The organism is Aliiroseovarius sp. YM-037, from assembly GCF_048060095.1.
Classification (GTDB): Bacteria; Pseudomonadota; Alphaproteobacteria; order Rhodobacterales; family Rhodobacteraceae; genus JBLUOA01.
On sequence record NZ_JBLUOA010000007.1, the window covers coordinates 57,076 to 113,362 of the forward strand.

The following is a 56,287-nucleotide window of genomic DNA, read 5'->3' on the forward strand; positions in this document are numbered from 1 at the left end:
CGCAGTTTGATCCAGGCTTTGCCTCGGGCCGGGGGGGCAAGGTAGTCAGCCCCGCAGGGCCGAGATGCCCAAAGCCCCCTGCGCCAGAAGCAGCGCCTGAAGCTGGTTGGTGCCTTCAGCAATCGTGAGATGTCGCACATCGCGATAGTAGCGTTCGACCGGGAAATCACGGGTGTAGCCCGCCCCGCCGTGCACCTGCAAGGCGGTCTCGCAAACCCGCAGTGCCGTGTCGGAATTGTGGCGCTTGGCCATGGAACAGGCCCGGCCGCGATCCGGCGCCCCACGATCCAGTGCGTCGGCGGTGCGGCAGGCCAGCAGCCGCGAGGTTTCCACGCCAGTCATCATTTCAGCGATCATCTGCTGTACCAGCTGAAACCCTCCGATCTTACGTCCGAACTGTTCTCGCTCGCCCGCATAGCGCAGCGCCGCCTCATAGGCTGCAATTGACAGGCCGAGACAGGTGAAGGAAACGAAACAGCGACCCACATTTAGGTAATGCTTGGCGATGGCGAACGCCTCGCCCTCGGCGCCGATCAGTCCCTCTTTTTAGTGAAGTCGGACCATATTTCACGATTGCTGATTCAGACGTTCAGCAGGTCAGGGACCGTTGACTCATCTTTCTCAGATTTCGAACGATTTCTTCGCGCATGATCCCTACGATCTTTTTCTCGGACCGCAAGATAACATCAGTTGGAGCACCAACCCCGACAGCGAAAAGCCGCGAACTCAGGTGGTTAGGAAACGGCATGGAAATTAAGCCGCTCCCTTGAACCACCTGATCGGTTGACAGGTAGTAGCCTCTGGCTCGAGTTTCTGCCAGCGAGGCAACGAAGGCCTTCACGTCCACTGCCGGTTTGTCGGGCGCGCGATAGGCGTTGATCTTGCGGAACAGACTACACACTTCTTCGTCGCTGAAACGGCTCATCAGAACGCGCCCAACACCCGAATTCCCCAGCGGACGACGCGTCCCGAGTGATATGTGGTGGATCGGCGATTCTTTCGGACGGATAACTTGAACGTATTCGGCTTCGTCCCCGTTCTTAGTTGCCAAAACCACCACATGCTGTGTGCGTTCCGAAATTGTCCTTAGCAGCCGGTGGATCGTGCCTTCGCCGAACAGATCTGGATTCATCCACGAACCCAAAAGCGGAACGCGCTCGGTGGGAAAGTAACTCTTCCTCCGGGCGTCGTGCGAGAGAAATCCAAGCTTGACCAAGCTTTTAAGCAGCGCCGAGGTGCTCGACTGTGGGTACCCCAGTTCCTTGGCCACTTCAACGACCGACAGCGGACGGCGAACTTCATCGAAGTACACCAAAGTTTGACAGGTGCGCGCCACCGATTTCACGATGTGATCGCCGCCTGTCTTTACCAAGGCCTGGTGCGCGTTTTCCATGTTCCCCTCCCCTGCGTGCGATTATGTGCACAGCGTTCTGTAAAGCAGAATGATTGCGCATACAGATTCTGTCAACTGTTAGAAAATCGCAGGAGGCGCGCCACTCGCGGCTTGGATAGCAAGAGAGATTTCGGCCTCGGTTATCAGTGGCCTCGTCGCTTGGTGGGTATGATCACACCGTCAGCGGCGACAGCGCCCTGCCCGCTGGCCCCGACGATCAATGGATTGACATCAATGGTCTCAAGCGCTGCCCCGTGATGCACTGCAAAGGCAGACAGCCGCGCAAGAGCGTCGGCGAGCGCGTCGATGTCGCGTTCGGGCGCGCCCCGGAATGCGTCCAGAAGTTTGCGGCTGCGGATTTCGTCAATCATGCGATGCGCTTCGGCCGGGCCGAACGGCGCAACACGGAACGACACGTCTTCGAGAGCCTCGACAAACACGCCGCCCAGACCGAACATGACCACCGGCCCGAAAGCCGGGTCATGGGTCACGCCAAGAATGGCTTCCAGTCCGGGCGCTGCCTGTTCGGCGACGACAAGCCCGTCGATCCGCGCGTCGGGTATTTTCTCGGATGCCAGCTTCAGGATCCGTGCCCCGGCGGCGCGGACATCTTCGACCGAACGCAGGTCCAGCGCAACGCCCCCGATGTCGGATTTGTGCAGGATGTCGGGCGAGGCAATCTTCAGCACAACTGGGAATCCCATTTCTTGCGCGGCCTGGGCTGCCGCTTCGGGGGTGGTGGCCAGGGTTTCGTGCACGATCCCGATGCCGGCCTCGGCAAGCAGGGCCTTGGCCTCGATCTCGTTCACCATTCCGTCCGGCAACGGCGACAGGTTAGACAGTTCGGGTATCGGATCATTTTCGCCTGCCCGCGCGAAGGATCGGGCGAAATAGCGCAACGCGGCCATCGCGCGGACGGCGCGGGTCGGTTCCTCGAACACGATGAACCCTGACTTTTCATATGCGGCACGACCCTCTGGCTCTGTCAGCGAACAGAACAGCATCGGCCGACCGGGATACTTCTCGCGAATCCGCTCCAGACCGCTTCGAATGGCTTCGTTCAGGTCGGCGACAAGACCGACCGTGGACATAAAGATAATGGCTCCGTCGATCTCGCCGTCGCCAAACAACACATCCATGTTGGTCTCCAGCAGGTCGATCTGGTTGACCAGCTGCGCCGTCACATCGACCGGGTTGCGTACACCCGCGAAGGGCAGCACCTCTTTCAGCTTTTTCTGAGCGTGATCGGGAAGCGCAGGCACGTCCAGTTTCAGCTTTTCGGCTTCGTCGGCCATCAGCACCCCGACGCCGCCCGAGACCGTCACAAGGCCCAGCCGGTCGCCCTGCATCATCGAATCGGACTCCGCGCAAGCGTAAGTCACATCGAACAATTCATCGACCGATTGCGCCCGATAAACACCGTATTGCCGGAAAGCCGCGTCATAGACCGCGTCGGCCCCCGCCAACGAGGCGGTATGCGACTGCGCGGCCTCTGCTCCGACCGCGCTGCGCCCGACCTTCATCATGACCACCGGCTTTTCCCGGGCGCGCGCCAGCTCCAGTGCCTCGACCAGCCTGTCGCGATCGGTTGCGCCTTCGAGATATCCCATGATGACGCGGGTATTATCATCTTGTGCGCAATAGGCCACGGCATCGGCAAAATCGACATCGCAGGAATTCCCCGTCGTCGCCCAGATGTTGACCCCAAGTCCGCGCATTCGAACAAGCGTCATGCAATACGATCCGAAAGCGCCGCTCTGGCTGACGATCGACACGCCGCCGGGTTTTGGCAGGTGCTTTTCGACCCCAGGCGTGAATGTTGCATAGAGGTTGTGGCGAACATTGGCGATGCCAAGGCAGTTCGGCCCCACAAGTCGCATGCCGTCCTCGCGCGCAATGTCTACCATGCGCGCCTGCAGCGCGGCCCCTTCGGCATCGACCTCCGAGAACCCCGAACTGAAGATCACCGCCCCCCGCACACCGCGGGCCGCGCATTGTTCGACTGCCTGAACGGCCAGCGGCGCAGGCAGCGCGATCACAGCCAGGTCCGGTGTCGCGGGCGCCTCCGAGATCGACGGATACGCCGTCAGGCCCTGCACCTCGGGCGATCTCGGGTTGATAGGCAGGATCGGGCCGTCGAAGCCGTGCCGCTTGAGAAAGTCTACCGGCCTGCCGCCGATGCGCTTGGGGTCGCTTGAGGCGCCAATCACAGCCACTGATCGAGGGTTGAAAATGGCATCCATTCCGTGAATTCGCATGGGTCTTCCTTTGATTCTTTCGTATTAGTAGGATTTTGGCAGGCCGAGCGCATGTTCCGCGATGAACGAAAGCACCAGTTGCGGGGTCACCGGCGCGATGCGGAACAGAATGGCCTCCCGAACCAGGCGCTCGACATGGTATTCCTTGGCATATCCAAATCCGCCGAACGTCAGCTGCGCGGTCTGCGTCGCCTTCACCGCCGCCTCGGCGGCCAGATATTTGCTTGCGTTGGCTTCATTTCCGCAGGGCTTGCCAGCGTCGTAGAGCGCGCCTGCGTTCATCGCCATCAAGTTGGCCGCCTCCAGTTCCGCCCAGCTGACCGCCAAGGGGTGCTGTACACCCTGGTTCTGACCGATCGGCCTGCCAAAAACGACACGCTCGTTGGCGTAATCCGCGGCGCGCCGAAGCGCATTGCGCCCGATTCCGACCGCTTCGGCGGCAACCAGAACCCGTTCGGGGTTCAGCCCGTGCAGGATCTGGCGAAATCCCTGGCCTTCTTCGCCGATCAGATCCTCGGCCGGGATCGGAAGCCCGTCGATGAACAACTCGTTCGAGTCGACGCACTTGCGGCCCATCTTTTCGATCTCGCGCACGGTAACGAACGTGCGGTCCAGATCAGTGTAAAAAAGGCTTAAACCTTCGGTCGGTTTCTTGACGTCCTCAAGCGGGGTCGTGCGCGCCAGCAGCAGGATCTTGTCGGCCTCCTGGGCGGTCGAAATCCAGACTTTCTGGCCATGCACTACGTAACGGTCCCCCTGGCGCACGGCGCGTGTTTTCAGCTTTGTGGTGTCCAGGCCGGTTGTCGGTTCGGTCACCCCGAAACACGCACGCTCATCGCCGGCAACCAAAGGCGGAAGGTATTTCTTCTTCTGGTCATCGGTGCCAAATTTCACGACCGGGTTCAGGCCGAAGATGTTCATGTGGATCGCCGAGGCGGCGCTGTTGCCGCCGCCGGATTCTGCAATGGCCTGCATCATGATCGCAGCATCGACGATGCCAAGACCGGCGCCACCGTATTCTTCGGGAATGGCAATCCCCAGCCAGCCATCGCGGGCGAGCTTTTGATGCAACTCTCGCGGGAAACCGCCTTCGCGATCGCGGGTTAGCCAGAATTCGTCATCGAATTCTTCGCAAATCCGCAGGACCGCATCGCGGATTCCCTGCTGCTCGGATGTCATCTGATAAGTCATGAATTTCTCCTCAAGTCTTGCAGACCCGGCTCAGCGGCCCGGTTCGACCACAGTGCCTTTTTCGATAAGCTGGTCGATTTGCCCGATGTCGTACGCGAGCTCTTGTAAAATCGACCGGGTGTCGGCGCCCAGTTCGCCGCGCCCAAGCCAGCGCAGCCGCCCCGGCGTCTTGTCCAGCTTTGGCAACGGCCCTACGACCTTGGTGTCGTCGCCATCCACACCGACAATATTCCCCCGGGCTTCGATCTGAGGATCGGCCAGGATATCATCAACGTCATAGACCATCGCTGCCACCGCATCGTGGGCGTCAAAGATGTCGATTGCCTCCTTCGCGTCATGCTCGGCAACGAATGCCCCGAGCCGGTCGACGATTTCGTCCATATGCTCTGCAAAACCGTCGAGGCTCTGGAACTGCGGCTGTTCCGCCCATGTCTTGCCACCTGCCGCCTCCAGCAGGCGCCGCCCGGTTGCCGCACTGCCCGCGCTGACGGTGATCCATTTTCCGTCCCGGGCACGGAACACCCCCGCCGGGGCGTAGGAATTCGGGGCCTGAAGTCCATTTCGGTCAACCGGCAGTCCCGCGCCGGTGCGCGTGGGCACGTGGTAGTCGATCAAACGCAAGAGCGGCTCAAAAATGGCCAAGTCTACCACCTGTCCCCGGGCACTGCCGTTTCGCACCGCATGCAGCGCCATCATCGTGCCGTAGGCCGCCATGAGACCGGTGGTCGAATCCGCCGCAGGGAAACCGGGATGCATCGGTGCATTGTCAGCAAAGCCCGTGATGTGGGCCAGACCGCTCATGGCTTCACCGGCCCGACCGAAACCAGGCCAAGAGGCGCGCGGCCCCGTCTGGCCGTAACCCGAGATCCGCACGATCACCAGATCGGGGTTCCAGTCATGCAAGACCTCTGGTGCCAACCCTGCTCTTTCCAGAACGCCGGGGCGAAAGTTCTCGATGAGTACATGGGCGTTTTCGACCAGTCGGCGCAGAATGGCGCGACCGTCTTCACTCTTCCAGTCCAGCGCCATCAGACGTTTGTTTCGTGCCAGGGTCTTCCACCAGACGCCCACGCCATCGCTGGCGCGCGCGCTCAGCACCCGTAGCATGTCACCCTGCCCCGGACGCTCGATCTTGACCACGTCGGCTCCAAAATCGGACAGCAATGCGCCGCACATCGGTGCAGCGATCACATGCCCCAGTTCAATCACCCTGACATCGCTCAGTGGTCCATTATCCATTTTCACGCATCTGCCTCGTTTGCGAAAATTCTCTACGTCAAGCCCTAGTTTTCGGTTCTGACAGCCACAGTCTGGCCGGAACAGAAATCCATTGCGAGAATAATCGAACAGCCGTTAGATCGTCGAACGAGCCGACTTTTTTTTACTTGACGGAGGAAAGTATGCCAGAGCCAAACACGAATCAAATGGCGGCAGGCCGGCCCACGGTTGCCGAAGCACTGGACGGGTTGTTCAATCCTCGCACCATCGCGGTAGTGGGCGCGTCCCGCACCAAGGGCAAGTTGGGGCAGGCCGTGATGGCTCTGCTGAAGAGCAACGGTTACAGCGGCACGATTATCCCCGTGAACCCTTCGGGTGGCGAGATCGAAGGCCTTGCTGCCGTGCGCAGTCTGGAAGAGATCGACAGCCCGATCGACGTGGTTGTGCTGGCAACGCCGGTCGGGGTCGCACTCGGCGCTCTGGAAGCCTGCACTCGGCTCGATGTAAGGGTCGTGGTCGGGGTCACCTCGGGCTTTTCGGAAGCCGGGGAAGAAGGGCATGAGAACGAGGAGCGATTGCGCCGGATCATGCAAGACGCGCCCTTTCGATTGGTGGGGCCGAACTGCGAAGGCGTGGTGCGCCCCGCGTCGGACCTGCAACTGACCTTCAGCCCGATGTTCAACGATCTTCACCCTGGTCCCGTGGCGATGATTTCCCAGTCCGGCGCGCTTGCAGGCCTTATGGCGTTGCGCTTGGGCGAACGCGGCGTGGGCATCAACGCCATCGTCTCCAGCGGCAACGAGACCGACCTAACCGCAGCGGATCTGCTCGATTATCTGGGCAACGACCCCCAGACGCGGGTGGTTCTCTGCTACGTCGAGGAACTGCGCGACGGACGCCGCTTTGCTGAAGCGGCCCAACGACTGACAAAGGCAGGGAAGCACGTTGTCGCGGTCAAGGGCGGGCGCAGCCGCGCCGGGTCACGCGCGGTCCAGTCGCATACCGGCGCCATGGCCGGGGACAACCGGGTGATCAGCGCGGTCTTTCGCGAAACCGGTGTGATTCGCGCCCGTGAATCCGTCGCCGCTGTCGATGCCGTGACGGCTCTCGCCGCGGGCCGGCGACCTGCCGGAAACAGGGTCGGGATCATTTCTGTCACCGGCGGGCTCGGGGTCGAAATGACCGACCTGGCCGAAAGCGCGGGTTTCGAGATTCCGGTGCTGGATGAAACGACGCAGACAGCACTGTCGCGCTACGTGCCCTTCTACGGTTCGGTGACAAACCCGGTCGATCTGACCGGCGTGGTTCTGGCGAATCCCACCTATGTAGGTCGCTGCCTGGAGGCCATTGCCGCCGATCCAGGGGTCGATATTGCCATCGCAATTATCACATTCGTGCCGGATCAGCAGTTCATTGAGGGCATGGCCGAGGCGTACGACAGCACTGACAAGCCGATCCTGATCGTCTGGACCGGCTCGGCGCGCAGCAATGCCTCGGGTGAGGCGCTGCGCGAACGGGCTGTCCCTGTCTATGATTCGCCCGCACGGGCGGCATCGGGCCTCGCCGCACTGGCCGCCACGACAGGAGAAGTGACATGACTCCCAGGGAAACACTGGAAAACTGGCAGCGTGCCGGGCGCAAGGTAGTCCACGAGGCCGATGCGAAGGATCTTCTGCAACGGATCGGGGTGCCGGTGCCCCAACGTGACCCTGCCCACGGGCGTTGTGTCGCAAAGCTGTGTCACGATGACTATCCGCATAAATCCGATCATGGGCTCGTCCGATTGGGTCTTTCCCCCGACGAGGCGAAACAGGCCGCTGCCGATATGGCGGAGCGATTTGCGGGCGGGACAGCGCTGATCGAGGAGATGGAAGAAGGGTCCGTGGCCGAATGGATCATCGGCTGCAAGCGTGACGACACGTTTGGTCCGATCGTTCTGGCCGGCCCAGGCGGCATTCTTGTGGAACTGATTGATGCAGCCGAAATCAGGCTTGCGCCCGCAACGCCGCAAAGCGCCGAGGCCATGGTACGATCGGGTCCGGGGGCGCGGTTGCTGGGAGGATTGCGCGGCGCGGAACCGGCCGACAAAGATGCCCTGGCAGACCTGATTTCACGCATATCTGTTTTCTTTTCCGAGAACGCCGATCTGATCTCGGAAATCGAAATCAACCCTGTGATGGTTCGGGCGGACGGGAAGGGGTTGGTCGCCGCCGATGCCTTGATCGTTTTGTCACCCGAAGCAGACGAACAGGAGAATTTCACGTGATACGTCACCCTTTCGGAGAGTTGTCACTCGGCCAGACCGGCATTTCGAGCGGACGGACGATGACCGAAACCGATGTCGTCAATTTCTGCATGTTGACCGGGAACTGGCTGGAACTGCACTCCAACGTCGAGCACGCCCAAACCTCTCTCTACGGCCAGCGCCTGGTTCAGGGCAGCCTCGTGTTCTCGATCGTCAATGCGATGATCCCCTTCGACAGCTCTGTGCTGGCCGCTTTCTATGGCTGTGACAAGCTGCGCTTTTTGCGACCCACTTTCATCAACGACACCCTTTGGGCCCGGGCCGAAATCATCAATCTGAAGGACCATGATGAAAAGCACGGAGTCGTGACCAGCAAACTGGAAGGCATCAACCAGCGGGACGAAACGGTCCTGCGCTGCGAGTTCAGCCTTCTGATCCGCAAGTCGCGCCTGGATCGCCCCGGAGAGCCGGCCAAAGTCCGTGCGGCGCACGACAAGACACAAGGAGAGAGTGCATGAACTTTCTGACACCAGAGCAAGAGATGTGGCGCGCGACCGTCGAGCGTTTCGTCGACGAAGAGATCGGCCGCGATTATATCCGCAATTGCGACCGCGAGCGCGAATACCCCTACGAAGCCTATGAAAAAGTGGCCAAGCAGGGCTGGCTTGGCATTCTGTTTTCAGAAGAGAGCGGCGGTCTTGGTGGTGACATCATGGACTATGCCCTGATGTGCGAGGGGTTGGCCAAATACGGCTTTGACTTCTCGACCGGCCTGATGGTGGCAACGTTCACCGCGATGAATGTCGAGAAATTCGGCACGCTCGAACAGAAAGAGCGGTACATCCAGCCTTTCCTCGATGGCGACATCCGCTTTTCTATATCGATTTCCGAACCGGGCGCCGGGTCGGATGCGGCTTCGACAAAGACCCGCGCGCGGCGCGACGGCAACGGCTGGGTGGTCAACGGGCAGAAACTGTGGTGCTCGGGCGCTGCGGCGGACAACGCAATCCTTGCAATGCTGACCCGGACCGACCCGGACGCGCCCAAGCACAAGGGGCTTTCGGTTTTCCTGATCCCCAACGACACCGAAGGGCTGGACATCCGCAAGCTGCCGACCATGGCGCGCCGCGCGACCGGCACCACCGAGATTTTCGTGGATGACGTGAAACTGCCGGCCGATGCGCTGCTGGGCACGGAAAACGATGGCTGGAAGATCATCACCGACCATCTGGAACTGGAACGCGTGGCCGTTGCCGCCGCCTATGTGGGCAATGCCCAGACAGCGGTAGACGATGCCCTGCGCTACGCCCATGAACGGATTCAGTTCGACAAGCCGATCTTCGACTTTCAGGTGATCCGCCACATGCTGGCCGACATGCAAACCCAAGTCGATGCCGCCCGGCTGTTGGTTTATCGCGCCGCTAGCCTGGCCGCAGCCAAGACGCCCTGCATGCGAGAAGTCTCAATGGCGAAACTCTATGCCTCCGAGACGCTGCAGACGGTGACGCGCAACGGAATGCAAATCCTGGGCGGCCACTCGATGCTGCCCGAAGCGGATATGGAGCGCTATTTCCGCGAAGGGATGCAAAGCACCATCGGCGGCGGGACCTCGCAGATTCAGCGCACGCTCATCGCCAAGACCATGCGCCCGGGCTGACCGTTCGGACCATATCGCGACAGCCCGTCAAGAAGGAGAAAAGCATATGAAAAACGGACGAGATCCGGTGATCGTCGGCATTGCCGACGCGCCATTGAAGGACGGCAAATTCGTCACTAACGCTTCGGTCCTTGGTCATGCCGCATTGGTGGCAAAAGCCGCCGTCGAAGAAGCCGGACTGAAACTGAGCGATGTCGACGGTCTTTTGACCGCCGGCATGTGGGGGATACCGGGACCCGGCCAACTGGCCACGGTGACGCTGGGCGAATATCTCAACATCATGCCGACATTCGTCGATGGCACGAATATTGGCGGTTCGGCTTTCGAGGCCCATGTGGCACACGCCGCCATGGCCCTTCGCGAAGGCTATTGCGAGGTTGCGCTGATCGTCTACAGCTCGGACCAAAAGTCCCTGCGCAGCCGTAACCTGGGTGGTCGGCCGTCGGTCCTGTCCATGCAACATGAAACACCCTACGGAATGCCCACGCCTGTGGGCGGCTATGCGATGGCCGCACAGCGTCACATGCATGAATACGGCACCACGTCCGAGAACCTGGCCGAAATCGCAGTCGCGACGCGGAAATGGGCACAGTTGAACCCCGAGGCGACGCGGCGCGATCCGCTGTCCATCGACGACGTGCTGTCCAGCACGATGATCTCAGAGCCGCTGCATCTGCTCGATTGCTGTCTCGTCACCGACGGGGCCGGTGCCATCGTCATTACCACCGCCGAACGCGCCAGGGACCTCAAATCCAAACCCGTCGCGGTCAAGGGCTATGGCGAGGCGCATACCCATTGGGCTATCGGCGAAATGCCGGACCTTGCCCGCCTGCTTCCCGCACAAAAGGCCGGGGAACGCGCGATGAAAATGGCCGGGGTGAGCCATTCGGATATCGACGTGGTCGAGATCTATGACAGCTTTACCATCACTGTTCTGCTCTCGCTCGAGGCTCTGGGCTTCTGCAAGATCGGCGAGGGCGGCGATTTCGTGTCGGGCCAGCGCACGGCACCGGGCGGGAGGTTCCCGATGAACACCAGTGGCGGCGGCCTCTCGGCGCTGCATCCGGGCATGTTCGGTATGTTCCTGCTGATCGAGGCCGTCCGGCAACTTCGCGGCGATTGCGGCGAGCGCCAGGTCAAGGGCGCCGAGATCGCTTTGGTGCATGGTACCGGGGGCACGCTGTCCTCTGGTGCGACCGTGATTTTGCAGAAGGACTGAACCAATGAGCACTGAAGAACCGCTTCCGGTGATCGACCATGACAGCGCCCCCTATTGGGAGGCCGCGCGCGAGGGCCGTCTCGACATCCCGCTTTGCGGCGATTGCGGCAAACATCATTTCTATCCCCGCTCTGTCTGCCCGTATTGCCATTCCGACAAGCTCGGCTTCGATACCGTAAGCGGACGTGGCGAGGTGCATACCTTCACCATTGCGCGCCGCCCGGCAGGGCCGACTTTCGCGGATGATGTGCCATATGTGGTTGCGTTGATCGAGCTGGAGGAAGGCCCCCGAATGATGAGCCGGATCCAGACCGACGATCCCGAAAAGGTTCATATCGGGGCCAAGGTAGAGGTGACCTTCGTCAAGGCAACCGACGAAGTTACCTTTCCCTACTTCAAAATAATCTGAGGCCGGAGGCATCGCCCCCTCGGGTTCGGATGTCGAAGGGCCGTCGCAGAGTTTATCTGCGGCGGCTCTTCGCTTTTCGGGGGTCACCCGGCGCGGCCGGGTTGCGGCGCTCCTTGCAGAAACCGCCACGCTAAAAGCCCGGCCAGCGCCAGCCCGCCAAGAATGTCAGCCGTCGGCGCGGCATAAAACAGCAAGGCCGCCGCCGACAGGAACAGCAACCGGCCGAGGGCCGGCACCTTTCCACGAAACCAGCCGCTCGTGCCAACGCTGACGGCAAAAACCGCCGCGCAGGCCACACCCATGTCCAGAAGGATTTGGCCCGCTGTGCCTTGGCCCATGATGCCCGGTCGGAAGACAAAGAGAAATGGCACCACATAGATCGCTCCGGCCAGCATCAGCGCGCGCCCCGCCACCCGCCAGAAATTGGCCCCCGCCAGGGCGGCGGCCGCATAGACACTGGCGCAGACTGGTGGCGTGATGGCTGACAGGATCGCATAGTAGAAGACGAAGAGATGAGCGGTCAGTTCGGGCAGGCCAAGCCGTACGAGGCTCGGCGCTGCAATCGCCGCTGCCAGCACGTAGGAGGCAGTCGTCGGAACATCCATGCCCAGCAGGATCGCCAGTACAGCCGCCAGCAACAAGGCCACGATCAGCCCCTGACCCGACACGGAAAACAACAGGTTCGAGACCTTGACCCCGGCACCCGTCGCCGTCAGAACCTTGACGACGATGGCGGCGCAGGCCAGCAGCGCCGCGATCATCACCAACGCCCGCCCTGCTTCGACCATCCCTTCATAGATGTCGCGCGCCAGCTTGGCCCAGCAGGCCAGCACACCCTGTTCTCTGCCGTCGCGCGAGAATGGTCGCACCACCACGCAGGTCAAAACCAGCATGATGATCGCACCTGCACCCGCATAGCTCGGCGTGTAGCCGTTGAACAGGAAATAGACCATCGCCGCGATGGGAAGAAACAGCGGGATCGACTTGTCAAGCGCGAGGAATTCCGCCCGTTCGGGCATTTCGCTCTTCGGTGTCGGTTGCAGCCCTGTGCGGCGCGCATAGAGATCCACCCCGAGCCATACGGCAAGATAGTATAGAAATGCCGGACCGATCGCCGCGATGACAATTTCGGTATAGGGGATGTTCAGGAACTCGGCCATGATGAAGGCCGCTGCCCCCATCACCGGCGGCGTTAGCTGGCCTGCGGACGAGGCAACGGCCTCGACCGCCCCTGCAAAGGCCGGCGGATAGCGCAGCCGCTTCATCGTGGGAATGGTGATCGAGCCGGTCGCCATGACATTGGCCACTGCCGAGCCGGTAACCGTCCCGAACATCGCCGAAGACAGGGCGCAGACCTTTGCCGGACCGCCAAAAGAGCGCCCCGCGACCCATGTGGCCATTTTCATGAAGGCATCCGTCGCCCCGGTTGACAGCAACAGCGCCCCCAGAAGCACATAGATCACGATAACCCGCGCCCCGATATCCGCGAGGTAGCCAAAGAGTCCGGTGGTCGAACTGTAGAAAGTCTCGACGGCCGTGCGTGCCGACACGCGCGGCGGGCGCCATGCGCCTTCGAGCAGGTCATAACCGAAATAGAAATAGATCACGGTGCAAAGCGCCAGAAGCGGCAGGAACCAGCCGATCACCCGGCGCGCCGCCTCAAGGGTCAGCAGGACAGCCACCAGACCGGCCGCCTTGTCGAGCGGCCCATAGCGCACCATGATATCCGAAAAGCGATCCCGGTTCAGGATCACATAGAGGCAAACCGCAAAAGCCAGCAGGCCGAGCGTGATGTCCACTGCCCGCTCAAGTCCGCTTCGCGCGCCGGAGCGCGAGGCCCGCGCCGCATAAAGAAAGAACGCGCCGCCGATTCCGAAACCGATAAAAATCGGTCGCTGAACCAGCGGTTCGAACTGCCCGAACAGGGCATTGTAGAAATGCAGCGCGACGAATGCTGCGAACAATAGGCCAAGCGCCTGCCCTCCGCGCCGTTCCCAATAGGGTATTGCGGCCATTGTCTGCGTCATGTTCTCTCCGATATCGGCAGCGGCGGGGTGCCCGGAGCACCTCCGCCTGGTCAGTTTGCGCGACCGTCGTGACAGCCTGCGATTCTGGTCAGCTGCCGGCGGCCTCTCTCCAGTAACGCTCCGCACCCGGATGATAGGTGACACCCGCCTCCATTGTGGCAACAGCATCGGCGGCGATGTCGTAGTCGGCCAGTTGCGGCCAGGCTTCGGCCAGCAGGTTCATGTTCTGGTGGATGCTGCGGGCGATGTCATAGGCGTTCTGCTCATCCATGACACCGATGCGGGTCAGGAAGAACACGTTGAGCTTCGGAACCCGCATTTCTTCGGAGCCAGGAATAAGCCCTGCGGGAAGAGTCGTGAAACCGACGCCCTCCATATCCTCTGTCGCCGCTTTCTCCTGCTCTTCGGAGAAGCCGATCAAGCGCATTGCGGTGCTGGTCATCAACTCCTGCAGGGTCGCATCCACAGAGTCCGCGGCCCCGTATTTGCTGTAACCGACGAGTTGGCGGTTCTTGATACCTTCCACTGCGTCACCGACAGCACCATGCACCAGGTCCGCGTTGATATCGAACATCGACAGAACATTGGTCGTCAGCGTCTCGGCGGCCGATCCGCGGATGCCGGGATTGAACTTCCTCCCGTCCAATTCTTCAAGCGTGGTCACACCCGATTCTTCGGTGACCGCGATCAGCAGAATCGAGGCGCTGTAGGGGTAAAGCGCAACCGTATCTGGGATGGCGTTCCCTTCGAACTTGCCGGTCCCGTTCCTGGCGGAAATCAGGATGTCGGTGGTGGCAAGACCAAGGTCGATTTCGTCGCGCGCCAACCGCAGCACATTGTCCACGCTGGCCCCCGTTTCGATCACGCTGACGTTGGTGTCTTCCATACCGGTCTCGATCGCCTTGCTCATCGCAACCGAAATGGTGAAATGGCTCGATGTCGGGCTGGTCGTGCCCATCGTGAGATCCTTGGCGGATGCAGCGCCGCCAAGGGCAATGGCACCCACGGCAACAAGAATACCGAGTGCAGCCCGGTATCCGGTCAATTTGCGTTGGAACATTTTATCCTCCCGTTTTTGACTTCAAAATAACGTCAGCCCGGCCGCCTAAGCACGCAGGGCCCCCGATGTGTCGATCCGCTCTCTCAGAACGCGCAGTTCTTCCTCCGTTGGTGGCCGCGTCTGAGGCACCTCGCCCCTGATCGCCAGATCGAACCCCGTGTGACGCTGGACCTCTTCGGTCGTATTGCCCGGATGCACCGATTTCAGTCGCATTCGCAGCGTCGTGTCGTCGAAATCCATAACCGCTCGCGGTGTCACCGCCAGACGCGGTCCTTCATTGACCAGCCCGGCGTCACGTTTCGCGGCAGGCCCGGACAGATGTCCGGGTATCGTGATGAAATCGACCGTTTCCACAAAGTTTCGCGCGGTATGCACGGTGGGGCAGATGTAGAACCGCGTGGAGGTGTGGCAGTAGGACAGGTTGGCCGCCCCCGGTCCGCGCATCTTGGGTGCGTGCAGCGTCCCGCCGACGTGGTGCAGGTTGATGTTGCCGTAAGCATCGTGCTGCAAGCCGCTGTGAAAGAAAAAATCCAACCCGTGATGGCTGTGGCCGAACAACTCGATGAAGGTCTCTGCGGCCTCGCAGCGGCCGAGCGCGCGATCGTCCAGCATCGACGGATACAGGCGCCCCGTCTCGGGGTTGAAGAACATCTCGCCGCCGACCGTCAGGTTCGGTGCGTGCAGTTCGCGGGCCAGCGCGATGGCCGCCATCGGCACCAACGCGGCAGCACCCGCCGCACCCAGTTCGCCGTCTGCCAAATCGCGGGCCAGTACGACGACCATCTGTTCAAGTGGGGAAACCGCTGCACTCATCCGTTCCGGGCCTCGGCTTCGAGACGGGCAAAATGCGCGGTTCCCCCCACCGCTTCGATGTAGTCCTCCTGGCTTTTCGGTCCGGTCACATGGCGGGCCATATAAGCGTCCAGCCCCGTGCCGTCGCCGGTCCGGGCGGCATCGCCCAGATCGGCGTAGGCATCGATATGTTCCTCGTCCATCGCATAGTTGGGAAAGCTCGCCGTCGGGTGCGCGCCATAGGGTACTTCGACCACGGCATCGACATAATGAGACGGCACGGTGACCCGCGAAGGATCGTCCAGAACGACCTCCTCCGGGACGATCCTGTCGACGCTGGCAATGATCATGTCAGATGCGCGCGCCATCAGCTGATCGGCGTAGACCATTGTGCTGAGATGGCGAAGGTTCCCCCAACGGTCGGCTTCCTGCGCGTGCAGGAACGTCACTCTGGGCCGGATCGGCCCGACGGCGTGAATGCGGCGACCGGAGAATGGGCAGTCAATCTCGCGCAAGAGCGGGTTGTGTTTCAGAACGTCCGATCCGCGCAGCGCGTCGATTGGCTGGAATGGCACGCCATGTGCCGACGCCATCAGCCCGCCCACCACGGTCAGCGCATCCAGCGCATGGGCGGTCACCTGCCCTGCTTCGACCGCGCGCCGGAAATTGGGGCAAAGCCGGTTCTCCAGCGTAACACCGGGAATGAAAACCTGCGCGACGGCCCCTGACGCGATCATCAGGTCGATGTCAAACCCCGCGCCCGGCGAGGAATACACATGCAGGCCATCCGCGCCCACGGCCAGCAATGCGCGCACCAGCGCGATCGGGCGGCTTTGCTTGAACAGACCGCCGAGGCACAACTCGGGACGTTCTTCCAAAGCTCCTCGTGCCAGACGCGCTGCGTCTTGCAGGCTTGTGACCTTGCTGCGACGTGTGGGTTTCGCTTGGCCATCCATCGTTGGGCTTGCCACTCCTATACTGATTTCCGCAGATCACTCAAGATTTGCGCTTGTCCATCCTAGTCGACGGCACGCGATCCATCACCTTCCGGCTGGCGCAAAGTCTGATCGAACACATATGTGGGAATGCTTGCGCCCGGATCCTGACAGGGAATTGAGACCGGTCAGAACCACCCTGCCGCGACACCGCCGCCAACGATGAGCGTGATGAGGAGGATGCTCGCAACACCGAAAATTCCGTTCCACCGCAAACCGATGGTCAGCGGCCGCTCTCCCACGATGGAAGAGGTATAGACCACGGCCGTGATGGCCGGCCCCATGCAGATGATGCTGCTCCAGCCGCCCGCCAGCGCAAGGCCCAGAGCAAGCGGCGACAAACCATCCACGCCGACGCGGTTGACCACTTCTGCCAGCAGGACCACCGAGATCATCGGGTGCACGCCCAGAAGCCCCGTCAGGAACACCGTCATGATCAATAACACAACTGTCGTGACCGGTCGCGCGGCAATCCAGCCGAGATGGTCGGCAACCCATTCAACCGGCGCAACTTCCAGTGCGACAAGACCGATGAACCCCGCCGAGGCGATGACGCTCATCTCGGTCGCGAAACCCGGTGCCTGGGCCACGAACCGGCGCGACATACCGGTGAGGTTGCCACTGCCGCTGCGCAGAACCGACCAGAGCAGCGCATAGATCGGAACGATGGTGATCAGGACGGTCTGGAAACTGTACTGGGTCAACCTGTCCAGCGTCACAACGGCGGCTCCCAGAAAAAGGACATGTCCGGCCACGATCAGGACTGCCCAGCGGCTCCAGCCAGGCAAGTCACCCGACAGGGCCGGTGCCCGGCCGCGCGCCGAGGGCGGGCGCCACCATTCCACCGTGTCGAACAGCCATCCCAGAAGAAACAGCACCCCGGCCAGCGCAATCCCGTAGGGGGCCAGGGCCGCCCATTCGAGCCCCGGAATCGTGAGAATCATCAGATTGAGAGCGATCCCGAACGGCGTCCAGAAAGCGATCGAGGAAAACCCCCGCATACAGGCGCTTACCATCCTGCGCTTGCGGGCCTGGAACACGAATTCGTCCATCTCATGCCGATGCGCCGCCAGCCCTTTCATGATGATCTCCAGCATCACACCAAGCCCGCCAAGGTTCAGAAGCACGCCGAACAGATGTCCGCCCGCACCCAGAGAGGCGTAACGGCGGGTCGGCGGCTGCAGCGTCAGGAATTCACCGGCGACCTCGACAATCGGGTCCTGGGTGGCCGCGATGCGCAGGAATGCGACAGCCGTCAGCAGCGCGGACAGGAACACGACACGCCCCGCCGCCTGAACGAAGATGCCGGTGTCGATGCCATCGGCCAGCGCCAGAAGGGCAATCGCGAGGGAAAAGAAAAGCAGCACCCATCCGACGCGGGCGATATAGCGGGAGGCAATAACGAGATAGATTCCGAAGAACGGCACGGCGGCAATGGACGCGACGCTGGAGGAGAAGACACCTTGCACGATGGCAGCGCCGAGACAAGTCAGCAGACAGATGGCGGTAATCCCGTTGCGCTTGCCGGAACGTTTCAGGGGCTCGACGGGCGGCATCTGCCCCCCCTTTCCCGAAGGCGTCCGTTATGTCTGTGACACAACGGCAGATGCGGTCGCTCATGGTACGATGGCGGAAATGCGATGCCGACAATTTCCCCTTCACAAGCAGGGACACGCGCAAGGAAACGCGCAAGGACACACAAGGCACTCATCTTATCGGCACAGGGACGGCGAGCCCGGATTTCCGGCAGAACCGACCCCCGTGTTTCCGGGTCTCCGAGGATACATCGGCAGGCGAACAATAAGACAACGACGCCTCGAAATGTCTCTTCGCACTTGCGTGCTTGTCTTCCCGACTTTTCACGCCGATACCCTCAGCCACGTTTGTTCTTCTTTCCGAAGCTTTGTCGGTCACGGCCTACGCCCGATCCGGCATGGATATGGGGGAAGGATGAACACCCAGAATGCCCAATGGCCGCAAAGATCACAACGCGAGTATCTGCTCCAACACATATGTGCGACAGAGAGGGGCCGAGAGTTGATATCGTCCTGCTTGATGAGGCAGTGTACAGTGTCAGAGAAGGAAAAGGATGATCAGCGATTTCACCACCCGTTTGACGCGGTTCGTCGCCACGCCGCACCGGCTCAGCGATGCCGACGCCCAGCAGGCCGCGCTTTGCGTTGAGGATACCATGGCCGTCATCTATGGTGGGTGGCATGAACCGGTGGTTCGCCGACTGGCCGCGCTCGACGAGGGCGGGCCGACAGTCCCAGCGGGAGCCGCCGAAGGCGGCAGCCCCGAACAGGCCGCGTTCCTCAACGCGGTCGCCGGTCATGCGCTCGATTTCGACGATGTCCACACGGTCAGCGTCACCCATCCCAGTGTTGTAATCGTACCGGCGCTGCTGGCCGTCGCGGATGCACGGCCGGAGTCGGCCAGCCGCATCGCCCCCGCGCTTGCGGTCGGAACAGCAGTCAATGTCGCGCTCGGTCAAATCCTGGGTTTCGGTCACTACAACAAGGGCTGGCACGCAACATCGACCATCGGGGTTCTGGCATCGGCGGCAGCGGTCGCGCATCAGCTTGGGCTCGACGACGATGCGGTCAGCAACGCCCTGTCCCTGGCTGCGTCGCTGGCCGGGGGGATGCAGATCAATTTCGGCGCCATGGCGAAACCGATCCAAGCCGGAAACGCCGCCCTTGTCGGACTGCGCGCTGCCCGGATGGCCGAGGCCGAAATCACAGGAGCCCCCGATATATTCGCAGCGCGCGGCTTCTTCGATCTCTATGCTGGCGCGGACGGGCTTGCGGCCGACCCCGCAGAGGTGGAACCTCGGATCGATCTGGGCACGGTGTCCCGCAAGCTGTATCCCTGCTGCTACCTCACCCACAGGATGATCGCCGCAGGGCGGCATCTTTACGCCGAACGCGGCGGCAACGCGGTGCCGGAAGGATCAGTGATCGAAATGACGGTGCCTGAAAACGTCATGGTCCCGTTGCATGTCACCGACCCCAAGGATGGAATGCAAGCCAAGTTCTGCGCCGCCTATACGCTCGCCGTGGCCCTGCATCAGGGCCAGGTCGGGCTGGTGGATTTCGAGGGGGACAGCCCCCATCGCCCCGCGGTTCGCCGGCTTATGGACATGGTCAGTATCCAAACCACACCGGAAGCGGGGCGGGATCACGTCGGCGTGGACCGTGGCGCGGTCCATGTCCGACTGCGCAAAGGGAACGTAACCCTGGCCGAAACCTCGGTCGCGGCGCACCCCGGTTCGCCCTCGGATCCGGCGACGCCTGCAGCGATCGGGGACAAGATTGCCGATTGTCTCGGGAAATATCGCAGGGACGGGGGCGTGCCGCCCGCTGCCAGGGCGTTCCGCCGGGATCTGCGCACGCGGCTGCATCTTCCAGGGTTGCAAGAGCCGACGGCCCCCGACGGACAAGCAGCCTATACGCGGCAGGACAGACCAGAGCATGGCACGTCCGCTGCCAATCAAGCACCGTCTGAAAGGACCGTCTGATGGACTCGATGATCCATGACATGGCCGAACGTCTGTTCCGCGACCATGTCACCCACCGCCTGCGCGAAGACGCCGCCTCCGGGCAATTCCCCGAGGCTCTCTGGATGCGGATCGAGGAAGCTGGACTAGCCATGGCGCTGGTGCCCGAGGCCGCAGGCGGGTTCGGCGTGCTCCCCGGCGAGGCGCTTGGGCTCGTGCGCATCGCCGGGGCGCATGGCCTGCCCCTGCCGCTGGCAGAAACCCTGATCGCCAACGCGGTACTGGCGGGCGCGAATCTGGCCCTTCCCGGCGGCAGGCTGACCATTGCCGAGGGCGAGGCGCTGCGGCTGGAACGGCGCGGCGAGAAGATCCACGCGAGCGGGCATCTGGCACTGGTGCCCTTTGCCCGCTGGGCGAACCGGATCGTGACCAACGCCGTCCTGGACGGCGCCGATCACGTCCTGTCCTTGCCGGTGAAGGAACTGGCCCTGGACCCGGCGCAGGATCTTGCCGGGATGCCACGCGACGATGCCGAGGTCGATCTTGCGCTGACAGAGGCCGATGTCGGCGTCGTATCGCGGCCTGTTGAGGGGATGCGCGCGCTCGGCGCACTGATCCGCAGTCTGGCCATCGCCGGCGCGATGGAGACCATTCTGGAGATGAGCGTTCAGTACGCCAACGACCGGGTGCAGTTCGGGCGGCCCATCGGCAAGTTTCAGACGATCCAGCACTATCTTGCGACCATGGCCGGAGAAACCGCTGCCTCGCGCACTGCCGCCGAGATGGCCGCAAGCAGCTATGATACACCAGCCTTTGCACTGACCGTTGCCGCTGCCAAGGCCCGCGCCGGGGAAGCGGTGGAGAAAGTCGGGGCATTGGCCCATCAGATCCATGGGGCACTCGGTTACACCCAGGAACATTCGCTTCACCATTTCACCAAGCGGATCTGGGGCTGGCGTGACGAGTTCGGCACCGAGCTTGACTGGACCGGGGAATTGGGGCGGGCCGCCCTGTCGAGCCCGCACGACACCTTCTGGCATTTCATCACCGACAGCGCTGTACAAGGAGCGCCAGCATGAGCCTCACAGCGTTTCCGCCCCCCCCGTCCTGCACCGACTATGACGACCTCCGGCAAGAGGTCCGCGCGTTCCTGGCCGAGGAACTGGCCGATTTCCCGCCCGAAAAACGCGCGGAGTCGTGGAATGGGTTCAGCCGCGACTTTTCACGAAAGCTGGCACGGCGCGGCTGGGTCGGCATGACCTTTCCCAAGGAATTCGGCGGCCACGCGCGCAGTGCACTGGAGCGCTATGTCGTGTCCGAAGAGCTGCTGGCCGCCGGTGCGCCGGTGATTTCACACTGGATCGCAGATCGACAGAGCGGCCCGCTCATACTGGCCAAGGGCACCGATGAACAGAAACGCCGGATCGTACCACGGATCGCCGCGGGCGAGCTTTGTTTCTGCATCGGGATGAGCGAACCGGATTCCGGCTCGGACCTTGCGGCCACGCGCACGGTTGCCACCGAGGTTGACGGGGGGTTCCGGATCAACGGCACCAAGGTCTGGACGACCTATGCGCATGTCGCCGACTACATGATCCTGTTCTGCCGCACCGGCAAGAGCGACGATCGCCACGGCGGGATGAGCCAGTTTCTCGTCGATCTCAAGGCCACCGACCACATCTCGATCAGCCCGATCATCGACCTGGGTGGCGAGCATCATTTCAACCAGGTGGTGTTCGACAATACCTTTCTGCCGTCCGATGCGCTGCTGGGCGAGAAGGGCGAAGGCTGGTCGCAGGTCATGAGTGAACTGGCCTTCGAGCGCAGCGGCCCCGAGCGGTTCCTGTCGTCCTTTGCCCTGATCGAGGAACTGATCCGATTGCTGCGTGAAGACGCAACCGAAGCGCAGCAGGCCGAGATCGGCCGTCTGTCCGCGCATCTGATGGTGCTGCGTCAGATGTCGCGTTCTGTGGCCGGAATGCTGAACGAAGGAAAGAACCCGTCACTTCAGGCCGCCATCGTCAAGGACCTTGGTGCGCTCTTTGAACAGGACATTCCGCGACTGGCCCGCAGTCTTGTCACGCGCCCGGCAGTGCCTGGCGGGCGCGACAGTTATGCGGCAGTTCTGGCGTATACCGAACTTGCGGTGCCCTCGTTTTCACTTCGCGGGGGCACCCGCGAAATTCTTCGCGGCATCATCGCGCGGGGCCTGGGGCTGAGGTGAGACCGACCGTGCTGACACAACAGGGGCGCTCTGCAAGCAACTAGTGCAGGGCGGTTTCGTCAACAACCCCGGAACGATGGCCAAGTGCTCTGGAAAGCCGATCCGCTGCAGTCTTGGCTGCCGCCACATACTGTTTTCTGTTTCGTTTGGCGCGTTCCACAGGGGCACCAATGACCAAAGCCCCTGCCAGATTTCCGTCCGCGCGAAAGACGGGAACCCCGAAACCCGCAGCATCAACATGCGCCGTACCGACCGTGCTGGCATAACCGGATCTGCGAATCTCGGAAATTATCCCGCGCAGTTCATTTTCGTCGGTGATGGAATTGGGTGTGAGAGACTTCAATTCGGTGCACTGAAAGTAGGCGTCCTGTTCCTGCGGCGTGTCAAAGGCCAACATGACCAGCCCTGATGCCGAACAATACAATGGCCGGTTGATCCCCTGCTGGGCCACGTACCGTACAGGCTGGGGGCTTTCGATGACCGACGAGTAAACGACATTTTCGCCGTCCCGGACAGCAAACAGGATGGTTTCTCCGGTCTGGTTGACTACATCGTTCATAACCCCGCGCAGGACCGATTCGAACGGGTGGTTGGTCAGGATCGACTGGGCGAACTGAAAAATTCTCGGGCCCAGAAAGTAATTGTCTTTCTCGCGCATCAGGTACCCCTTCTCGGTGAGAGGGCGAAGAAGCACCAGCAAACTGCTTTTGGGGCAACCAATCGCGTTGCTGAGCTCCGAAAGAGACATGTGCCGTTTGCTGTACGCCAACAGGTCGAAAAGCGCGAGGATACGTGTCAGAGACCGGGGCGCGCCTGATGTGTCTCCGGCGGCTTCAGCTCGGTCAGATCGCGCGGTTTTCATAATCGTGTCTCCAGTGCCGCTATCCGGAACAGGCCTATGCCTTTCCCGGCTCAGTATCCGTCGTGCGTGCCTTGATCATCCGCAACGGCGTATACTCCAATACCTGTTCTCCAGTTTGCTTGAACACCTTGTTTCGCGTCCGCACCAGTCCTCGGTTCGGCCGGCTCTTCGACCGGCGCGATTCGATTACCTCGACTTCACAATGGATGGTGTCCCCCGCGAACGTGGGTCCCATGACCTTAAGTTCCATGTCCAGAAAGGCAAAGCCCGTATGTTGCATTGTGGATTGGGTCAAGAGCCCTTCCATGAAAGTATAGACCAGCGCACCGGGCGCGGCGAAACCGGGAATATTGGATTCCTTCTCCCGGAAGTCACGATTGATGAACAAGACCTCAAGCATGCCGGTGACGCTGACAAAATTCGTGATGTCGGTTTCGGTCACGGTGCGACCAATGGTCCGAAACCTGCGCCCGACCGGTAAATCTTCGTGGCAAAATCCGAGTCCTACAGTTTCCATTCCGCACAATTCCCTTGATCAGTTCGATTTTCTGAGAGGGTTCGGCCACACCTGTCCTGCGCCCGGAACACGCCCCGGTTTCTCAAGGTTAGGCGGCAAGCTCGGCAGCAATCAATCGACCGCCTCGTTTTTTACGGCTTTCACGCCGATTGAGCACATTCTTGATGAATCACATCCTTCGCTCCAAGGACCGCTTTTTCGGCACCACAGCACATATGTGGTTTCGCGCGGCTGGTGCCGGATAGCGTTTGGGACATACCGAACGCTGAACTACCCTTTCGTGAGTGGGCACCCAATGCCATGATCCGAAGGGGACCAGCATGAATTTCGGTTTTTCCGACGAACAGGATGCCATACGCGACACGCTGGCACGAATGCTGAGCGATCACGCCACTCTCGCGGTGGTGCATGACTGTCTTGAGACTGCCGAAGGGTTCGATTCCGCAACATGGGCCGCCTTGGCGGGCGGCGGATGGCTGGGTCTTGCGATTGCCGAAGACTACGGGGGTTCGGCGATGGGGGCGGTCGAGCTGGCCATTGTCGCCGAAGAGATTGGCCGCAGCCTGGCCGCCGTACCCTTTGCCCCGGTTCTTGGCCTGGCGACCCCGGCGATTCAGGACTTGGGCACGCAAAGTCAAAAAGAAAAGCTGTTGCCGGGCATCGCCGAAGGCCGCCTGATCGTCGCCACCGCGCTTGCCGAGGATGGAGGGTCTGCACCGGAAAGGGTCTCGGCAAAAGTGGTGCAGGATCGCCTTTCTGGACGCAAATCACCGGTTTTGTTTGCAGCCGATGCGTCATTTGCATTGGTCGCTGCGCTGGACGAAGGCGGCACCGTGCGCCTTTACCTGGCGGATCTTTCCGATCCTTCAGTGTCGATCAATCCGCATGATGCGATCGACCGGACGCGTCCGGCAGCCGAAATCGTCTTTCACGGTGCGCCGGTTGAATTGCTTCCCGGTTCCGATCCCGCGGCGATCCGGACCCTTCTGGACGGCGCCGCAGTGCTGGCTGCCTTCGAACAGATCGGTCTGGCCGAACGCGCGCTTTCCCTGACCAGAGACTATGCCTGTGAGCGGCAGGCATTCGGACGCCAGATCGGCAGTTTTCAGGCGGTCAAACACCGGCTCGCGGACATGTTCGCCAAGATCGAACTGGCACGGTCCAATGCCTTTTTCGGTGCGTGGGCGCTGGCGAGCGGGGATAACCGACTGGCCGAAGCCGCGGCGGTGGCGCGCCTCTCCGCACTCGATGCAGTGCAATTCACCACCGAGGAATCGGTGCAACTTCACGGTGGGATCGGATTCACCTGGGCCGCCGACCCGCACTTGTTTCTGCGGCGCGGCTGGCAATTGAAGGCCGAACTCGGCCCCGCCGATCTTTGGCGCGAACGGTTGCTTTGCGATCTGGCGAACGGACCAGCGGCCGCTAACTGACAAGGACATTGAACGAATGGATTTCAGCGATAGCCCAGAAGAAGCCGCATTCCGCGCCAAAGCGAGCGACTGGCTGGATGCCAACGCGACTCGCCGCGATGGCAGCGAAAAGGCACAGGATCATTTCATGGCGCGCGACGCCGACGAAGTTGCCCGTGCGCGCGACTGGCAGTCGCGAAAGGCCGATGCTGGCTGGGCGGGGCTGACATGGCCCCGCGCGTTCGGCGGTCGTGACGCCACCCCGATCGAGCAGGTGATCTGGAATCAGGAGGAAGGACGCTATGCCGTACCGCCCAACGTCTTTCTGATCGGGATTGGGCTGGTCGGGCCTACGGTCATGATTCACGGCACCGATGACCAGAAAACCACATTCCTGCCCCGTGCCCTCACGGGCGAAGACATCTGGTGCCAGCTGTTTTCCGAACCCGCAGCCGGGTCCGATTTGGCCGGTATCCGCACCCGTGCGCGCCGCGAAGGCGACGAATGGGTGATTTCCGGTCAGAAGGTGTGGACCTCGGGGGCACATTATTCCACCCACGGCATCCTGTTGGCGCGCACAGATCCACAGGTGCCCAAGCACAAGGGAATGACCATGTTCCTTGTGCACATGTCCGACCCGGCCATCGAAACCCGTCCCATTCGCCAGATTTCTGGCAGCTCCAGCTTCAACGAAGTGTTTATCGACGACCTGCGCGTGCCGGACAGCGCCCGCCTGGGCGGCGAATCCGAAGGGTGGAAGGTAGCGCTGACCACACTCATGAATGAACGGTTCAGCATTTCCGTCGGCCGGGCCAGTGGCGGCGCACGGGCCGAGGAATTGATCGATCTGGCCACCCGTGTCGAACGGAACGGCCGCCCGGCCTTCGAGGACGGCGAAGTGCGCGCACGCATTGCCGATTTTATCGCACGGCAACGCGGGCTGGAATTCACCTCCTACCGGGTCATGACATCGCTGTCGCGCGGCGATGCGCCGGGTGAAGAGGGCTCGATCGGAAAACTGCTGCTGGGCAAGCTGCGGCAGGAAATGGGCGCTTTCGGGATGGAACTGGCCGGAACTGCGGCCGGTATATCGGCCAAATCTGGAGATGACGTGGCGCGCTGGCGAAACGAATACCTGACCGCGCCGGGCAACCGGATTGCCGGAGGATCGGACGAGATCCAGCGCACGATCATCGGCGAACGTATTCTCGGACTGCCGCCCGAAATACGCATCGACAAGGATGTCGCGTTTTCAGAGCTTTGATCTGACAGGGAGACGTCCGGGACCAACGACCAATAAGGAGGAGAAAACCATGAAGTTCAAGATAACTGGTATCGCTGCCGCATGTCTGGCAATTGCGACCTCGACGGGCGCACAAGACATCGATCTGCCTGACGTGATCGCGTGGTCGGCCTATGACACGGGATCGGCCGGTCATGCCCATTCCATTGCCATCGGCAACATGATGCGCAGCAAATACGGATCGACGGTCCGCGTGCTTCCGGGACGGAACGATGTCTCGCGAATGACGCCTCTCAAGAACGGGACGGTCGATTACTGCCTGTGCGGTATCGCCTCCTATTTCGCGGCCGAAGGGGTTTTCCTTTTTGCTGCGCCTGAATGGGGGCCGCAGCCGATCCGGGCAGTTCTTCAGGCCGTTGGCGACTACGGACTGGGTGTTGCTGTCGCCGCCGATGCGGGCATCGACACGATTGCAGATCTCAAGGGGAAACGGGTCGCTCGCGCCGTCAGCTCTCCCGCGATTGACAACAACATGGAGGGTCTGCTGGCCTTTGCGGACCTGACATGGGACGACGTAGAGACTGTGGAGTTTTCGGGCTATGTGAACTCTCTCAAGGGCATTCTCGAAAACCGTGTGGATGCGGCGTTTGCTCTGACGACGACCACTGTGAACTACCAGATCGAATCGAGCCCGCGCGGCCTCAAATGGCTTGAAACACCTGCGGACCAAAGGGAAGCATGGGAACGCTACACCAGCGTGACGCCCTTTGTAACACCGCACATGGTGTCGGTGGGGCCAACCATCGACCCTGCCTCTCCACGACCTATGGCGCTGTACCCCTATCCGATCCTTGTCACTGAAACCGATCAGGATAGCACCGAAGTTCGCAACATCGTCGCCGCGCTTGACGAGGGGTTCGACGACTACAAGGATGCCGCCCCCGGTGCCAATGCATATGCGATTAACCGCCAGATCCTTTCCTGGGTGATGCCATGGAGCGATGGCAGCGTGGCCTACTTCAAGGAAAAGGGTCTTTGGACACCAGAGGCCCAGGCAAATCAGGACAAACTGGTGAATCGGCAAGACGTCCTCGCCCAGGCTTGGAGCGGATTTGTCGCCGACGCACCTGACGGTGAAGAAGAATTTGCCGCTGCATGGATGAAAGCCCGCGCTCAGGCACTGGAAGAGGCCGGCCACGAGGTCTTTTTCCGCTGATGCGACGCAGCGCGGCGTCCAGCGGGCGCCGCGCAATAAGCAACGCAGCACACAACAGGAATACGGGCATGTCACAAGTAACACAGGACGCGCCGGCGCAACCGGCCGGCATGGGCACCCTGCCCGCATTTGTGCGCTGGTTGCTCGTCGCCTCAGCGGTTCTTTTGACCGCGGCCTCGGTCAACCATCTCTTCAATCTGGGGTTCTTCATAAACATCCGGTTGCTTGAGATTCACTACCTGTACGTGATGCTCTTGCTGACGCTGCCGTTGGTGTTCCTTGTCTTCCCTTGCTCAAAGTCAGACCCCTACGGATCGACGCGGTGGTGGGATTACTTTCTGGCGCTGCTGGCTCTGATCACCTGCGCTTTCTTTGCCTACTACGGGCGCAGCGTGGTGAACAAAGGGTGGGATTTCGCCGCGCCCCTTCATGCCGTAATCGCCAGCTTCGCCTTCTGGTTCCTGCTGCTTGTCGCGGCGCGGCGCACCGGCGGCTGGATGCTCTTCGCGGTCATCCTCTCGTTTTCCATCTACCCCATGATCGCAAACTATGCGCCCGGCCCGATCCAGGGCTTCCAGCGCTCGCCCGTCGAGACGGCGATTTTCCACGCGATGAGCGGCGAAAGCGTGCTGGGCATACCGATGCGCAGCTTTGTCAATCTTGTCGTGGGATTCATGATCTTCGGGGTCGCGATGCAACATACCGGCGCGGGTCCGTTCTTTATCGACATCGCCTTTGCCGCGCTCGGGCATGTCCGTGGCGGGCCGGCCAAGGTGGGTGTTCTGACCAGCGGGCTAACTGGTTCGATGAGCGGCAGCGTGATCACCAATGTGCTGACGACCGGGTCGATCACAATTCCTGCTATGAAAAAAGTGGGCTTCAGGCCCGGCTATGCAGCAGGGATCGAAGCGGCGGCATCGACGGGGGCGGTACTGATGCCCCCTATCATGGGCGCCACCGCCTTTGTCATGGCGACTTTTCTGGCGACAGACTACACCAACATCGTGATGGCGGCGGTTCTGCCATCGCTGTTCTACTTCTTCGGCCTGTTCGCACAAATCGACGCGTACTCGGCGCGCAACGGGCTGAAAGGCGTTCCGCGCGCCGACCTTCCCAGAATCGGCAAAGTGCTGCGCGAAGGCTGGTACTTTCTCGCCGTCTTCGGGCTGCTGATCTGGATGCTGCTCTACCTCAAGCGTGAGGCCATCGCCCCGTTCTATGCCACCGCGTTGCTTCTTGTCCTGAACCAGCTGCTGTCAAAATCACGCTGGGGGCGGAAGGAGCTGATGAACTTCCTGATCGCCACGGGACGGCTGTTCGTCGAACTGGTGGCCATCTTGGCGGCGGTCGGACTGATCGTCGGCGGGCTTGCGGTGACCGGGATGTCCGGGACTATCTCCAACGATCTGCTGTTCATCGCGGGCGGCAACACCTTTTTGTTGCTGCTTCTGGGGGCCTTGACCAGTTTCATTCTTGGAATGGGCATGACCGTGACCGCCGCCTATGTGATCCTCGCAGTGTCGCTGGCACCTGCCCTGATCGCCGGCGGGCTCGATCCGATCGGCGTCCATTTGTTCATCCTTTACTGGAGTATGTTGAGTTATATCACACCCCCGGTTGCTTTGGCGGCTTTCGCCGCGGCGGCCATTGCCCAGGCCAAACCCTTCGCGGCAGCCTTCGAAGCGATGAAACTTGGCACCATCATCTACATTATTCCCTTCTTCTTCGTCCTTGACCCCGCGTTCACCCTGCAAGCCGGTCCGCTCGAAAGCCTGCTCACGGTTCTGCGCGCCGGTGTCGGCATTCTGTTGATCTGCGCCGGTATTCAGGGTTACTTGCTGGGCGTCGGGCGGATCGAATCCGACCCGATTGGAGCAATTGCGCGGATCCTGCTCGGTATTGCCGGACTGGCCTTCGCCTTTCCATCGCATCCGGACCTAGCCGTTCCGATCCTCGGTGCGGTAGGAACAGGTATCGGGCTGGCGGCACTGGCAGTCGCTCTGGTGATGTTCTCGACCAAGCAAGAGACAGCGTAAGATGAGCGCGCAGGACGGCAGACCAGACATCCCCGCCCCGTTCAACGCATTGCTAGGTGTGCGCTTTGTCTCGTGGTCCGATGGCAAGGCCGAACTGGAATTGCCTATCGGCCGCGACCATCTGAACGGCGCTTTCGCCGTACATGGCGGTGTCTTCGCGACAATGTTGGACAACGCAGTCACCTTTTGCGCGGCCTACGCGGGGGAGGGCCGCCCGGGTCATCGCTGCCTTACGCTTTCGCTCACAACCAGTTTTGTCGGCCCGGCAGCCGAAGATGACACGCTGACGGCGCGCGCGCGCCTTGTGGGCGGCGGGCGCAAACTGGTCTTTGTACAGGGCGAGATCTTCAATCAAGACGGGCACCGTCTGGCCCATGGCGATGCCGTGATCAAGCGGCTCGCACCACCGTCGTAAACACCTGAGTGAACCGACAGTGAACGAGACCAAACAAACGAAGGACAATAGGAGACAGAAATGATCAACCCGATGGCATTGGACAATCAAGTGGTTATCGTCACAGGCGCCGGACAAGGTATCGGCCGCGGCGTCGCGGCGCTGGCGGCAGAGCTAGGCGCCAAGGTCGTGGTGAACGACCTGAACGAAGACGGCGTCAAGGAAACCGCCGAACAGATCGGTGGCAATGCCCGTGCCATCGTAGGGAATGTGGCCGCCCCTGACTTTCCCGGGAAGCTGGTGAAATTTGCGCTCGACGAATTCGGCGATATCAATGGGCTCGTGAACAATGCCGGCATCGTGCGCGCGGCGATGATCCACAAGATGGACCGGGCCACGTGGCAGCAGGTCATCGACGTGAACCTCACCGGTGTCTTCGCCTGTCTTCAGGCTGTTGGCACCTATTACAAGGATCAGACCGAAAAAGATCCGGAGAGCGCTGCGCGCCGCGCCATCGTGAATATCTCGTCCGATGCCGGGCGTCGCGGCACCATCGGCCAGATCAATTACGGGGCGGCAAAATCCGGGGTTCTGGGCCTGACCATGAGTGCCGCGCGCGAATGGGGCCGTTACCGCATCAACGTCAATTCGGTCTGTTTCGGAATGGTCGAGACACCGATGACCGAGACCATCCGCTCCGACAAGTTTGTCGACAAGTACATGGCGCAGATCCCGATGGGCCGGATGAGCACCCCCGAAGAAGTCGCACAGCCCGTCTGTTTCCTGTTGTCCAACGCGGCATCCTATATCACCGGCCAGCACCTGAGCGTGAACGGTGGCTTCCACATCGGGTTCTGAGATGACAGGTATAGAAAAAGGCCCTGGGCCGGATGCTGTCTTCGCCGCGAAACTGGCCGAGGGCACCTTTGAAATTCAGAAATGCGGCGGCTGCGGCACCCATGTCTTTCATCCGCGCGTGATTTGTCCGGCTTGCGGAGGCGCAGACCTGGGATGGGTCGCGCCCACCGGCAGGGGCACTGTCTATGCGCGTACAGTCGTCCGCCGCAAGCCGGAAAGAGGCGGCGACTACAATGTGGTTCTGGTGGATCTGGAGGAGGGCGTGCGCATGATGTCGCGGATCGACGGCATCGAGCATGACCGGATTGTTACCGGTCTGAAGGTCACCGCTTCGGTCGGCGAAGGCGCGGAGGGAAAACCCGCCGTGGTTTTCGAGCCGGAAGGAGGTGCGCAATGAGTCTGCGGGGAAAAGCCGCCATCGTCGGTACCGCGCTTGCGGGCTGCGGCGAGGCCCATGGCAAAGGCGCGATGGAGATTACAATCGAAGCGGTGCATGGCGCTCTGGCCGACGCGGGCATTGCGCTTGGCGAGGTTGACGCCATCGCCACCTGCCAGCCGCTGGACATGCTGTCGGGGCTGACGCTGGCGCAGGAACTGGGCTTGTCTCCCAAGTTCACCATGAATAACCGCATGGGCGGCTCGTCGTTCCTGTCGCATACGCTTTGGGCCGCGATGCTGCTCGAGTTGCGGCTCGCGGATACCGTGCTGATCTGCTACGGATCGAACCAGCGCACCGCCTCGGGCAAGCTGATGACCGCGCTTGGCCTGCCGACCTATGAGGCGCCCTACCGGCCGTTGTTCCCGCTGTCTTCCTATGCGCTTGCCGCGGACCGCCACATGACGCAATTCGGCACCACGCGCGAACAGTTGGCCGACGTGGCCGTTGCCGCACGCGCTTGGGCCCAAAAGAACCCCGAAGCCTTCCTGCGCGATCCGCTGACGCGCGAAGATGTCATTGCGTCGCGGCTGGTTTCAGACCCGCTGCGGGTGCGCGACTGTTGCCTGGTCACCGATGGCGGCGGCGCCATCGTGATGCGGCGCTCTGAGGCTGCCAAGGATCACCCCAGGCCGCCTGTGTATCTGCTGGGCGGTGGCGAGGGCACGACTCACCGAGACATTTCCGAAATGGCCGACCTGACCGAGACAGGCGCCGTCCAGTCGGGTCAAACGGCGATGGAGATGGCGGGCGTCAAGCCCGCAGACATCGACGTTGTGCAGCTCTACGACGCGTTTACCATCAACGTGATCTTGTTTCTCGAGGATCTGGGCTTTTGCAAGAAAGGCGAAGGCGGTGCGTTTGTGGCGAACGGCGGCATCGCGCCTGGCGGCCACCTGCCAGTCAATACCAATGGTGGCGGCCTGTCTTGCGTGCATCCCGGGATGTACGGCATCTTCACGCTGATCGAGGCGGTGCGGCAGTTGCGCGGTGACGCTGGCGACCGCCAAATCGACAGCGCCGAACTGGCCCTGGCCCACGGCAACGGCGGTGTCCTGTCCAGCCAGGTTACGAATATCTTGGGCACCGACGCCACGCTCTGACCAGGCCATCGGGCAAGACAGAAGCGGCCCTCTGCAAGGAGGGCCGCTTTGCGTTTCTGCCTGAGGCAGCTCAGTTCGGATAGGTTGCCAGGTCGATCTTGGAATAGATTTCCTGACGCAGAAGGTCGGCATAGGGCTGCGGGTTGTCGCGGATCGGTTGCAGCGGACCCGTCAGACCGTGCCATTTCTCGATCAGTTCGCGATAGGTCGCGATCAGCGGGTCCGGATCTTCGATGCCGCGTTCCTCGCGCGAGATGCGGGCGATCTCTTCAAGATCCGCGGTGCGGAAATCGATGAGATCCTGAAGAAACTCAGGCGAGGGTTCGTGCACCTCCAGACCAAGGTCACTGGCCTCTTTCAGCACGTCCAGATCGTCGGTTTCGTAATACACCTCGGTCTGCGCCACGGCTTCGGGGATTTTCTTGGCGAATTGCTCGCGTTGCTCCGGCGAAAGCGAGGCCCAGAACTTCGGGCCGACGGCAAAGATCGAACCGGAATGATAGGTGCCCAGCGGCAGTTCCGTCAGGTGCTTGGCAACCTCGATCAGGCTGTGCCCCTTGAGCGCACCGATCGGCTGCACTGCGGCGGTCACGACACCGTGGCTCATCGTGTCGTACATCTCGCTCGACGGCACGTTCACAGGCTCTGCCCCCAGACGCACCGCCCAGCGGTCCCAGACCGACCCGCCGGTGCGCAGCTTGACGCCCTGCATGTCTGCGATGTCGATGATCGGCTTGGTGGTCAGCAGTACATAGGGTGCCGTGCTGATCCCGCTAAGCGCCACCATGCCGTTCTTGGCGAACTCCTCCTTGCAGGGCTGACAGTGCAGCATCACGAATTCGCTGGTCGCGCCGGCCATCGCATAGTGGTCTTCACCGAGAAGCGCGAGATCGGCAACCAGCTGCGCGTAGGGCATTTCCGAGCGGAAATACGTCAAAGCCAGTAGGCCGACATCGGCAACCCCGTCGCGCAGGCCGGACAAAGTCGGCTTGGGGCCAAGCAAGGCACCGCCAGTAAACAGCTTGAAGTCGAAGGCATCTGGAAATTCTGCCTCGGTCATTTCGGCATAGGCGGCATGGCCACGCGATGTCGCGTGATTGGGCGAGGTCCAGTTGGATATAGTCACCCGCTTCTCGGCCAGGGCCGGTGTCGCCACAAGGACGGCTGTTGCCGCCAGCGCGGCCAGCGCATTGGTACGTTTCATGTTGTCTCCTCCTCTTTCTCAAAGTCCCGCTGTTGCGCGGGGTTCGTCACGGCCGGGATGGCCGAATCAGTTGCCGAGTTCCGGCAGGAACATGATCAGGTCGGGAAAGGCGACCATGATGATCAGGACCGCCACATCCGCAGCCAGAAACCACAAGACACCCTTGAAGATCAGTGAGATCGGGATAGAATCTCCGACGATGCCCTTGATGACAAAGACGTTCAGCCCGACCGGCGGGGTTATCAAAGCCATCTCGACGAGCTTGGTTGCGAGCACGCCAAGCCAGATCAGGCTGATATGATTTGCTTCGTAGATCGGGAGAAGAATGGGCAGCGTCAGCAGCAGGATTCCCAAAGGGTCGAGTATCATGCCCAGCAGGCAAAAAATGACTGCCGTACCGATGACCAGCGTCAGATAGCTGGCGCCCATGTCGATCACCAGGCCCGACATGGCTTCGGGAACCCCACTGATGGCCAGGAAACGCGAGAACAGATTGGCGCCCACCGCGATGATGAAGATCGCCGCAGTCATTTTCGCCGTGTCCAGAAGCGCGATCTTTGAGACTCTCCAGTTCAGAGTGCCGCGCGCAGCCGCAATCCCGAAAGACAGCGCAGCTCCGACCGCGCCAGCTTGGGTGGGGGTGAAAAATCCTGAGAACAACCCGCCAAACACGCCCAACACCAGCAACAACAAGGGCCATGTTTCGCCCAAAGCTTCAAATCGCTCCGACCAAGTCGAGCGTTCGTCCAGCGGAGGCGCAAGTTCGGGATTGATCCGCACGCGAATGATGATCACCGCCGCGTAGCCCAGCATCGTCAGCAGACCCGGGACGATTGCGGCAAGAAACAGCTTGCTGATCGCGACTTCAGCGAAGATCCCGTAAATGATCAGAAGGATGCTCGGTGGAATGAGCGATCCCATCGTCCCGGCCGCAGCGACGACGGCGGTGCTCAAACCGGGATCGTATTTCCGCTTGAGCATTTCCGGCACAGCGATCCGTCCCATGGCCGCAGCACAGGCAAGGCTGGAACCGGCCGCCGCCGAAAACAGCGCGGCCCCTCCGACACTGGCCACTGCCAGCCCGCCGGGCAGAAACGACAGCCAAATCCGCGCGGCCTTGAAAATCCCGCGCGTGATGTCGGTCTGATAACAGACGTAACCCATCAAAAGGAACATCGGGATCGAACTGAGGGTCCAGTGCGCTGCAAAATCATAGGGCACGGCCGTCAGCAGACCGAATGCCGCCCCGCTGCCCAACATGGCCCAGAACCCGAAGAAGGACACGATACCCAGTGCAACCGCTATTGGGAGGCGCAACAATACCAGCACGATCACAGAGACGATGCCGAAAAGGCCGATTTGAAAAAAGCTCACCGTCGTGCTCCTATTCGTACATGTCGTGATTGAGACTGGCCATGCCTGTTTCGGTGAAGGGGCGTTGGATCAGCTTTGCCAGCAAAAGCAGCACCATCAGCCCCGCGCCAATTGGCAGAAAGAAGCGACCGGGCCAGACGGTCACCGCCGCCATGCCCATGGATTTTTCTCCAACGGTGTATTTCTCGACGGCGTCTATCCAGGTCTGCCAGGTCAGCAGGCCGTAGAACATCGCAGATAATGCCAGCGCCAGCATGTCCAGAACGGTCCTGCCCGCCGCCGGGATCAGATCGTGGATCAGATCGACCTTGATGTGCTCGTTGGTGAATTCGACGAAGGGTAGCGGCAGGAAGACCAACCCAACCATGTAGTAATAAGACACGTAATCCACCGTTCCAGGCAGCGGCTCGGCGACAAACTGGCTCAGAACAACATCGAGCGTAACATGGACCATCATCAGCGCCGCCAGGGTAGTCGCAACATAGGTGATAATCCGCGACACCCAGCCAAGTCGTGCAATAACTGTTTCCATCGCTATCTCTTCCCTGTCGTAATAAGGGCGCAAACCGCTTGGTCAGGCGCCACGGAAAACCGGTTTTCTCTTGCTCAGGAAGGCGTCGATGCCTTCGGCGTGATCCGTGCTCTTGATGATTTGCCCCTGAACGATGGCTTCTGTTTCAAGAAAGCTCTCCAGCGAAGGTTGCATCGCGGCGCGCATCAGCCGCTTGGTACCGGCCAGGGCAAAGGTCGGTCCTGCGGCCAGATCTGCCGCATAATCCAGCGCCGCCGTGTCGAGGGCATCATCGGAATGAACCTGGCTTGCCAAACCAAGGCTCAGGGCTTCATCGGCCGGCACCAGCCGCGCAGAAAAGGCAAGGTCCGTTGCACGCTGCCGCCCGATCAGGTTCTGAAGAAAAAACGCCGCGCCGCCATCCGGGGCCAGGCCGACCTTGCGAAAGACCTGACCGAGTTTTGCAGTCTCGGAAAGCAGGACGACGTCGCAGGCCAGCGCCATGCTCAGACCGATCCCGACTGCGGGACCGCGCACTGCGGCAACCACAGGCTTCTCACAATTGAATATGGACAGGATCATCTGATGTGCCCTGTACAAACGGGCCCGATCACCCCAGACATCGTCCTTGCCCATGGTCGAAATATCCGCGCCCGCACAAAAGGCTCGGCCCTCGGCCCGGAATAGAACTGCCCTTATTTGCGGGTCGGTTTGAATGTCGCGAAACGTGTCCATGAGTTCGACGCGCATTTCGAGGGTCAGCGCATTCAGCTTGTCGGGCCGGTTCAACGATACGATGGCCAGACCTTCTGAGTGTTCTACAGTGATATCACTTGCCATGACCGCCCCTCCCTGTGGCGCATTTTCGTCAATCAGTGAACAGCGACCGTGCAATCCCGTTCTTATGTATCTGGGTCGTTCCCCCGGTGATCGTCAGCATCCGCACATCCCGCACCATCCGCTCCAACGGAAGCGAACCGAAATAGCCGTAGCCGCCGAACATCTGCATGGCGTCATGGGTTACGCGTTGCGCCATTTCGGTGGCCTGAACCTTGGCGATCGAAGACAATGTGGGATCGGGCTGGCCGCGGTCGATCAACGACAGCGCCGTATAGCACAGCGACCGTGCGGCCTCGATCTGCACCTTCATGTCCGACATCATCCATTGCAGCCCTTGCATTTCAGACAGCGCCTTGCCGAATTGCCGGCGGGTTTTCATGTAGTCGCGCGCGAGGTCGAACGCCCCTTCGGCGACACCAAGCGCCAGAATCCCCATGCCGACGCGCGTGGCGTTGTAAACGCCCAGCGGGCGGACAAAGCCGCTGGAATTGTCGGCCAGCCCTTCGGTCACGATGTTTTCGGACGGCACCCGAACGTCGTCAAAGTGGATCTCGCATTCGTTGCAGCCGCGTGCGCCCATCTTCTGTTCGAGGATTTTCACCGTCACGCCGGGGCTTTCGCGTTCCACCAGAACCGTGCCAATGCCGCGCGCGCCCTTGCTGTCGCAGAACCGCGCATAAACCAGAAGATAATCGGCCCGGTCGCCGAAGGTGGTAAAAATCTTGCCACCGTTCAGTACATAGTCGTTGCCGTCCTGCCGCAGCGAGGTCGTCACTGCCGTGGCGTCCGAGCCTGCCTCAGGCTCGGTCCAGGAAATCGCGCATTCGATCTCACCCGCCGCAAAGCGCGGCAGGAAATCGCGCTTCAGCGCGTCGCTGCCGCAGGTGGCGATGATCCGGGGCGAGACGTTCTGATCGTGGACGATCAGCGCGGTGTTGAAATCCACCTTCGCCAGTTCCTCGATCACGAGGTAGCAATCCACCAGCGGCGCACCACCGCCGCCAAATTCCTCGGGGATGGTCATGCCCAGATAGCCAAGCGCGGCCAGGCGATTGTGGTTTTCCTCGGGGTAGATACCTTCGCGGTCCCAGCGCGCGGCGCGGTCTCGGAATTCCCCCAGTGCCAGCTTGTGCGCGGCATCCTTGAGAGCGATCTGTTCTGTCGTCAACAAAGAGGGATGCATCCGCCCTACCCCCGCCGCTGGTTGAAGCTGTGGCCATAGACCATGGCGGCAATCGTGTTACGCAGGATCTCAACGGTGCCACCGCCCAGCGCGAAACCGCGCGCGTCCCGCACCATACGCTCCAGGGGGTATTCGCGTGTATAGCCGTTATGGCCATGAATCTGGAGCGCGTCGTTCGTGACCCGCTGCGCCATTTCGTTGGCGTAGAGCTTGGCCATGGTTGCGTCCATCGGATCGGGAAAGCCGTTCGGGGCCGGGTTGGTTGCCGCCCGATAGACCATCAGGCGCGCAGCATGGAGCTGCGTGGCCATGTCGGCGATCTTCCATTGCAGGCCCTGGAATTCCTTGATCGGGCGCCCGAACTGATGGCGGATCTCGGAATACGACTTGGCAGCCTCGAAAGCACCCTGCGCCAGCCCGACGCACATCGCTGCGTTGCCCACCCGCTCGGGACCGAAACTGCTCATCAACAGCGCGAAGGAGCGCGAGCTTTCGGGATCGCCCTCAACCAGAACGTCCTCTGGGCCGGCCTTGTAGTTTTCAAGGATGATCTCGGCCTCTGTAAGACCCCGGCCACCCATCTTCAGCGATATGTGGCCGATCCGCGCGCCCGGCTTCTTCAGATCGACGACAAAGGCACCGATCCCCTTTGCTCCGCTGGCCTTGCCGAAACGGCAGAAGACCAACGCATAATCGGCCACATGGGCGCCCGTGGACCAGCATTTGTTCCCGTTCAGCACCCAGCCGTCGCCATCCTTGGTGGCCGTGGTGCGCAGGTCGGTCACGGCCGACCCAGCCTCGGGTTCGCTGATGGCGATTGCGATGAATTTCTTGCCGGCCGCCATGTCTGGCAGGAACCGCTTTTTCTGTTCGTCGCTGCCAAGAACGCTGATCGCCCGGGATGGGCCGTTCAGGTAGAGCTGCGAGACCAGCGCCGTGTTGAAACAGACCCGCGCCATTTCTTCTAGAAACACCGTGCCCTGGATCACCGGCGCGCCGGAGCCGCCGTATTCTTCAGGGATGAACATGCCCAGATAGCCAAGTTCGGCCAGCTTGTCGCGGTTTACGGTCGGAAACTCTTCGGTTTCGTCCCAATGGGCGGCCATGGGAGCAAACTCGCGCTCAGCCAGCTTGCGGGCCGCGTTGCGAAAATCCTCCAATTCCGGATCGAGGTTGAACATGTCAGTAGGTGTCCTTTGATTGAGCAGAAGGCAGGTCCTGTTCCAGCGCGCTCAGGATGCGCGCCGTATCGGCGCCTGCGGCTGGTGCGGGGATAGGGGCGACCTGTGGGTGAGCCGCGAAACGCATCGGCAGCCCTGGAACAGGGACCTTGCCCAGGTCTGGATGCGGAAGGTCATGGATCATACCGCGGGCGCGCATGTCTTCGTCCGACACCACTTCAGCGAGCGTGCGCACCGGGGCGCCCGGCACATGTGCGCCGCTCAGGGCCGCGAAAATCTCGGCGCGGGTATGACGTGAGGTCCACGCCGTCACCCAGCCATCGACTCGGGCACGCTGCGCGCAGCGCGCGGGCCCTTCGGCCAGGTCGGGATCTTCGGCCAGTTCAGGGCGGCCCATGGCGCGGATCAGTTGCTGCCAGTGGCGATCGTTCAGGCACATGATGGCCACCTGTCCGTCTTGCGCCGGAAACAGATCGTAGGGTGCGACCTTGAGCACAGCCTGACTATTGCCGGCCCGGTCAGCGAAACCGTGGGACGCCAACAGAAAACTTGCGATATTCGATGCCAGCGCGTGGTGTGCGACGTCCTGCATTGCGATTTGGACAAAATCCCCGCGCCCTGTCGCGCCGCGCGCATGCAACGCTGCCATAATGCCACCAAAAAGGTGGATACCGCCCAGAAAATCGGTGATCGCTGCACCGCATTTCACCGGTGGACCATCGGGAAACCCGGCCACCGACATCAGACCCGTCAGGGCCTGAATAGGAAAATCCATCGCCGGTGCATCGCGATAGACGGAATCAGCCGCGTAGCCCTTTCCTGACCCCATGACCAGGCGCGGATTGCGGGCACAGAGTGTTTCCCACCCCAGCCCCAGTTTCTCCATCGTACCGGGACGGAAATTCTCGATTAGAACATCGGCCGTATCTGCCAGCGCCAGCAGGGCGGTGCGCCCGTCCTTGGACCCCAGATCGAGCGTCACGCTCTGTTTGCTGGAATTGAGCATCATCGCTGCGGGGTTCTCGCGCCCACCCGCGATGCCGCGGATACTGTCGCCGCCGGGCGGCTCGACCTTGATGACCTCTGCCCCCATGAGCGCGAACATCAGACCGCAATAGGGCCCAAGGTAGACCTGCCCGAGGTCGATCACCCTGAGACCGGCCAGCGGGCCACTGTCAGCCGCCGCGTTCATGATCCGACAAAGCGCGGCGGACGCTTTTCCTTGAAAGAGGCGACCGCCTCGCGGTGATCTTCGGTCTGCATGATATGGGCTTCGGCGGTTGCCTCGATCTCGAGATAGGTCGCGAAATCGCAATCCATGCCACGGTTCAGCATCGACTTGCCCAGCCCAAAGGCTCGGGTCGGCCCTTCGGCCAGACGCGCGGCCAGCGCAGCGGCCTCTGCGTCGAGCGCGTCTTCTTTGTGGATTGCGTGGACGATCCCAAGGTCGTGCGCCTCTTGGGCATCGATCACCTGGGCCGTCAGGAACATCGCCTTCGCCCGGTGCGTCCCGACCGTCCGCGCTAGCAAGTAAAGCCCGCCACCGTCGGGCACGATCGCCACGCGCGCATAGGCCTGGCAAAAGCGGGCCGAGGGCGCTGCCAGGATCACGTCAGCCAGAAGTGCAATGTTGAACCCCACGCCAAAGGCCGGCCCGGCAACCGCTGCGACGACCGGCTTTTCAAGATCATATAGCATCCGGGTTACGCGGTGCTGTTGTTTCATGCGGTCCCGCATGGCCACAGGCGAAGAACCGGCGAAAGTGTTGATGTCACCTCCGGCGCAAAACGCGCCCCCGGCGCCCGTGATCAACAGCGCGCGCACGCGGTCATCGTCGCGCACCTGGGTGACGATGTGTTCCATCTCTTTGCGTGCGTCTTGATCAAGGGCATTCTTCTTCTCGGGAAAATCGAAGGTCATCCGACCAACGCTTTCCGAGCGGCTGTAGAGCAAAGGCACCGCTTCCTCCTCCCAGAATGGGCTAGCATGGAACACGATAGGAGTGGCATTGATCGACGGGCTATAGTCCGGTGCGGAATATCACACATGCGTAAAATTCACCCGTTCTGTGTATTTCCTTGCGGTCTACTGGCACGCTTGTTTTGGCTTCCCTTCCCATGCGCGCCCGTCAAGGCTACGGGCCTCGGCACCCCCTGTTGAAACAGCAAAGAAGAAGTAGACAATGTACTCCGACACCCCTCTCGGCCGCTTGCGCCTGCCCTTGATCTGCTCGCCCATGTTCCTGGTGTCCGGGCCGGATCTTGTCATCGCCCAGTGCAAGGCCGGCGTTATCGGCAGCTTTCCGGCGCTGAACGCACGCGAGTCCGAAGGGGAGCCGCCGCTGCTCGACGCTTGGCTCAAGCGCATCACCGAAGAGCTTGACGCGCACAATCAGGCCAATCCCGATCGGCCCGCCGCGCCCTTTGCGGTCAACCAGATCGTCCATCGTTCGAATGATCGGATTGAGCGGGACGTCGAAATATGTGCGCGCTGGAAAGTGCCGGTCTGGATTACATCAATGGGCGCACGAGAAGACGTCAATCAGGCGGCGCATGATTGCGGCGGCATTGTACTGCACGACGTGATCAACAACAAATACGCCAGGAAAGCAATCGACAAGGGCGCCGACGGCCTGATCGCGGTCTGCGCTGGCGCGGGCGGCCACGCCGGTGCCTTGTCACCTTTTGCGCTGGTTCAGGAAATCCGGGAATGGTTCGATGGTCCGCTTGCCCTGTCGGGGTCCATCGCGACCGGGCGTGCCGTTCTGGCGGCACAGGCCATGGGCGCGGATTTTGGTTATATCGGATCGCCCTTCATTGCCATGACCGAGGCGGTGGCGTCGGAGGATTACAAGCAGATGATTGTCGACGGCGGGGCCGATGATATTGTGTATACCAACTATTTCAGCGGCGTGAATGCCAACTATCTGAAACCGTCGGTACGGGCGGTTGGCCTTGATCCTGACAACCTAGCCGGTATCGGCAACAAGCTCGATCTGGCCACCGGCGCCGTTCGCCCCAAGGCCTGGCGCGACATCTGGGGCAGCGGTCAGGGGATCGGAGCGGTGAAAGAGGTGATGACGACGGCGGCGTATGTCGACCGTCTCGACCGGGAATACCACGCCGCCAAAGATGCCCTCGGTCCCTGACGAAAGAGGGCGGCAGGTTGCCCAGCCGCCCTTCTGTTCCTGCCGTTGTCGCAGATGATCGAGAAGCGATCTCAGCCGTCTTTCTGGTTGATGATCAGTTCTGCATTCTCGGGTAGTTCCGAAACAATGCTCACCTCGTCGGCGCGGATTCGTGCATGCAGTTTGAAGGTTTCGACGGCGGCTGTTTCCGCAGCAGAAGCGTCGGCACCATCATCCAGCACAAGCGAGAGGCGGATCATGTCGCGATCGTTCTCGCGCGTTACCATGGCCTGCGCGGCCTTTGCGCCGGGCGTGCCGATGACAACTTCTTCGATCACGCGCGGGTAAACGAATATCTCACGCACTTTGACCGCTGCGCCGACCCGGCCCTGCAGTGCGGAAATCCGGCTGACGGTGCCATCCGCGTTGCTCTCCAGCGCAAAGGCGCTGTCGCCGGTACCGAACCGGATCATCGGCCAGGTGGCATCGCGCGCGGTCACAACAACCTCACCAGGTTCCCCGTGAGCGACCTGTTCTCCGCTGACCGGATCGCAGATTTGCACCACGCGGTCGGGGTGAACCACATAGCCTTCGCCGCCATCCTCATAGGCGACAAGGCCCAGATCCGCAGTGGCATAGGCAGCCCAGGTGGAGACGCCATAGTCGGCCTCGATCCGGCGGCGCTTGGCCATCCAGTCGCCCATCTCACCGCCGAGGAAGGCCGTCTTTACCTTCCATGCGTCGCGGCCATAGGTTTCGATCACCTTGTCCGCCAGCGTCAGGAAAAACGCGGTCGAGGCGCAGATCGAGGTCACGCCGGTTTCGACGATGATCTGTGCCTGAAGCTCGGTATTTCCAACGCCTCCGGGGATAACCGTGGCGCCGGCGGACTGTGCCGCTTCATCGAACAGCAAGCCTGCCGGCACGAGGTGGTACATCCAGGTGTTCAGGATGATATCCCCGGGCCCCACGCCGGCCGCCTTGAACAGCAGGTCCAGACCGTGGCCGCCACCGCCCGAAAGTGCCGGTTCGAAAATCGGGCCGGGGGATACGTAGATCCGCCCGATATCCTTGAGATCCGAGGCGAGGAACCCGCCGAAGGGTGGATTGTCACGCTGGATCTTCAGAAGCTCCTCCTTCTTCATCACCGGAAGACGCGAGAGGTCCGCCACCGATGTGACGGCTGCCGGATCAAATCCGGCAGCCGTAAATCGCGATTTCAGGCCAGGAGCCTTTTCGGCCGCAGCGGCATAGGCTTGCGCTATATCTTGGTAGATATCTTCAGACATTTCCATGCCTCCTCGTCCAATCAGGCGTTAAAGCGGGCAGTCCTTGCGGAAGTTCGGCGCGCGCTTCTCCCGATGTGACAGAACGCCTTCCCTGACGTCTTCACCCATGAAACCGAGCATCTCCAGCGCGGTCGACGCATCGAAGATCGGGCCAGCCTGGCGCAGCCAGTTGTTCAGCGAATACTTGGTCCAGCGGATTGCGCTTTGCGAGCCGTTGGCCAGCTCGACGGCCGTGTCCAAAGCGATTTGTTGCAACTCGTCATCTTCGACGCACATTGAGACAAGGCCGATGCGCTCGGCCTCTTCGCCCGAAACCGGCTTACAAGTCATCAGATAGTATTTCGCCTTGGCCATCGAAGTCAGCAGCGGCCAGATGATCGCCGCGACATCGCCAGCGGCAACACCCAGGCGCGGGTGACCATCGACAATCTTGGCCTTCTTCCCGGCAATCGAGATGTCGGCGAGGATGGCGACCACAAGACCGGCACCGGCCGCAGGTCCGTTGATCGCGGAAATAATGGGTTTGTTGCAGTTGATGATGTTGTAGACAAGGTCTTTGGCCTCTTTCCAAGTCTTCATGATCTCGTGCGAGTCGCCGATCATTTTTTCAATCAAGCTGAAATCACCGCCGGCGGAAAACGCCTTTCCCGCGCCGGTTACAATGACCGCGTTGATGTCGGGATCGCGGTCGATATCGATCCACATGTCCGTCATCTGGGTATGGGTTTCCGCGTCCACGGAATTAAAGGACTCAGGGCGGTCAAAAGTGATGCGCAGGACGCGATCCGCCGGGTAGTCAAATTTCAGTTTGTCGTACTTTGCATAGCGCTCCGACATAGTTCTTTTCCTCCGTAGGGTGTGGGTATGAGTATGGGTTCAGCCAGGCAGTCCGAGGACGGCCTTGGACAGAATGTTTCGTTGGATTTCGTTCGATCCACCGTAGATCGTGGTCGGTCTGGCCTTATAAAAGCTCGCAAGGACATCGACACTTACGTTGCCGACTTGAAGTGGCCCGATTGTGCCACCGTCGGGGCCGGCCGCTTCGATCATAAGCTCGGTAATGCGCTGAAAGCACTCAGTCACCCAGATTTTGAGCATCGAGACATCCGCGCCGAGCGTTTCACCTCGCTTGAGCTGATCGGCAAAACGGGCGTATAGCGCGGCGTGATCTTCAACATCGAGTGCGGCTTGGGCAAAGCGGTCGCGGAACACCGGATCATCGAAAGCGCCACGGCCCCGGGCAAAGCTTTCCAGTTGCCCCAGTGCGTTCTGGGCCAGGCTTGGTGAGCCGATGAAGATGCGCTCGAAACTCAGAAGCGCCTTGGCCATCGTCCAGCCCTTGTTCAACTCGCCCACGAGGTTTTCACTGGGCGTACGGGCATTGTCGAAGAAGACCTCGCAAAACTCGGTCTCGCCCGACAGGGTAGTGATCGTGCGCACCTCGACTCCAGGTTGATCCATCGGAGCGAGCAGGAAACTGATGCCCTGTTGTTTCTTGGGCGCGTCCGGATCGGTGCGCACCAGCATGAAGATGTGCGTGGCATCATGCGCCATCGTGGTCCAGATCTTCTGTCCGTTGATGACAAATTCGCCGCCATCAATCTCTGCGCGTGTGCGCAGGTTGGCCAGATCGGATCCGGCGCCGGGTTCCGAATAGCCCTGACACCAGATGTCTTCACAACTCAGGATACGCGGCAGCCAATAGTCTATCTGTTCCTGGGTGCCAAACTTGATAATCAGCGGGCCGACCATCTGCACGCCCATGTCGCGGCCACGATTGACGCCCCAGCGTTGCTGCTCCTCGTAGAAAATCAGAAGCTTGGCGGCGTTCAGCCCCATGCCGCCGTATTCCGCAGGCCAGGCCGGCGCGACCCAGCCCTTGGCGTGCAGCTTGCGGTGCCAATGTTCGATCTCGGCGAACTTGGGACGATGCGGCAGGTGGCGCAGCTCCTCGGGATATTCCGCCTCGAAGAACTGGCGCACTTCTTTGCGGAAGTCCGCATCGCTCATTGCGTTGCAGTCGGTCATTGTGCTGCCCCCTCTGCTTCGCGTGCATCGAACCAAATCCGCCTGTGATAGGCGTCGTCGCCCAACCAGGCCGACAGCACCAGCGCCCGGTTCAGGTAGAGCCCGATATCGAACTCATCCGTGTACCCGACCGCCCCGTGCAACTGGATCGCATCACGGGTAATTCTTTTGCCGGCCGTAACCGCACGCGCCTTGGCACGGCTGGCAAGCTGCGCCCGAACTTTCGGATCGGTTTCGCTGTCCATCAGCGCCAGAACTTCGCGGACGCCCGCCTGTGCAACCTCGCACATCACGTTGAGGTCGACAGCACGATGCTGGATGACCTGGAATGACCCGATCGGCTTGTCGAACTGCTCGCGGGTCTTGATGTACTCGAGCGTAATCTCGAAGGCGCACTCGCTCAGGCCGACAAGCTCGGCCGCGGCAAGCGCCGTTGCATCGGCGACAGCCTCGGCAAGCGCAGCCTGAACCGCGTCGCCGCTGGCCAGTTCCGCGGCCGGTGTTCCTGAAAACGAAAGCTCGCCCAGGGAACTGCCGTCGGCCTGCGCCCGCTTGTCGATGACAACCCCGTCCGCGGTGGCCTCGGCCAAGACGAGAACCGGTCCACCATCTTGTTCGGCCACGACGAGGAACCCTCGCGATCCGGTCGCACTGACCACCCAAGCCTTGTTTCCGGTTAGCCGCCCGTCCGCGTATCGGCAGGTCGCATCGGCGGGCGCCCCGCCCGGGCCACGTTCCTGCCAGGCAACCGCCAGTGAAACCTCGCCGCCGATGAGCTGCGCCATCTTCGGATGTTCCGGGCAAAGGCGACGCAGAAGGCCGAGACTCAGACCGATCGTCAACACGACCGGTTCCGGTGCAATCACGCGACCGGCCTCTTCTGCGATAACGCCCCCGGCGGCCAGGCCCATGCCAAGACCCCCCTGCTCTTCGGGCACCGCCACGCCGAAAACGCCGGCCTCAGCCAGTTCCCGGACCATCTTCGGGTCGAAACTGCCCCCGGCATCACGGAGTTTTCGGGCTCTTCCACTTCCGCCCGCGCGTTCGAACAGGGTGCGCGCGCTCTCCCGCAACAGGCGAAGGTCTTCTTGTTCGCTGGAAATTGTATCAGTCTGTGTCATTTTGTTTTCGCTGGATCATCACGGGGGTGTCGGTCGAAAAAACGACCTCGCCCTCGGGGTTTTTGGCGCTAAGCGTATAGTGCAAAACACCTCTGTCGGGCTTGCTTCTTGAAGGCGTGACCGCGTTGACTGTCAGTTCGACATCAAGGGGTTCGTTCGGGCGCACCGGCCGCAGCCAGCGCAGATTGTCAAAGCCCATGCCACCGATATTGGCAACATCGACCATCATTTCGGTCATGACGGGCTTGAATGCCTCCAGCATCGTCTGAAAGCCCGAGGCAATCAGGCTGCCGTGAATGGTGGCCGCATAGGCTTCGTCGGTGTGGAGCCGCTGCGGATCCCATACCTCGGCAAATGCCTTTATCGAGTCTGCGCTCATCGGGGCACTGCGAAAGTGATAGACTTGGCCCGGCGCGAAATCCTCCAGATACTTCAAGAAGCACCCTCCTTTGCGAAACCGGAATCATATCCGTTGGCATCCCGGGAAATTCGTACGCGGTTGAATTCTTCCAGCTTCGGATAGGTTTCCTTGAAGGCCACTAGGAATTCGCCCATGGGCGCGTCGAAATAGAGTCCCCGATCGTTTACATATTCCATGTGCCGGTGGTCCAGCTCATCGAACTCGTGGAAAAGCGCATCGTGATAGCCGTCGAAGACCAGTGGTTTGACCCCGAATCTTTTACACAGCTCCATGTTAAATGCAGGTGTTACTTTGTAGGGCTCACCATCCAGCCACAGTTGAACGTAGCCGTGATAGATGAATAGGTCAGTTCCCATCAACTCCTGCAGCTTAGGGGTGTTCAGGTGGTTGCGCACATCGGCAAACCCAAGTGCGGCGGGGATACCCACAGCACGCAAACAGGCCGCAAGCAGGATCGCCTTGGGAACGCAAAATGCCGCTTCTGCCCCTGCGATCCGGCTGGCACGGTAAGAATCTTCATCCAGCGCAAAACAATATGGGTCGTAACGAATGTCGTCGCGAACCGCTTCAAACAGACGGATCGCCTTGTCCCGCTTGGTTGCATCCGGCGAAAGATCGCGCAAAGCCGCTGTCACAAACTCCTGCACTTCGAGGCTGTCGCTTTCGACATAGTGCGACGGCATGACATAGCGCTCGGCTTCTGCAGGCAGGTGATCATCGGACTCGGCCATTGGATCTCTCCATTTTTCTAACAATTGTTAGAATAGTGATTCACCACCAGCACGTCAACGGGATTTAATCTGTATCCGGCGCGTCCAGCCCGTAACGCGCATTGTCTTCTCCCAAGGCGGCCGCAACTCCGACCGAGTTGGCCGGAGACCGGAACTCCGGCGCAATTGGTAGCGGCAATGCGGGCGCATTCTGGCCGGATACGCTCAGGGTTCGCCCAAAAACGTCACGCGCTTTGAAATGCGGGTCACGCGACGCCTCGGCGGGCGTTTTTACGACCGAACAGCAACAATCGGCCGTCGCCAGCAAAGGCTCCCAATGGGTCGAGGGCTGTTTCCCCAGACGACGCGCAACTTCCGCAGCACAGGAATCAGGCTCGGACCAGTCATCGCGAAGCGCCGACGGCAAACCGATGACATCGCAGAACGACTGCCAGAACTTTTCTTCCAACGCGCCAACGGCGATCTGACGCCCGTCCGCAGCCGTATAAAGCCGATACCGGGCCAGGCCGCCCGTCAGGCGGCTGCCGCCGCTTTCGATGTTTTGCCCGGCGATCACACCTTCGGCATGGGCCCAATAGGCAAAGGCGAACACCCCCTCGGACATGGCGATATCCAGATGCGTCCCCTGCCCGTTTGCCTGCCGCGCAATCAGGGCCAGCAGGATATTCATCACCGCCGGATAGGTTCCGCCTCCGATATCGGCGACCAGCCCGAACGGTGCCGTTGGTTGGTCATCCGGTCCGCAGCTCAGCGACAGGATACCCGCATCACCGACGTAGTTAAGGTCGTGGCCAGCGGCGCTGGCCTTTGGTCCGGTCTGGCCATAGCCGGTGATCGAACAATAGATGAGACCGGGATTGATCTCGCGCACAGCTTCATAACCAAGACCGAGCCGGCCCATCACGCCGGGACGGAACTGCTCTACCAGAATATCGGCCTTCTCGATCAAGGGGCGCAGAAGATTCACTGCGCCCCTTGATTTTAGGTCGATGGCCACCGATCGCTTGCCGTGGTTCAACACAGCAAAGCCGATGCTCTCTCCTTCGATCATGGGTTCAGTGTGGCGCGCGTCCTCACCGACCCCAGGCCGTTCGAACTTGACAACTTCGGCGCCGGCCTCGGAAAGCATGAGCGTTGCCATCGGACCGGGAAGAAGGGTGCTGAAATCCAACACCAGAATACCCTTGAGCGGTTGGGTCATCTTCTGCTCTTCACGCGAAGCGCGCGGCGCCATTGTTCAGAACAACGACGTCGCGTGCCGGGACCGACGCGCGAAACCGGGCCTCGCCGTCCTCTTCCCAAATTTCGAACCGCACGGTTTCGCCGGGATAGACCGGCGCCGAGAACCGAACATCCAAGCCGACAAGCCGGGCCGCATCATAGTCGAGCAACGTCTTGAGGATCGCCCGGGCCGCCAGCCCGTAGGTTGCCAGACCATGCAGGATCGGGCGATCGAACCCAACCGAACGGGCGACATCCGGGTCAGCGTGAAGCGGATTGAAATCGCCGCTGAGGCGATAAATGAGCGCCTGACGTGGCAGGGTTTCGATTTCACAGACGTGATCGGGCGCGCGGTCAGGCAGCGCTGCCGGTGCCGGGCCCGCCTTGTTTTCACCGCCAAAGCCGCCATCGCCGCGACAGAAGGCCGACATCGCCACGCGCGCCAGCTTTTCACCGCTGTCCGCGTCGATAATATCGCGGCTTTGGTAGATGACGGCACCCTTGCCCTCGCCCTTGTCGGAGATGAAGTCGATCTTGCTGCGGCCGATAATCCGGCCATGGGTCGGCAGCGGCTTGTAGATATCCAGCCACTGTTCACCATGTAGCACTTGCTGCCAGTTCACACCGGTCTTGGGATCGCGCAGCCAGAAGCCGGGGTACCCCATAGTGACCGCCATTGCGGGCACCGCCTTAAGCCCGTTCTCATAGACATAGGCCAGTTCCTTTTTGTCGGTCGGATCCTCGCCGAACCCAAGGCCGAGCGCATACAGGATGGTATCCCGCTCGGTCAGTGTCTGTTCAATTTCCTCAAAGTCCCAGTTCGACAGTGCATCAAAATCCAATGGCATTATCTTTCCTCCCTTAATTGCCGTCAGAGCGTGTTTTGCGATCCAAGTATTGCCGTGACCTGACTGGACAGCACACCGCCGTTGCCATGCGCCAGCGCCAGGTCGACATCCCTCAACTGAATGCCAGGCGCGTCGCCACGGATCTGACGCGCAGCCTCGATCACCGTGAAGATGCCGTACATACCGGGGTGTACGCAGGACAGGCCCCCGCCATTCGTGTTCACAGGCAAGACGCCGCCAGGCGCGATTCGCCCGCCTTCGACGAAGGCCCCGCCCTCGCCCTTGGCGCAGAACCCCAGATCTTCAAGAAACAGGATGGTATTGATGGTGAAGGCATCATAAAGCTCGACCGCCTGGATGTCCGCAGCGGTCACTCCGGCCGCCGCAAAGGCGCGCGCGCCTGAGTCGCGGGCGGCGGTCACGGTGAAATCTTTCATCTGCGAAATCTGCCGGTGCGAGCTTTCCGCAGCACTGCCCAGCACATAGACAGGCGCCTTTGGGAAATCCCGGGCGCGGTCCGCGCGTACCAGAACAATCGCACCGCCGCCGTCGGTGACAAGACAACAATCGCGCACGGTCAACGGATCGCCCACCATGCGCGCGCCCAACACGTCCTCGCGGGTCAGCGGGCCGCGCTCGAAAGCTTCGGGGTTGTGCTGCGCCCAGGCCCGCGCGGCAACGGCCACGTCGGCCAGCTGTTCGCGGGTGGTGCCATATTCATGCATGTGCCGCGCCGCGGCCATCGCATATGCCGAGATCGGATAGCGCGGATTGTACGGCGCCTCATGGGCCGGCGGGCGCGAGGCGGTCACCAGTCTGCCCGACGCGGTGCGCTGATTGGAGCCATAGACAATCAGGGCGACAGCACACAGACCGGCATCAAGCGCCATGGTCGCAGACGTCAGATAATTCACGAAGGATGATCCGCCCGACATCGTGCCATCAATGAGACGCGGCTGAATGCCCAGATACTCTGCCGCCATAAGCGCCGGCATACTGTCTTCCATCATGGTGCAGAACAGCCCGTCCACGTCGGACAGTTTCAGCCCGGCATCGCCAAGCGCTGCAAGTGCGGACTGCGCCATGACATCATATGCCGTCAGACCATGGGCCTCGCCGAAACCGGCATGACCGGTTCCCACGATGGCGGATTTTCCCCGAAGTTCAGCGGTCATATCTTATCCCTCCGACGGCTTGAAAAGCACGGCCGGAGCGCCCTCGGCCTCGCCCACGAAAGCGGTTACAGCCATGTCGATGGCGACCTCACCCGGAGCAATGCCCTCGACCCGGCTCATCATCCGGACGCCCTCGTCCAGTTCGACAACGCACACGTTGTAGTCGCCCCCCCGTTCAGGCTTTCGGCGCACGACGGTTGTGGTGTGGACCCGTCCCTTGCCGGTAGCCTGCTTCCACGAAATCGCAGTGCCATGACAATGGGGACACAGGACTCGCGGGAAAAAATGATAGGCCCCGCAGTCTTCGCACTTTGGCAGCAGGATCTCTCCCTTTGTCAGCGCGCCCTGGAAAATATGGTCTGGTCCTTTGGCGTCCGGCACCGGCGTTCTCCTTCAAGTAATCCAGTCTCTGGTTAAGCGTATTGATAATATTTCTAACAAATGTTAGATTTAGTCAACCTCTTTGGAACATTTGCGGGATACTCATGTCAGGTTCAGATTTAGCCCCCCTTTCTGGCAAACTCGTCGTTGCGCTCGAACAGGCAGTCGCAGCGCCTTTTTGCTCCTCGCGGCTGGCCGATGCCGGCGCGCGCGTGATCAAGATCGAACGCAAGGGCGCAGGCGATTTTGCCCGCGCCTACGATGCCGCCGCCAACGGTGAAAGCGCCTATTTCACATGGCTGAACCGAGGCAAAGAATCGGTCGCCCTGGACATTAAAGCTGACGAGGACCGGGAAATCCTGCTCAGGATGCTGGAAAACGCGGATGTGTTTGTTCAAAACCTGCTGCCGGGCGCGCTGGCCAAGCTCGGGCTCGATTCCGCGAGTCTGCGAGAGAGGTTCCCGCGTCTCGTGACCTGCGACATCACCGGATACGGTGAGGACGGCCCGATGCGCAATGCCAAGGCCTATGATCTTCTGGTGCAATGCGAAAGCGGTCTGGCATCGGTGACCGGCACGGCGGACGGACCGGGGCGGGTTGGCGTTTCCGTCTGCGATATCGCCACCGGTATGACAGCCCATGCCGGAATTTGCGAAGCACTTGTCGGGCGTGATCGCACCGGCAAGGGCAGCGGTGTTTCGGTGGCAATGTTTGACGTGATGGCCGACTGGATGTCGGTTCCGCTGCTTTATCACGATTACCTTGGCAAGCCGACACCGCGTGTCGGACTGAACCACACGGTCATCTGCCCATACGGGGCCTATGCGTGCAAGGACGGTCAGCTTGTCGTCATTACCGTGCAGCACAGCGGCGAATGGCTACGGTTCTGTGAACACATACTGGGCGACGCGACTCTGGCTAACGACCCCCGGTTTCATGACAACACGGCGCGAATTGAAAACAAGCCCGCGCTCGAGGCGCTCATCAAGGCCGTGTTCTCCTCTCATGACCGCGCCGAGATGCTGAAGCGGTTTGACGCTGCGGGCATTGCCTCCGGGGCCGTGAACGACGTGGCGACCCTGTCCGATCACCCGCAGCTTGACCGGTCCGTGATTGGCACACCCTCCGGCGAGATCAAGGTCCCGACACCCCCGATCCGGCGCAGCATAGGCGAAACGACACTGGGCCCCTGCCCGGCCTTCGATGCTGAAGGCAAAGCCCTTCGCGCCGAGTTCTGCCCTCGTTCATAAAAAGGTTGGGCAACTAAATGACCGCTGAGAAAAAACCCGCGATCCTTCAGGGCGTGAAGATCGTCGACCTTACTTCTGTGGTTTTCGGACCTTTGGCCACGCAAATGCTGGGCGATCTGGGGGCCGATGTGATCAAGGTGGAAGGTCCCGAGGGCGATCTTCTTCGCCAGGTCCAGCCTTCACGCAACAATCTGATGGGTGCCGCTTTTCTGGGTACCAACCGTAACAAGCGCAGTGTCGTACTCGACCTGAAAACGCAAACCGGTCACAATCGGCTGCGCAAGCTACTGGCCGATGCCGACGTGATGATTTCAAGCATACGGCCGACGGCGCTAGCCAGATTGTCTCTCGATCTCGAAACCCTACGCCAGGAAAATCCGAACCTGATCACGGTATCTTCCACTGGATTCGGGCAGGACGGACCCTATGCCGCCCGACCCGCGTTCGACGATGCTGTCCAGTCGGTTTCTGGGTTGGCTAGCCTGGCAACATTGCGCGATCGCGAAGCGCCGCCCGCATATGCCCTACGATTCTCGCCGACAAGCTTGGCGCCGTGATGGGAGCCCTGTTCCACCGCGAGCGTACGGGAGAAGCCCAGCATGTCGAGGTGCCGATGTTTGAGACGCTGGCCGCCTTCCTGCTGGCCGAACATCTGGATGGTGCCACCTTCGAAGAGACCCCGCAGGATTTCGGCTATGCCCGGATGCTGGTTCCGCATAGGCGTCCGGTTAAGACGGCAGATGGATATATCACAATTCTGCCCTACACCAACGTACAATGGGCGCGGTTCTTCAAGGCGGTCGGGCGCGATGACATGATCGACCACGTCTGGGTCACTGACATGGACACCCGTAGCCGCAACATCGGCGCTGTATACGATATGGTGGCGCAGATTGCCCTAACTCGGACAACAGATGACTGGCTTGCCTTGATGGAGCAGGCCGACATACCCGCCATGCCGGTGCGCAACCTGTCGGATTTGCCGAACGATCCCCATCTTGCCGCGACCGGGTTCTTTCAACAGATTGATCACCCAACCGAAGGGGCGATCTGGACGACACGCCCGCCGATACGATTCTCGGCAACGCCGGCGCGGCATGATCACCGCCCTGCCCCTCGACTGGGGGAGCACAGCGAAGATATCATCGGGCCGGGAGAAGAATAACCCCCCCCGGCACCGGGCGGATCAAACATCCATCGAACGTGCGATCAGTTCTTTCATGATCTCGTTGGTGCCGCCATAGATCATCTGGACCCGGCTATCGGCATACAGGCGCGCGATCGGGTATTCCATCATGAAACCATAACCGCCGTGCAGTTGCAGGCATTCATGCATGACCTCGTTTTGCGTCTGGCTGCCCCACCATTTCGCCATCGACGCCGTGGCCGCATCAAGTTCGCCCTTTTCGAGGCGCACGAGCCCGTCATTGACGAAGGTGCGCAGCAATTCGGCCTTGGTCTTGCATTCCGCCAATTTGAAGCGTGTGTTCTGGAAATCCATGATGCGGTTACCAAATGCCTTGCGGTCCTGTACATATTTCACAGTTTCATCGATGGCAAAGTCAATGAAGCCTAGCGCGGTAACGCCAATCATCAGCCGTTCCCAAGGGAGCTGCTTCATCAACTGGTAGAAACCTTGCCCTTCTTCCGGGCCAAGCAGGTTTGCCGTAGGCACGCGCACATCCTCGAAGAACAACTCAGCCGTATCCGATCCCTTCATGCCCAACTTCTTCAGGTTTCGTCCCCTACGAAAGCCTTCGGCGTCCTCGGTTTCCAGAACGATCAGCGAAACGCCCTTGGCGCCAGCGTTACGGTCGGTCTTTGCCACGACAACAACTAGATCGGCTGTATGTCCGTTGGTGATGAAGATCTTCGAGCCGTTGATCTTGTAGTGGTTGCCATCCTTTTCCGCATGGGTCTGGACGTTCTGGAGGTCAGAGCCCGTTCCTGGCTCGGTCATCGCGATCGCCGCGACACTGTCGCCGCTGACCAGCTTCGGCAACCACTTTTTCTTCTGTTCTTCGCTGCCATAGGCGTTGATATAATGGATTACGATGGACTGGATGCCATAGCCCCAACCCGTGTCACCGGTGCGCCCCTGCTCATAAACGGTAATTGCATCGAACCCGATGCCGCCGCCGAACCCGCCATATTCTTCGGCAATCGAGCCGCCCATGACACCCTGTTGACCGACTGTTTTCCAGAAGTCGCGGTCAACAATGCCCTGCTCAGCCCATTTTTCGATGTTTGGAGCCATTTCGGCATCAAAAAGCTTGCGTGTGCTATCCGCGAACATCTTGTGTTCATCCGCGGTCCAGGCCGAACTATTCGTGATCAGAGACATGTTGGAATCCATTCTTAAGGTTGGTGTTGCCATAAATCTAACATCTGTTATTTTTTCGGCAATGGCCCAGTCTCAAGGCAAACACAGCGTTATCTTGCTAGAGACGGCTTTCCTGAACAGGCGCGGTATCAACTTCCTACTCCCAAGCAAGTTCCACCAAGGCACCGAACGCGCAGGTCAGGGTAACGGGCTGACACTGGGCAGTACACGGCCTGCGTGACGCAAAAAATGAAGAACCGGAGTGAAAATGAAAGATATCGTAGTATTGGATGGTGTGCGAACAGCCATCGGAACCTTTGGCGGCTCTCTTGCGGGCACGTCTCCGATCGAACTGGGTAGCATCGTGGCGAAAGAGGCGCTTGCGCGTTCAGGTGTCGAAGGCAAGCAGGTTGGAAACGTTGTTTTTGGCCATGTTATTAACACAGAGCCGCGCGACATGTATCTTAGCCGCGCGGCGTCTATTGCCGCTGGAGTGCCAGAAATGGCGCCCGCAATGAACGTCAATCGGCTCTGCGGTTCTGGGCTACAGGCGATTGTGTCAGCGGCGCAGTCGCTGATGCTGGGTGATGCAACAATGGCTCTTGCCGGTGGCAGCGAAAGCATGAGCCGCTCGCCCTATATCGTGCCAGCCATTCGCTGGGGGCAGAAAATGGGTGACACGGGTGCAACTGACATGATGCTCGGCGCGTTGAACTGTCCGTTTGGCACCGGGCATATGGGCGTAACAGCGGAAAACGTCGCCGCCGAATACGACATCACGCGCGAAGCTCAGGATGCGTTTGCCCTTCAAAGCCAGGAGCGCGCTCTGAACGCGCTCAAAGAGGGGTATTTCAAATCCCAGATCGTTCCCGTCGAGGTCAAGGTCAAACGCAACACTGCTTTTTTCGACACCGATGAACACCCCAAGGCGAGCACAGTTGAAATGCTCGGCAAACTGCGTCCGGCCTTCCAGAAGGATGGCACCGTGACGGCGGGGAATGCTTCGGGTCTCAATGATGGGGCCGCCGCAGTTGTGCTGGCCACGGCAGATTCTGCATCAGATGCAGGGTTGAAACCGCGCGCACGCCTGCTTGGATATCATATTGCAGGAGTACGCCCGGACATCATGGGAATCGGGCCAATTCCGGCTGTCGAAGGACTTTTGAAACGTACAGGCCTGACAGTTTCTGATTTCGACGTCATCGAGTCAAACGAAGCCTTCGCGGCTCAGGCTTTGGCCGTGAGTAAAACTCTTGGTCTGGATGGCAACAAGGTGAACCCCAACGGCGGCGCAATTGCTCTTGGACATCCTATCGGGGCGTCGGGGGCCATTATCTTTGTCAAAGCGCTCTACGAGCTGGAGCGTACCGGCGCAAAACGCGCGCTGATTACCATGTGTATCGGTGGTGGGCAGGGGATTGCCCTAGCTATAGAAGCCATGTGAATTAGAGTCTATGGACACCTCAAAAAAGCGGTTCCCTTTCAATTAAAGCGTTTCTAGAAAAACCTGAATCGTGAGGGATTCCTTTTGGAGGCTGATTGTGATTCATCCTGTTTGGGAGGATGGATCATGTCAGCACCTTTACCTTTGGCCCTTCGGTCGCGGTTTCAGAGATTGATTGAAGAAGGGTTAAGCGGGCGTGCGGCGGCATTGCGGCTGAAGCTTTCGTCAGCGACGGGGGCGCGATGGGCACGGCAAGTTCATCAAACAGGTAGGGTCGACCCGGCCCCTCAGGGTCGCCCGCGTGGCACAGGCAAGCTCGCGCCTCATGAAGCCTTCTTCAGGGAATTGATCGCTCAAGACCCCGACATCAC

53 protein-coding genes are annotated in these 56,287 nt (G+C 60.9%); 22 read left to right on the top strand and 31 right to left on the bottom strand.

From position 1 onward, the window contains the following. Window positions 1-45: 45 nt before the first annotated feature. The 5 genes from ACEWPJ_RS17125 to ACEWPJ_RS17145 all read right to left on the bottom strand — a co-directional run bounded on the left by ACEWPJ_RS17125 (window position 46) and on the right by ACEWPJ_RS17145 (window position 6,081). On the bottom strand, window positions 46-537 hold the full coding sequence (locus ACEWPJ_RS17125) for an acyl-CoA dehydrogenase family protein (RefSeq protein ID WP_273545125.1): 492 nt from the start codon (window positions 535-537) through the stop codon (window positions 46-48). Window positions 538-589: 52 nt separating this feature from the next. Then, complete coding sequence (locus ACEWPJ_RS17130) at window positions 590-1,393, bottom strand: IclR family transcriptional regulator (RefSeq protein WP_238372709.1); 804 nt, start codon at window positions 1,391-1,393, stop codon at window positions 590-592. A gap of 143 nt (window positions 1,394-1,536) precedes the next feature. After that, window positions 1,537-3,651: an acetate--CoA ligase family protein gene (locus tag ACEWPJ_RS17135; protein ID WP_238372710.1), complete on the bottom strand. Its 2,115-nt coding sequence runs from the start codon at window positions 3,649-3,651 to the stop codon at window positions 1,537-1,539. Between the two features lie 24 nt (window positions 3,652-3,675). Continuing rightward, entirely contained in the window at window positions 3,676-4,842 is a 1,167-nt protein-coding gene (locus tag ACEWPJ_RS17140) for an acyl-CoA dehydrogenase family protein (RefSeq protein ID WP_238372711.1), read from the bottom strand. A 30-nt stretch (window positions 4,843-4,872) separates the two neighbouring features. Continuing rightward, window positions 4,873-6,081, bottom strand: a complete 1,209-nt coding sequence (locus ACEWPJ_RS17145) for a CaiB/BaiF CoA transferase family protein (protein ID WP_238372712.1) — start codon at window positions 6,079-6,081, stop codon at window positions 4,873-4,875. A 161-nt stretch (window positions 6,082-6,242) separates the two neighbouring features. On the opposite strand from ACEWPJ_RS17145, the gene ACEWPJ_RS17150 reads away from it, so the two are divergent. From ACEWPJ_RS17150 to ACEWPJ_RS17175, 6 genes are read left to right on the top strand one after another with little or no spacing between them, the layout of a single operon-like run. After that, the gene (locus tag ACEWPJ_RS17150; protein WP_238372713.1) at window positions 6,243-7,658 is read left to right on the top strand and encodes an acetate--CoA ligase family protein; all 1,416 of its coding nucleotides are present in this window, start codon (window positions 6,243-6,245) and stop codon (window positions 7,656-7,658) included. Next, window positions 7,655-8,326 (top strand): acetate--CoA ligase family protein, encoded by a 672-nt coding sequence (locus ACEWPJ_RS17155; RefSeq protein WP_238372714.1) that lies wholly within the window; start codon window positions 7,655-7,657, stop codon window positions 8,324-8,326. Before ACEWPJ_RS17150 ends, ACEWPJ_RS17155 begins: the two co-directional genes overlap by 4 nt. 59 nt (window positions 8,327-8,385) lie before the next feature. Beyond that, a complete protein-coding gene (locus ACEWPJ_RS17160) occupies window positions 8,386-8,823 on the top strand; it encodes a MaoC/PaaZ C-terminal domain-containing protein (protein WP_238372715.1) in 438 nt (145 codons plus the stop codon). Next, window positions 8,820-9,962, top strand: coding sequence for an acyl-CoA dehydrogenase family protein (locus ACEWPJ_RS17165; protein ID WP_238372716.1), 1,143 nt, complete (start codon window positions 8,820-8,822; stop codon window positions 9,960-9,962). The genes ACEWPJ_RS17160 and ACEWPJ_RS17165 overlap by 4 nt, the downstream gene beginning before the upstream one ends. A gap of 46 nt (window positions 9,963-10,008) precedes the next feature. Beyond that, window positions 10,009-11,181, top strand: a complete 1,173-nt coding sequence (locus tag ACEWPJ_RS17170; protein ID WP_238372717.1) for an acetyl-CoA acetyltransferase — start codon at window positions 10,009-10,011, stop codon at window positions 11,179-11,181. 4 nt (window positions 11,182-11,185) lie between these two features. After that, window positions 11,186-11,590, top strand: a complete 405-nt coding sequence (locus ACEWPJ_RS17175) for a Zn-ribbon domain-containing OB-fold protein (RefSeq protein WP_238372718.1) — start codon at window positions 11,186-11,188, stop codon at window positions 11,588-11,590. Between the two features lie 83 nt (window positions 11,591-11,673). Here the strand turns inward: ACEWPJ_RS17175 and ACEWPJ_RS17180 are convergent, their stop codons facing one another. The 5 genes from ACEWPJ_RS17180 to ACEWPJ_RS17200 all read right to left on the bottom strand — a co-directional run bounded on the left by ACEWPJ_RS17180 (window position 11,674) and on the right by ACEWPJ_RS17200 (window position 18,020). Further along, window positions 11,674-13,617: a TRAP transporter permease gene (locus ACEWPJ_RS17180; protein ID WP_238372719.1), complete on the bottom strand. Its 1,944-nt coding sequence runs from the start codon at window positions 13,615-13,617 to the stop codon at window positions 11,674-11,676. Between the two features lie 88 nt (window positions 13,618-13,705). Beyond that, complete coding sequence (locus tag ACEWPJ_RS17185; RefSeq protein WP_238372720.1) at window positions 13,706-14,677, bottom strand: TAXI family TRAP transporter solute-binding subunit; 972 nt, start codon at window positions 14,675-14,677, stop codon at window positions 13,706-13,708. Window positions 14,678-14,722: 45 nt separating this feature from the next. Continuing rightward, on the bottom strand, window positions 14,723-15,490 hold the full coding sequence (locus ACEWPJ_RS17190; protein WP_238372721.1) for a CoA-transferase: 768 nt from the start codon (window positions 15,488-15,490) through the stop codon (window positions 14,723-14,725). Beyond that, entirely contained in the window at window positions 15,487-16,425 is a 939-nt protein-coding gene (locus tag ACEWPJ_RS17195; RefSeq protein ID WP_238372722.1) for a CoA transferase subunit A, read from the bottom strand. Before ACEWPJ_RS17195 ends, ACEWPJ_RS17190 begins: the two co-directional genes overlap by 4 nt. A gap of 167 nt (window positions 16,426-16,592) precedes the next feature. Then, window positions 16,593-18,020: a hypothetical protein gene (locus ACEWPJ_RS17200; RefSeq protein WP_238372723.1), complete on the bottom strand. Its 1,428-nt coding sequence runs from the start codon at window positions 18,018-18,020 to the stop codon at window positions 16,593-16,595. Window positions 18,021-18,553: 533 nt separating this feature from the next. On the opposite strand from ACEWPJ_RS17200, the gene ACEWPJ_RS17205 reads away from it, so the two are divergent. The 3 genes from ACEWPJ_RS17205 to ACEWPJ_RS17215 are packed head-to-tail and all read left to right on the top strand — an operon-like array spanning window position 18,554 to window position 22,187. After that, complete coding sequence (locus ACEWPJ_RS17205) at window positions 18,554-19,984, top strand: MmgE/PrpD family protein (protein WP_238372724.1); 1,431 nt, start codon at window positions 18,554-18,556, stop codon at window positions 19,982-19,984. Continuing rightward, on the top strand, window positions 19,984-21,042 hold the full coding sequence (locus tag ACEWPJ_RS17210) for an acyl-CoA dehydrogenase family protein (RefSeq protein WP_238372725.1): 1,059 nt from the start codon (window positions 19,984-19,986) through the stop codon (window positions 21,040-21,042). The genes ACEWPJ_RS17205 and ACEWPJ_RS17210 overlap by 1 nt, the downstream gene beginning before the upstream one ends. Then, window positions 21,039-22,187 (top strand): acyl-CoA dehydrogenase family protein, encoded by a 1,149-nt coding sequence (locus ACEWPJ_RS17215; protein ID WP_238372726.1) that lies wholly within the window; start codon window positions 21,039-21,041, stop codon window positions 22,185-22,187. Before ACEWPJ_RS17210 ends, ACEWPJ_RS17215 begins: the two co-directional genes overlap by 4 nt. A 40-nt stretch (window positions 22,188-22,227) precedes the next feature. Here the strand turns inward: ACEWPJ_RS17215 and ACEWPJ_RS17220 are convergent, their stop codons facing one another. Then, entirely contained in the window at window positions 22,228-23,049 is an 822-nt protein-coding gene (locus tag ACEWPJ_RS17220) for an IclR family transcriptional regulator (protein ID WP_238372727.1), read from the bottom strand. A gap of 34 nt (window positions 23,050-23,083) precedes the next feature. Beyond that, entirely contained in the window at window positions 23,084-23,566 is a 483-nt protein-coding gene (locus tag ACEWPJ_RS17225; RefSeq protein ID WP_273545121.1) for a MaoC family dehydratase, read from the bottom strand. A gap of 320 nt (window positions 23,567-23,886) precedes the next feature. Between ACEWPJ_RS17225 and ACEWPJ_RS17230 the strand changes: the two genes are divergently transcribed. The 8 genes from ACEWPJ_RS17230 to ACEWPJ_RS17265 all read left to right on the top strand — a co-directional run bounded on the left by ACEWPJ_RS17230 (window position 23,887) and on the right by ACEWPJ_RS17265 (window position 32,264). Further along, a complete protein-coding gene (locus tag ACEWPJ_RS17230; RefSeq protein WP_238372729.1) occupies window positions 23,887-24,999 on the top strand; it encodes an acyl-CoA dehydrogenase family protein in 1,113 nt (370 codons plus the stop codon). Window positions 25,000-25,015: 16 nt separating this feature from the next. Further along, window positions 25,016-26,242 carry an acyl-CoA dehydrogenase family protein gene (locus ACEWPJ_RS17235; protein ID WP_238372730.1) on the top strand — a complete coding sequence of 409 codons (1,227 nt, stop codon included), beginning with the start codon at window positions 25,016-25,018 and terminating at the stop codon, window positions 26,240-26,242. Between the two features lie 49 nt (window positions 26,243-26,291). Continuing rightward, window positions 26,292-27,437 carry a TAXI family TRAP transporter solute-binding subunit gene (locus ACEWPJ_RS17240; protein ID WP_238372731.1) on the top strand — a complete coding sequence of 382 codons (1,146 nt, stop codon included), beginning with the start codon at window positions 26,292-26,294 and terminating at the stop codon, window positions 27,435-27,437. Window positions 27,438-27,505: 68 nt separating this feature from the next. After that, entirely contained in the window at window positions 27,506-29,473 is a 1,968-nt protein-coding gene (locus ACEWPJ_RS17245) for a TRAP transporter permease (RefSeq protein WP_238372732.1), read from the top strand. Between the two features lies 1 nt (window position 29,474). After that, on the top strand, window positions 29,475-29,888 hold the full coding sequence (locus ACEWPJ_RS17250) for a PaaI family thioesterase (RefSeq protein WP_238372733.1): 414 nt from the start codon (window positions 29,475-29,477) through the stop codon (window positions 29,886-29,888). A 60-nt stretch (window positions 29,889-29,948) separates the two neighbouring features. Then, complete coding sequence (locus ACEWPJ_RS17255; RefSeq protein WP_238372734.1) at window positions 29,949-30,725, top strand: SDR family NAD(P)-dependent oxidoreductase; 777 nt, start codon at window positions 29,949-29,951, stop codon at window positions 30,723-30,725. After that, window positions 30,703-31,122: a Zn-ribbon domain-containing OB-fold protein gene (locus tag ACEWPJ_RS17260; protein WP_416514305.1), complete on the top strand. Its 420-nt coding sequence runs from the start codon at window positions 30,703-30,705 to the stop codon at window positions 31,120-31,122. Before ACEWPJ_RS17255 ends, ACEWPJ_RS17260 begins: the two co-directional genes overlap by 23 nt. Continuing rightward, window positions 31,119-32,264, top strand: a complete 1,146-nt coding sequence (locus tag ACEWPJ_RS17265) for a thiolase (protein WP_238372736.1) — start codon at window positions 31,119-31,121, stop codon at window positions 32,262-32,264. Before ACEWPJ_RS17260 ends, ACEWPJ_RS17265 begins: the two co-directional genes overlap by 4 nt. Before the next feature lie 70 nt (window positions 32,265-32,334). Here the strand turns inward: ACEWPJ_RS17265 and ACEWPJ_RS17270 are convergent, their stop codons facing one another. The 8 genes from ACEWPJ_RS17270 to ACEWPJ_RS17305 form a co-directional block, all read right to left on the bottom strand. Next, window positions 32,335-33,468, bottom strand: coding sequence for a C4-dicarboxylate TRAP transporter substrate-binding protein (locus tag ACEWPJ_RS17270; RefSeq protein ID WP_238372737.1), 1,134 nt, complete (start codon window positions 33,466-33,468; stop codon window positions 32,335-32,337). 66 nt (window positions 33,469-33,534) lie between these two features. Beyond that, window positions 33,535-34,842 carry a TRAP transporter large permease subunit gene (locus ACEWPJ_RS17275; RefSeq protein WP_238372738.1) on the bottom strand — a complete coding sequence of 436 codons (1,308 nt, stop codon included), beginning with the start codon at window positions 34,840-34,842 and terminating at the stop codon, window positions 33,535-33,537. A gap of 10 nt (window positions 34,843-34,852) precedes the next feature. After that, entirely contained in the window at window positions 34,853-35,374 is a 522-nt protein-coding gene (locus ACEWPJ_RS17280; protein WP_238372739.1) for a TRAP transporter small permease subunit, read from the bottom strand. A 42-nt stretch (window positions 35,375-35,416) separates the two neighbouring features. Continuing rightward, complete coding sequence (locus ACEWPJ_RS17285; RefSeq protein ID WP_238372740.1) at window positions 35,417-36,193, bottom strand: enoyl-CoA hydratase/isomerase family protein; 777 nt, start codon at window positions 36,191-36,193, stop codon at window positions 35,417-35,419. Between the two features lie 28 nt (window positions 36,194-36,221). Continuing rightward, a complete protein-coding gene (locus ACEWPJ_RS17290) occupies window positions 36,222-37,361 on the bottom strand; it encodes an acyl-CoA dehydrogenase family protein (RefSeq protein WP_416514306.1) in 1,140 nt (379 codons plus the stop codon). Window positions 37,362-37,381: 20 nt separating this feature from the next. After that, window positions 37,382-38,557 carry an acyl-CoA dehydrogenase family protein gene (locus tag ACEWPJ_RS17295; protein WP_238372742.1) on the bottom strand — a complete coding sequence of 392 codons (1,176 nt, stop codon included), beginning with the start codon at window positions 38,555-38,557 and terminating at the stop codon, window positions 37,382-37,384. 1 nt (window position 38,558) lies between these two features. Next, window positions 38,559-39,749, bottom strand: a complete 1,191-nt coding sequence (locus ACEWPJ_RS17300; RefSeq protein WP_238372743.1) for a CaiB/BaiF CoA transferase family protein — start codon at window positions 39,747-39,749, stop codon at window positions 38,559-38,561. Continuing rightward, entirely contained in the window at window positions 39,746-40,516 is a 771-nt protein-coding gene (locus tag ACEWPJ_RS17305) for an enoyl-CoA hydratase/isomerase family protein (protein WP_238372744.1), read from the bottom strand. The genes ACEWPJ_RS17300 and ACEWPJ_RS17305 overlap by 4 nt, the downstream gene beginning before the upstream one ends. 223 nt (window positions 40,517-40,739) lie before the next feature. Here ACEWPJ_RS17305 and ACEWPJ_RS17310 point away from each other — a divergent pair, with 223 nt between their 5' ends. Then, a complete protein-coding gene (locus tag ACEWPJ_RS17310) occupies window positions 40,740-41,705 on the top strand; it encodes an NAD(P)H-dependent flavin oxidoreductase (protein ID WP_238372745.1) in 966 nt (321 codons plus the stop codon). 71 nt (window positions 41,706-41,776) lie between these two features. Here the strand turns inward: ACEWPJ_RS17310 and ACEWPJ_RS17315 are convergent, their stop codons facing one another. From ACEWPJ_RS17315 to ACEWPJ_RS17360, 10 genes are all read right to left on the bottom strand, one after another. Beyond that, window positions 41,777-42,973 carry a phenylacetate--CoA ligase family protein gene (locus ACEWPJ_RS17315; protein ID WP_238372746.1) on the bottom strand — a complete coding sequence of 399 codons (1,197 nt, stop codon included), beginning with the start codon at window positions 42,971-42,973 and terminating at the stop codon, window positions 41,777-41,779. A 27-nt stretch (window positions 42,974-43,000) separates the two neighbouring features. Further along, a complete protein-coding gene (locus tag ACEWPJ_RS17320; protein ID WP_027238738.1) occupies window positions 43,001-43,810 on the bottom strand; it encodes an enoyl-CoA hydratase/isomerase family protein in 810 nt (269 codons plus the stop codon). A gap of 39 nt (window positions 43,811-43,849) precedes the next feature. After that, complete coding sequence (locus ACEWPJ_RS17325) at window positions 43,850-45,001, bottom strand: acyl-CoA dehydrogenase family protein (RefSeq protein WP_238372747.1); 1,152 nt, start codon at window positions 44,999-45,001, stop codon at window positions 43,850-43,852. Next, on the bottom strand, window positions 44,998-46,122 hold the full coding sequence (locus ACEWPJ_RS17330; RefSeq protein WP_238372748.1) for an acyl-CoA dehydrogenase family protein: 1,125 nt from the start codon (window positions 46,120-46,122) through the stop codon (window positions 44,998-45,000). The genes ACEWPJ_RS17325 and ACEWPJ_RS17330 overlap by 4 nt, the downstream gene beginning before the upstream one ends. After that, the gene (locus ACEWPJ_RS17335; RefSeq protein WP_238372749.1) at window positions 46,109-46,558 is read right to left on the bottom strand and encodes a MaoC family dehydratase; all 450 of its coding nucleotides are present in this window, start codon (window positions 46,556-46,558) and stop codon (window positions 46,109-46,111) included. Before ACEWPJ_RS17335 ends, ACEWPJ_RS17330 begins: the two co-directional genes overlap by 14 nt. Beyond that, window positions 46,555-47,274 (bottom strand): transglutaminase-like domain-containing protein, encoded by a 720-nt coding sequence (locus ACEWPJ_RS17340; RefSeq protein ID WP_238372750.1) that lies wholly within the window; start codon window positions 47,272-47,274, stop codon window positions 46,555-46,557. The genes ACEWPJ_RS17335 and ACEWPJ_RS17340 overlap by 4 nt, the downstream gene beginning before the upstream one ends. Window positions 47,275-47,338: 64 nt before the next feature. Next, window positions 47,339-48,475, bottom strand: a complete 1,137-nt coding sequence (locus ACEWPJ_RS17345) for a CaiB/BaiF CoA transferase family protein (RefSeq protein WP_238372751.1) — start codon at window positions 48,473-48,475, stop codon at window positions 47,339-47,341. A 10-nt stretch (window positions 48,476-48,485) separates the two neighbouring features. Beyond that, window positions 48,486-49,343, bottom strand: coding sequence for a MaoC/PaaZ C-terminal domain-containing protein (locus tag ACEWPJ_RS17350; RefSeq protein WP_238372752.1), 858 nt, complete (start codon window positions 49,341-49,343; stop codon window positions 48,486-48,488). A 23-nt stretch (window positions 49,344-49,366) separates the two neighbouring features. Continuing rightward, a complete protein-coding gene (locus ACEWPJ_RS17355) occupies window positions 49,367-50,518 on the bottom strand; it encodes an acetyl-CoA acetyltransferase (protein ID WP_238372753.1) in 1,152 nt (383 codons plus the stop codon). A 3-nt stretch (window positions 50,519-50,521) separates the two neighbouring features. Then, window positions 50,522-50,899, bottom strand: a complete 378-nt coding sequence (locus tag ACEWPJ_RS17360) for a Zn-ribbon domain-containing OB-fold protein (protein WP_067624578.1) — start codon at window positions 50,897-50,899, stop codon at window positions 50,522-50,524. Between the two features lie 104 nt (window positions 50,900-51,003). Between ACEWPJ_RS17360 and ACEWPJ_RS17365 the strand changes: the two genes are divergently transcribed. The 3 genes from ACEWPJ_RS17365 to ACEWPJ_RS17375 are packed head-to-tail and all read left to right on the top strand — an operon-like array spanning window position 51,004 to window position 53,314. Then, complete coding sequence (locus ACEWPJ_RS17365; RefSeq protein ID WP_238372754.1) at window positions 51,004-52,149, top strand: CaiB/BaiF CoA transferase family protein; 1,146 nt, start codon at window positions 51,004-51,006, stop codon at window positions 52,147-52,149. 17 nt (window positions 52,150-52,166) lie between these two features. After that, a complete protein-coding gene (locus tag ACEWPJ_RS17370; protein ID WP_273545122.1) occupies window positions 52,167-52,706 on the top strand; it encodes a CoA transferase in 540 nt (179 codons plus the stop codon). Beyond that, window positions 52,706-53,314, top strand: coding sequence for a CoA transferase (locus tag ACEWPJ_RS17375; RefSeq protein ID WP_273545123.1), 609 nt, complete (start codon window positions 52,706-52,708; stop codon window positions 53,312-53,314). The genes ACEWPJ_RS17370 and ACEWPJ_RS17375 overlap by 1 nt, the downstream gene beginning before the upstream one ends. Before the next feature lie 21 nt (window positions 53,315-53,335). Here ACEWPJ_RS17375 and ACEWPJ_RS17380 read toward each other — a convergent pair whose 3' ends face one another. Then, entirely contained in the window at window positions 53,336-54,493 is a 1,158-nt protein-coding gene (locus ACEWPJ_RS17380) for an acyl-CoA dehydrogenase family protein (protein ID WP_238372755.1), read from the bottom strand. Between the two features lie 247 nt (window positions 54,494-54,740). On the opposite strand from ACEWPJ_RS17380, the gene ACEWPJ_RS17385 reads away from it, so the two are divergent. Next, entirely contained in the window at window positions 54,741-55,916 is a 1,176-nt protein-coding gene (locus ACEWPJ_RS17385; RefSeq protein WP_238372756.1) for an acetyl-CoA C-acyltransferase family protein, read from the top strand. Window positions 55,917-56,287: the final 371 nt, after the last annotated feature.

What these genes read in the sequence shown, in the direction of transcription:
- ACEWPJ_RS17165 (WP_238372716.1), top strand. Translation starts at nt 8,820, where the DNA reads ATGAACTTTCTGACACCAGAGCAAGAGATGTGGCGCGCGACCGTCGAG.
- ACEWPJ_RS17280 (WP_238372739.1), bottom strand. Translation starts at nt 35,374, where the DNA reads ATGGAAACAGTTATTGCACGACTTGGCTGGGTGTCGCGGATTATCACC.
- ACEWPJ_RS17325 (WP_238372747.1), bottom strand. Translation starts at nt 45,001, where the DNA reads ATGACCGACTGCAACGCAATGAGCGATGCGGACTTCCGCAAAGAAGTG.
- ACEWPJ_RS17200 (WP_238372723.1), bottom strand. Translation starts at nt 18,020, where the DNA reads ATGCCGCCCGTCGAGCCCCTGAAACGTTCCGGCAAGCGCAACGGGATT.
- ACEWPJ_RS17130 (WP_238372709.1), bottom strand. Translation starts at nt 1,393, where the DNA reads ATGGAAAACGCGCACCAGGCCTTGGTAAAGACAGGCGGCGATCACATC.
- ACEWPJ_RS17355 (WP_238372753.1), bottom strand. Translation starts at nt 50,518, where the DNA reads ATGACCGCTGAACTTCGGGGAAAATCCGCCATCGTGGGAACCGGTCAT.
- ACEWPJ_RS17345 (WP_238372751.1), bottom strand. Translation starts at nt 48,475, where the DNA reads ATGACCCAACCGCTCAAGGGTATTCTGGTGTTGGATTTCAGCACCCTT.
- ACEWPJ_RS17235 (WP_238372730.1), top strand. Translation starts at nt 25,016, where the DNA reads ATGGATTTCAGCGATAGCCCAGAAGAAGCCGCATTCCGCGCCAAAGCG.
- ACEWPJ_RS17250 (WP_238372733.1), top strand. Translation starts at nt 29,475, where the DNA reads ATGAGCGCGCAGGACGGCAGACCAGACATCCCCGCCCCGTTCAACGCA.
- ACEWPJ_RS17230 (WP_238372729.1), top strand. Translation starts at nt 23,887, where the DNA reads ATGAATTTCGGTTTTTCCGACGAACAGGATGCCATACGCGACACGCTG.
- ACEWPJ_RS17370 (WP_273545122.1), top strand. Translation starts at nt 52,167, where the DNA reads ATGACCGCTGAGAAAAAACCCGCGATCCTTCAGGGCGTGAAGATCGTC.
- ACEWPJ_RS17155 (WP_238372714.1), top strand. Translation starts at nt 7,655, where the DNA reads ATGACTCCCAGGGAAACACTGGAAAACTGGCAGCGTGCCGGGCGCAAG.
- ACEWPJ_RS17255 (WP_238372734.1), top strand. Translation starts at nt 29,949, where the DNA reads ATGATCAACCCGATGGCATTGGACAATCAAGTGGTTATCGTCACAGGC.
- ACEWPJ_RS17300 (WP_238372743.1), bottom strand. Translation starts at nt 39,749, where the DNA reads ATGAACGCGGCGGCTGACAGTGGCCCGCTGGCCGGTCTCAGGGTGATC.
- ACEWPJ_RS17315 (WP_238372746.1), bottom strand. Translation starts at nt 42,973, where the DNA reads ATGTCTGAAGATATCTACCAAGATATAGCGCAAGCCTATGCCGCTGCG.
- ACEWPJ_RS17195 (WP_238372722.1), bottom strand. Translation starts at nt 16,425, where the DNA reads ATGGATGGCCAAGCGAAACCCACACGTCGCAGCAAGGTCACAAGCCTG.
- ACEWPJ_RS17175 (WP_238372718.1), top strand. Translation starts at nt 11,186, where the DNA reads ATGAGCACTGAAGAACCGCTTCCGGTGATCGACCATGACAGCGCCCCC.
- ACEWPJ_RS17295 (WP_238372742.1), bottom strand. Translation starts at nt 38,557, where the DNA reads ATGTTCAACCTCGATCCGGAATTGGAGGATTTTCGCAACGCGGCCCGC.
- ACEWPJ_RS17135 (WP_238372710.1), bottom strand. Translation starts at nt 3,651, where the DNA reads ATGCGAATTCACGGAATGGATGCCATTTTCAACCCTCGATCAGTGGCT.
- ACEWPJ_RS17340 (WP_238372750.1), bottom strand. Translation starts at nt 47,274, where the DNA reads ATGGCCGAGTCCGATGATCACCTGCCTGCAGAAGCCGAGCGCTATGTC.
- ACEWPJ_RS17170 (WP_238372717.1), top strand. Translation starts at nt 10,009, where the DNA reads ATGAAAAACGGACGAGATCCGGTGATCGTCGGCATTGCCGACGCGCCA.
- ACEWPJ_RS17150 (WP_238372713.1), top strand. Translation starts at nt 6,243, where the DNA reads ATGCCAGAGCCAAACACGAATCAAATGGCGGCAGGCCGGCCCACGGTT.
- ACEWPJ_RS17285 (WP_238372740.1), bottom strand. Translation starts at nt 36,193, where the DNA reads ATGGCAAGTGATATCACTGTAGAACACTCAGAAGGTCTGGCCATCGTA.
- ACEWPJ_RS17350 (WP_238372752.1), bottom strand. Translation starts at nt 49,343, where the DNA reads ATGCCATTGGATTTTGATGCACTGTCGAACTGGGACTTTGAGGAAATT.
- ACEWPJ_RS17160 (WP_238372715.1), top strand. Translation starts at nt 8,386, where the DNA reads ATGACCGAAACCGATGTCGTCAATTTCTGCATGTTGACCGGGAACTGG.
- ACEWPJ_RS17185 (WP_238372720.1), bottom strand. Translation starts at nt 14,677, where the DNA reads ATGTTCCAACGCAAATTGACCGGATACCGGGCTGCACTCGGTATTCTT.
- ACEWPJ_RS17215 (WP_238372726.1), top strand. Translation starts at nt 21,039, where the DNA reads ATGAGCCTCACAGCGTTTCCGCCCCCCCCGTCCTGCACCGACTATGAC.
- ACEWPJ_RS17240 (WP_238372731.1), top strand. Translation starts at nt 26,292, where the DNA reads ATGAAGTTCAAGATAACTGGTATCGCTGCCGCATGTCTGGCAATTGCG.
- ACEWPJ_RS17310 (WP_238372745.1), top strand. Translation starts at nt 40,740, where the DNA reads ATGTACTCCGACACCCCTCTCGGCCGCTTGCGCCTGCCCTTGATCTGC.
- ACEWPJ_RS17220 (WP_238372727.1), bottom strand. Translation starts at nt 23,049, where the DNA reads ATGAAAACCGCGCGATCTGACCGAGCTGAAGCCGCCGGAGACACATCA.
- ACEWPJ_RS17145 (WP_238372712.1), bottom strand. Translation starts at nt 6,081, where the DNA reads ATGGATAATGGACCACTGAGCGATGTCAGGGTGATTGAACTGGGGCAT.
- ACEWPJ_RS17180 (WP_238372719.1), bottom strand. Translation starts at nt 13,617, where the DNA reads ATGACGCAGACAATGGCCGCAATACCCTATTGGGAACGGCGCGGAGGG.
- ACEWPJ_RS17245 (WP_238372732.1), top strand. Translation starts at nt 27,506, where the DNA reads ATGTCACAAGTAACACAGGACGCGCCGGCGCAACCGGCCGGCATGGGC.
- ACEWPJ_RS17140 (WP_238372711.1), bottom strand. Translation starts at nt 4,842, where the DNA reads ATGACTTATCAGATGACATCCGAGCAGCAGGGAATCCGCGATGCGGTC.
- ACEWPJ_RS17265 (WP_238372736.1), top strand. Translation starts at nt 31,119, where the DNA reads ATGAGTCTGCGGGGAAAAGCCGCCATCGTCGGTACCGCGCTTGCGGGC.
- ACEWPJ_RS17375 (WP_273545123.1), top strand. Translation starts at nt 52,706, where the DNA reads ATGGGAGCCCTGTTCCACCGCGAGCGTACGGGAGAAGCCCAGCATGTC.
- ACEWPJ_RS17270 (WP_238372737.1), bottom strand. Translation starts at nt 33,468, where the DNA reads ATGAAACGTACCAATGCGCTGGCCGCGCTGGCGGCAACAGCCGTCCTT.
- ACEWPJ_RS17385 (WP_238372756.1), top strand. Translation starts at nt 54,741, where the DNA reads ATGAAAGATATCGTAGTATTGGATGGTGTGCGAACAGCCATCGGAACC.
- ACEWPJ_RS17330 (WP_238372748.1), bottom strand. Translation starts at nt 46,122, where the DNA reads ATGACACAGACTGATACAATTTCCAGCGAACAAGAAGACCTTCGCCTG.
- ACEWPJ_RS17190 (WP_238372721.1), bottom strand. Translation starts at nt 15,490, where the DNA reads ATGAGTGCAGCGGTTTCCCCACTTGAACAGATGGTCGTCGTACTGGCC.
- ACEWPJ_RS17225 (WP_273545121.1), bottom strand. Translation starts at nt 23,566, where the DNA reads ATGGAAACTGTAGGACTCGGATTTTGCCACGAAGATTTACCGGTCGGG.
- ACEWPJ_RS17380 (WP_238372755.1), bottom strand. Translation starts at nt 54,493, where the DNA reads ATGTCTCTGATCACGAATAGTTCGGCCTGGACCGCGGATGAACACAAG.
- ACEWPJ_RS17365 (WP_238372754.1), top strand. Translation starts at nt 51,004, where the DNA reads ATGTCAGGTTCAGATTTAGCCCCCCTTTCTGGCAAACTCGTCGTTGCG.
- ACEWPJ_RS17205 (WP_238372724.1), top strand. Translation starts at nt 18,554, where the DNA reads ATGATCAGCGATTTCACCACCCGTTTGACGCGGTTCGTCGCCACGCCG.
- ACEWPJ_RS17320 (WP_027238738.1), bottom strand. Translation starts at nt 43,810, where the DNA reads ATGTCGGAGCGCTATGCAAAGTACGACAAACTGAAATTTGACTACCCG.
- ACEWPJ_RS17210 (WP_238372725.1), top strand. Translation starts at nt 19,984, where the DNA reads ATGGACTCGATGATCCATGACATGGCCGAACGTCTGTTCCGCGACCAT.